The following is a 57671-nucleotide window of genomic DNA, read 5'->3' as shown; positions in this document are numbered from 1 at the left end:
CCATGATGACGCCGGTCGGGCGGCTGGTGCTGGTGCGCGCGACACCGAAAAGCGAACTCGTCGCGGCGATGTCCTGGCTGACCGTTCCGGCGCTGGTCGGACCGCTGGTGGGCCCGCCGGTCGGCGGCTTCATCACCACCTACTTCACCTGGCACTGGATTTTCCTGATCAATGTGCCGATCGGTCTGATCGGCATCTGGCTGGCGACGCGTTTCCTGCCGGAGACCGAACCCGCGCAGACCCCACCACTTGATTTCATCGGCTTCGTGCTGAGCGGGCTGGCGGCATCCGGCGTGGTGTTCGGCCTGTCGGTGGTCAGCTTGCCCTATCTGCCGCCAATCGTCGGTGTCCTCACCGTAGCGGTCGGCCTCGTATCGGGCGCGCTCTATCTGCTGCATGCGCGCCACGCCAAAAACCCGCTGCTGGCGCTCGAATTGTTCCACAACCAGGTGTTCCGCTCCTCGGTGCTTGGCGGCGGGCTGTTCCGCATCGGCATTGGTGCTGTGCCGTTCCTGCTGCCGCTGATGTTCCAGATCGGCTTTGGGCTGACGCCGTTCCAGTCCGGCATGATCACCTTCGTCTCTGCAATCGGCGCCATCGGCATGAAATTCGTCACCGCGCTGATCTTCCGCGTCGCCGGCTTCCGCCGCGTTCTGGTTGTCGGTTCGCTGGTCGCCGCCGCCTCGATCGCCATCAACGGCCTGTTCACACCCGACACACCCTATCTCTTGATGCTGGCCATGCTGCTCGTCGGCGGCTTCATCCGCTCGATGTTCTTCACTGGCGTCAATGCGCTCGCCTATGCCGAGGTTTCGGCTGAAGACACCAGCAAGGCGACGCCGATTACAGCGGTGTTCCAGCAGTTGTCGGTCGCGCTCGGCGTGGCGCTGGCCGGCGGAATCCTGGAAGTATCGACGAGCCTGAACGACAGGTCATTGACACTGGCGGATTTCCACACCGCGTTCTTCGTCGTCGCGGCGATTTCCGCCGCCGCGTCCCTGTCGTTCATGCGGCTGGCGCCCGATGCCGGAAACGCCATCTCGGGCCATGGCCGGCTGACCGTGCCCAAGACGCTGGAAACGGTGAGCCCGCCCGGCAACTGATGCGGCTGGCTTACGTCTCGTCGTCCTCCGGCCCTTCGCTATGGCTCCGGGCGCTCGAGTCCTTCGGAACGTCCACTGGACGTTCCGATCCGCCTGGCGGCGGACCGGCCTCTCGCCCTTTAAAATCCTTGGCCAGCAAATAGAGCTCGACCGATTCATCCCGCGACGCCGGCGGCTTGACGTGATGCACGGAGCGGAAGTTCTTCTTGAGCATGGAGAGCAACTCGTTTTCGGCGCCGCCCTGGAAAGTCTTGGCGAGGAAATGCCCGCCCGGCTTCAGCACCGACAGCGCAAAATCGGCTGCCACCTCGCACAGATGCATGGTGCGAATATGGTCGGTCCGCTTGTGGCCGGTGGTCGGTGCCGCCATGTCGGACAGCACGATGTCCGGATCCCCACCCAGCGCCTCGGCCAGCTTTTGCGGCGCCAGCGGATCGAGGAAATCCATCAACAGCACCGGGGCGCCGGGCACGGCGTCCATTTCGAGATAATCGATGCCGATGACATGCGGCTTGTCGGCCGTCGATTTCGTCCGCGCTGCCGCGACCTGGCACCAGCCGCCGGGGGCGGCGCCGAGGTCGATGACCTTCTTACCGGGTTTCAGCAGATGGTGCTTGTCGTCGATCTCGATCAGCTTGTAGGCCGCGCGCGAGCGATAGCCGTCAGCCTTGGAGCGCTGGACATAGGGATCGTTGATGTGGCGCTGCAGCCAGCGGCGCGACGATTCCTTCAGCCCGCTCTTCTTCTTGATCCGCGTCTTCAGCACGCGAATGCTGGCTGATCCTGGTTTTTCCGGTTTCTTGGTCATTGCTTATTTCTTCGGTTCGGGCTCACGCTCTGCCACGCCCATCGTTGCGCCAGACGCCATCATCGGCCATCAGCTCGCTCAAAATACCTTCGCGCAGGCCACGATCGGCGACTCGCAGCCGCTCGGACGGCCACACGGCGCGGATCGCTTCGAGGATAGCACAGCCGGCCAGCACCAGATCGGCGCGATCGGCACCGATGCAAGGGTTGGCGCAGCGCTGCTGGAAATCCCAGCCAACCAGTCTTTCGACCATGCGGTCGACGCTGTCGCGGTCCATCCACAGCCCGTCGACACGGCGGCGATCATAGCGCTCGAGTTCAAGGTGGACACCGGCCAGCGTCGTCACCGTGCCTGACGTACCCAGCAGATGGAAATTCGGGCTGGCCTTGAGATGGCTCAGCCGATCGCGACCGTCGAAGCTGGCCAGCCGGCCGGCAACATCGTCGACCATGGCGGCGAAGATCTCGCGCGTCACCGTGCGGCCGCCAAAGCGCTCAGCCAGCGAGACGACGCCGACCGGCAGCGACGTCCACGACACGATATGATTGGCCAGCCTTGGCGAACGGCGGCCTGCGAGATCGATGAGCGCGATTTCCGACGAACCACCGCCAATATCGAACAGGACGACGCCTTGGGTGTCCCGCTCGACCAGCGAGCCGCAGCCGGACACCGCCAGCCGCGCCTCGGTCTGGCGGTCGATGATCTCAAGCTTCAGGCCGGCCTCGCGTTCGACACGGTCGATGAACTCGACGCCGTTTTCGGCCGTGCGGCAGGCCTCGGTGGCGATCAGCCGGGCTTTCCTGATTTTGCGGTTGCGCAATTTGTCGCCGCAGATTTTCAGCGCCTCGACCGCGCGGTCCATCGCCGGCTGGCCGAGCCGGCCATTGGCGGTGAGCCCCTCGCCCAGCCGGACGATGCGAGAAAAAGCGTCGATGACGCGGAACTGGCCATGCCGCGTCGGCACGGCGACCAGCAGCCGGCAATTGTTGGTGCCGAGGTCAAGAGCCGCAAACACCGGAAGCTCCTGGACCGGCGGCCGACGGGCGCTCTGTTCCGGCCGTGGCACTACAGCGGCGGGCGAGGCCACCGATTCCGCCGGTCTGTGGGACTCCGCCGCCGGGACACCGGTTTTGCCCGGCGCCGGCGATCGATTCTCCGTGGGACGTGCTTCGTCGCGCGCAAAAACCTTGCGCCCGCGCCTTCGCTTGCGCCGCTTCTTGGGCTTGCCTTTGTGGGGTGCGTCGCCCGCCTGCCCGTCCGCGGAGCGGAGCTCCGTCGGGCGGCGTTGCTGCCAGCTTGCGTTCCCCGGGCCAGCCGACCCCTGGGAAGCGCTGGACACGCCCACCTCCGGCGCGCCGGCGCCGGTGTCGTGGTCTTCCACTGTCGTTCCTTCCGGCGCCGCGCGAACCTATGATGGACGCAGCAGGCGCTTCAGTGTTTTAAGTTGCCGCCAGACTAACAGCGCCGCGCCCGATCACCAAGAGCCGCGTGCCGAATTTTGCCGGCAGGCCGCAAACCGCCGTTCCGGTGCGGCCGCGTAATGAACCCGCACGCCGCAGATGCCGGCGCTACGCCTGCCGGCATCTCTTTCGGCCGCTCACGACGGACAAATCTTGCCGGCCGCCGCTGCGACAAGGGTTCGCGGTTGAATAGCCGGCTTCGATGAGGCATTTCTGAAATGAGCGGAAGAATCCGGCAAGCCGGCCTCCCACCAGCCACGGAAAAGGAAGCGGACCCGCAACGCATGGCAGTCAGGCAATGAATTGGCAGGCAATGAACTGGAGACGCTATTTCTGGCCGGTTGTCGGCATCGCCGCCGTGATCTTCTCGCTGCTGCTGCTCTGGCACGAACTGCGCGGCGTTTCACTCGACGACGTCTGGGACGGTATCACGGCCATTCCGACCCGGGGTTGGGTCCTTGCCGCGCTGTGTTCGGTCATCGCCTATGCCTCGCTTGCCGGCTACGACCACATCGCGCTCCTGCATATCGGCAAGCGCGTGTCGTGGCTGTTCGTCACGCTGTGCTCCTTCACGACCTATGCGCTGTCGCACAACATTGGCGGTTCGGTGTTTTCCGGCGCCGTCATCCGCTATCGCGCCTACGGCACCAGAGGCCTGACCGGTCAGGATGTCGGCGTGCTGGTGGCGATCTGCTGGATCACCTTCGTGCTATCGACGATTCTCGCCTCTGGCCTCGTTCTGGTGTTCGAGCCAGAGGTACTCGACCGGTTTTCCGGCATCGCTCATCATGGCCTGTCGGAAGCGGCCGGTATCGCGATGCTGCTGCTCGTCGCCGCCTATGTCTTCGGCAGCTGGCTGCATCTGCGCCCGCTGAAGATCGCCAGCTTTCAGCTCCACTATCCGGCGCTGCCGATCGTCGCCCGGCAGTTGCTGATCGGCCCGATCGAACTGCTGGCCGCCGCCGCGATCATCTTCTTTGCCCTGCCAGCAGCCCACAATCCCGGTTATTTCGTCATTCTCGGCGTCTTCCTCGTCTCCTTCTCGATCGCACAGATCTCGCATGCGCCGGGCGGGCTCGGCGTGTTCGAGGTGGTGTTTCTCGCCGGCCTGTCGGACATGGATCCGGTCGGCGTGCTGGCGGCGCTGCTGGTGTTCCGGCTGTTCTACCTGATCATCCCGCTGATTCTGGGCCTGGGGGTGGTGCTGTTCTTCGAACGCTCGCAGTTCAGCCGGACGGAGCCTTGAGGCGCGGGATTGGACTGGGGGCCGCGCGCCGGCATCTGAAGAGTGGTGTCTGAAATCACCTGACGAAACCTGCCATTGAACCACAGAGCAGGCTTGACTATTTTCCGCTGGCGGCTACAAGGCAGCGCTCACAGCGGCTTGCCCGCTCGGCCCGCACGGTTCATGACCGCGCCTGCTGGGGAATAGGTTAACGGTAGACCCACGGACTCTGACTCCGTTAGTCCTGGTTCGAATCCAGGTTCCCCAGCCAAAATCCCACAAGCAAACCGATGATTTAGCACGCCAATTTGGCATCGTTTTCATCTGCATCGCTATGTCAGTTACGCACAGTACCGGGCTTTTACGGGCGCTACCCGCAGTTGCCCGCAATTGAGCCGGTCGAGATTCCCGGAGCGAAAAAGATCGTTGCCGCCGGCGCGTGCTACTCGCTAAGCTTCATGAAGGTTCCAGCACAATGCCGCGTCATGCTCACTGACAGCCAGTACATTTTCGAAAGCATCAAGGAGGGCTGCTTGACGCTCTCCGATGACGAGTTCGTCATCGACAGGCTGGTGAAGTATTTCGGCAATGGGAGGATCCGATGGCATGTCGAATTCCGTGGGCATCGCGTCGAGCTGACGACAGGCCAGCTCAAGAAGCAGCCGACCTTCCGCAGGAAGATACTCGAACAGGCTGGGGTGCTGCCGCCCCAGCGTGCCGGAACCGACTACAGGCGATGGGCACTCGATCTGAGGAAGAATGCCATCGAGCTTCCGTGGCGGGATAGGCCGGTGGACGTCGGTTTCGCCATCGACAGGCTGACCAGCCATGGCGATGAGCGCTGGACGGTCGAATACCAGGGCAAGGCCATCAAATTCACGACGACCAAACTCCGCAGGCAGGTGAGTTTCCGCAAACGCATGCTGGCCAAGGCCAAGGTGTTGCCGCCTCAGTTGGACCCGGCTGCCTATCGGAAGTGGATGGACTGGCTCATTCAAAACGCCACTGACCCGCAGCCCGGCGATGTCTTGATGACGGAAAAAAGTTGGCTCGACGACCTGCCAGAGCTAGCCGGCTGGCAAAAATGAAGCGCCGCTTAAGGACCAGCTAGCAGTGGTGGCAATATCTAGAACAACAGCCCAAACTTGAATGGAAGACATGGACCGCTTCGACCTCGGCACCTACCGCCGCCCCATCTCCACTCGCTCGGCAGAAACCCAGCGTTGGTTCGATATCGGCCTCAACTGGTGCTACGGCTTCAACCATGAGGAAGGCATCAAGTGTTTTCAGAAGGCGCTGGAGACGGATCCTGACTGTCCGATGGTTCATTGGGGCATCGCCTATGCCGCCGGACCTTTCTACAATCTGACCTGGAAGGAGCATGGCGAGGCCGAGGCCGGCAGCGCGGCCAAGCGCTGCTTCGAGCATGTCCAGCTTGCGCGGGCCAATGCGGTTGCCGCCAACGAAATCGAGAAGCGGCTGATCGAGGCGTTGGCCGCCCGCTTCCAGAAGCCGCACCGGGTGAGCCCCGAGGAATTCGAACGGTGGGGTGACGCCTATGCCGCCGCGATGCGGCTTGTGTACAGCGACTTTCCCGACGACCATGATGTGATGGCACTGCTGGTCGAAGCGCTGATGATGTGCACGGTGCGGCGGCTGTGGAACCTCAAGACCGGCGCGCCGGCTCCGAATTCCGATGTCGTCGAGGCGCTCGATGTCTGCGAGCGGTCGATCCGGCTTGCCGATGAAGCCGGCGCGGCACAACATCCGGCGATCGTCCACCTGCACATTCATCTCCTGGAAATGTCCACCATGCCGGAGCGCGGCATGCGCTCGGCGGATCTGCTCGGCGAGATGTGCCCCGATGCCGGACATATGAACCACATGCCGGGGCACATCTATGTGCTGTGCGGCGAGTATGAGAAAGCCAAACGTGCCAGCGAAAAGGCGGTGCGCGCCAACGACCTCTATCTGGCCTATGCGGACGAGCCGACCTACTATTTGCTGGGCTGCTGCCACGATCTGCACCTGATGATGTTTACCTGCATGTTGTCGGGCCAGTACCGGCCTGCACTGTGGGCCGCCGACAGAGTGCGCAGCCTGGTCACGCGCGAGGTGGTCGCCATCCAGGGCCGGCCCAAGCTCACGCAGACGGTGGAAGGCTACCATGCGATGAAATCGCATGTGCAAGTGCGCTTCGGCCGCTGGCAGGAGATCATCGACGAGCCTGTAACCGCGGAGCCCGGCCTCTATGTGCTGACGGCGGCCATGCAGCACTACGCCAAGGGCGTCGCGCATGCGACGCTTGGGCAATTTGCTGAGGCCGAGCGCGAGCGCGAAGAGTTCCATCGGCATCTGAAAGGTATTGCGCCCGAGCGGCGCTTCCTCAGCAACCCGGCGCAGGCTTCGCTGGCTGTCGGTGTCGCTCTGCTCGACGGCGAGCTGGCGTACCACCAGGGCCGGCATGACGAGGCCTATGGCCATTTGCGGCAGGCGGTCGAGCTTGACGACAATTTGTCCTACACCGAACCGTGGGCCTGGATGCACCCGCCGCGCCATGCGCTGGCGGCGCTGCTTCTCGACCAGAGCAACGCGCAAGAAGCAGAACAGGTCTATCGCGACGACCTGGGCCTGAGCGGCACGGTGCAGCGCTGCGCCCAACATCCGAACAATGTCTGGGCACTGCACGGGCTGGTAGAATGCCTGAAACGGCGCGGCGAGACTGATGAATTGCCGATATTGCAGACAAGCCTTGCCGCGGCGATGGCCAAGGCGGATGTGCCGATCACCTCGTCCTGCCTGTGCAGGACGAGCGCGCAGCAAGGCTGCTGTCACTGACGCGAAGTCAGCCTGTCGCCACTGTTGCGGCCGATCGGCTCGCCAAACAAATTGTCGGCCGATCGTCGTTGGCGGTGGAAACCTCGCCGCCCGGTCGTGTCACCTGCCGATCAGCCAAGGCTCCATGCCGCGTCGTTCCACGCCTTCGTCGATCAGCACGGAGCAGTCTATCTCATCGTGAAGCTGGGCGTTTGGGTCAGACGAAAGCCAGGAAGCATAGGACCGAAGCTGCTTGAGCCTGGCTGTTTTCTCCAGCCGTGCCTGGCGCTCATCCTCGGCTGGTTGAGCCGGTCTTCTGTCCTTCTGGGCAGGAAATGTCATCCTGGCTCTCCTCGGTCACTGAGCCTATGAAAACAGGCGCTCAATGGGACCTTGGCCCATTGCCAACACAGGCGCTGACGAGAGTCGCCATCCATCTTGATGATGGCGGACCCTTATCAACAATGCACCCGCGCCACCGCCGGGTGCTCCTGGTCCGGGTTCGCTGCGGCGCATCGGCACTCGGCAGCCGGACTCAGATGCAGGGAAATGGAACCAGATCGGCCGTGCGACGTCATAGAAGCAGGTGCTCATACAGGAGTGTGACCTCCATGATCAGGCTCGTTCTTGCCGCGGCCGCCATGCTCGTCATGGCATGCGATGCAACGGCGGCGGCAAAACTGGACGCGGCCACCGTCAACAACGCCCAATTTGACGGCAGCGAAGCGAAAGGCGTCAGTGTGACCGTGCTGAAGGCGCAAATCCTCCTGGATCGTGCACGCTTCTCGCCAGGCCTGATCGACGGCCGCCAAGCAGAGAACTTCACCCGGGCAGTCAGTGCGTTTCAAGCGGCCAACGGATTGCCTGCCGACGGCAAGCTTACCCGCGAGACATGGGACAAGCTGGTCGCGACATCCTCGCGCCCCGCGCTTGAGACCTACGAGTTGACGCGCAAGGATGTGCGTGGACCGTTCACCAGGCGAATTCCGGCGCGCATGGAGAGGATGGCCCGCCTGCCCCGGCTCGCCTATCACAATGCCTTGGAAAAGATGGCGGAGCGCTTCCACATCAGCGAGCAGCTGCTTGAACGGCTCAATCCCGGCATCGGCTTCAGAAAGGCGGGGCAAAAGCTGCTGGTGCCAGCTGTCGCCCGAGGTGATCCGCCGCAAGACATTGGGAACGTCGAGGTCGACAAGAGCGCTCGCCAGGTTCGCGTGCTCGACCCTTCCGGCAAAGTGCTTGCGACGTACCCCGCCTCGATCGGGAGCCAGGAGAAGCCCGCGCCGAGTGGCGAGGCAGAGGTCAAACGCGTGGTGCGCCACCCAACCTATCACTACGATCCAGAGTTTGCCTTCAAGGGGGTGAAGACCAAGCGCCCCTTCACGATCGCTGCCGGACCAAACAATCCGGTGGGATCGGTCTGGATCGATTTGTCCATCGATAGTTATGGCATTCACGGGGCGCCGGACCCAGGCAAGATCGGAAAGACCTTCTCGCATGGTTGCATCAGGCTGACCAACTGGGATGCCGAAGACCTCGCCTCCGAAGTGCAAAAAGGCACAAAGGTCGTCTTCAAGGACGAAGCGGCAGGATCGGTCGAACAAGGATCGCAGTAGGTAGGCGCTACCGGCTAACCCGCTTTCGATCGTGGGGCTGGCGTCACCGAAGGCATGGGGCGGCGCCCCCTACCCCAGCCACTTCTCATAGTCGGACACCAGCAGGTGGATCGGGGCAACGTCTTCGTCGATGTTGGAAAAACGGCCGATCGGTTCGCGAAACACATTGTCGGTGAGATCGTCATTGACGGTCGAGACCTCGCCGATCAGCACGTCCTTGCCCTCGGCCCAGAAGGCATGCCAGACGCCGGGCAGCAGCGTGACGCTCTGGCCCGGGTCGAGCTTCAGGAGCCCACCCGCAGGCAGCCTGTGGATGGTTCCGTCGACCGGCACCGAGACCTCGGCCTTGGGATCGATGCCGCCGTCGCGGTCATGCATGAACAGTTCCAGCACCAGCTTGCCGCCGCCACGGTTGATGATGTCCTCGGCCTTGATGTTGTGGCGGTGCATCGGCGACAGCTGGTCCTTGCGCGAGATCATGATCTTTTCGGCATAGAGCATGCCCATGCCCTTCTTCATGTCCTCGTAGCGGCCGTTGCGAACGGTGAACAGGAACAGGCCGAGTTCCCTGAATTTCTCTTGCCCGTAATCGGTGATGTCCCAGCCAAGCCGCGAGGTGAATACGGCCGACGAGTCGACCTGACGCGCCTTCGCCTCCTGCGGCGACCAATAGGCGAAGGGCGGCATGATGTAGCCGAACGAGCGGATGAAAGCGTCGGCTTCGCGGATGATGTCGTTGATGGCGGAGCGCTTCATGATCATGACCCCTTCGTATCGATTTGTCTGGCAAATCGCATAGCCGAACGTCGATGCGGTGTCGATCCATCTCGCCGCCTGTCCGGCGTTGCGCTTAGGCGCATGGACCACAAATCCGCTTCGCTGGCCGCGTGACATCACGGATTTTCAGGGCCATAAAACCCGCGGATTCCTCATGGGGTGAAAGATGATGCCGACCGTTCACGATCTCGATACGCCATCCATCCTGATCGACACCACGCGCGCGGAAGCCAACATTGCCCGCGCCCAGGCGCATGCCGACAAGAACGGGCTGAAGCTCAGGCCGCATATCAAGACGCACAAATTGCCCTACTGGGCGAAGAAGCAGGTGGCGGCCGGCGCCGTCGGCATCACCTGCCAGAAGATTGGCGAGGCCGAGGTGATGGCGGATGCCGGGCTGACCGATATTTTTCTTCCCTACAACATCCTTGGGCGCGCCAAGCTGGAGCGGCTTCTGGGGCTGCACGGGCGCGTCACCCTGTCGGTGACAGCGGACAGCATGGAGACGCTCGAAGGGCTGGCAACCACCTTCACCGATGCCGGTCATCGCTTGCAGGTGCTGGTCGAATGCGACACCGGCATGGGCCGCTGCGGCGTGCAGTCGGCTGATGAAGCGGTCGCGCTGGCAAGACAGATCGACAGAGCCGGCGGCCTCGCCTTCGGCGGACTGATGACCTACCCGGCCGCCGGGCGGGCAGCGGAGGCCGAAGCCTGGCTCACCGAGGCCAAGCAGGCACTTGCCGCGTCGGGCCTTGCCTGCGAACGCATCTCCAGCGGCGGCACGCCGGATATGTGGCGCTCCAGCGATACATCTGTTGTCACGGAGTATCGTCCAGGCACCTACATCTATCTCGACCGCTATCAGGTCGCCAAAGGCGTCGGCGGCCTCGACGACTGCGCGCTGACGGTGCTGTCGACGGTGGTCAGCCATCCCACAGCGACGCGCGCTATCCTCGATGCCGGGAGCAAGGCGCTGTCCAGCGATACGCTGGGTCTCGCCGATTTTGGCGAGTTGCTCGGCGTGTCGGGAGCGCGGGTGACGGGCCTGAGCGAGGAGCACGGCACCGTCACGCTTTCGGGCGACGGCAAGCTGCGCATCGGCGAGCGCGTGCGTGTCGTGCCCGACCATTGCTGCGTCGTCACAAACCTGTTCAACGAGGTCAATCTGGTCGACGGCGACACGGTGCTGGAAACGTTGCCCGTGGCGGCGCGGGGAAGGATGGGGTGAGGGTCATCGTCAAGGCCAGCGAAACGCCGCAGTATCTTCAGCACGCCGGCGGGACAGCGCCCCCTCTGGCCTGCCGGCCATCTCCCCCTCAAGTGGGGAGATCAGCAGCTTCAGCGCCCCACTCACTGCTCAGAGATAGACGTTGGCGAAAGCGAAAATTACAGTCGACGCGCGTCAGTTGGCGGACCGCTCGGCCTGCCGTGCCGCAACCCTGCGCGTGGCAATCACCCGGCGGCGGCGGATTTCGGTGCGCATCGCCATCAGGTGCAGCGCGAAGAACAGCACGGTGAAGCCGAGCGCCATCACCAGTAGCGGCCATAGCAGGCTGGGATCGATGGTCGAGCCGCCCATGCGGAACACCGAGGCCGGCTGATGCAGCGTGTTCCACCAGTCGACCGAGAATTTGATGATCGGGATGTTGATGAAGCCGACCAGCGTGATGATGGCGGCGGCCCAGGCGGCGCGGCTTGCGTCGTCGAGTGCGCGGGTCAGCGCGATGATGCCGAGATACATCAGGAACAGCACGAAGACCGAGGTCAGACGCGCATCCCAGACCCACCAGGTGCCCCACATCGGCTTACCCCAGATCGAACCGGTGATCAGCGCCAGCGCGGTGAAGACGGCGCCGATGGGGGCTGCGGATTTCAGCGCGACATCTGCCAGCGGGTGCCGCCAGACAAGCGTGCCCAGCGCCGAGACCGCCATCAGCGTGTAGCACATCATGGCCAGCCAGGCGAAAGGCACGTGGATGTACATGATGCGGACGGTTATGCCCTGCTGGAAATCCTCAGGCGCGGCGAAGCTCATATAGAGCCCGACGGCGAGGATGAGTGTGGCGATCGTGGCCAGCCACGGCACAACCTTGTCCGCCAGCCCGACGAAGCGCGTCGGGTTGGCGAGATCCATCCAGCCGGTCAGGCGTGAAGTCGTGTCGCTCATGCGTTTCTACATAAACCGCCGCGGCGTTCGGGGCAATCGAGCGTGGTGTCGCAGACGCAATTGGGGCGGCCGTGCCTGTACTCTCACCTGGACCTATGGTCCGACCTCCCACAAGGGGAGGTCGGAGAAAGAAGCTCAGGCGGCTGCTTCCTGCTGTTGCTGTACGGTGCGGCTGAGGCGGCGGACTTCCTCGTCGTTGAGCAGGCCGCCGGCGCGCAACAGGCTGGCAAAGCGGCCATTGCGCAGCGACAGCTCGGTGAAGCCGCCCATCTCGACCACCCTGCCCTTGTCCATGAACACGACCAGATCGGCGTCGCGAACGGTGGTCAGGCGGTGGGCGATGATGAAGGTGGTGCGGTCGCGGCGCAGTTCGTCGATCGCTTCCTTGACGCGGTCCTCGGTCTCGACGTCGAGCGCGCTGGTCGCCTCGTCGAGCACCAGGATCGGTGCGTCCTTCAACACGGCGCGGGCAATGGCGATGCGCTGACGTTCGCCGCCCGACAGCTGGCCGCCACGTTCGCCAACCACCGTGTCGTAGCCATTGCTCTTGGACAGGATGAAGTCCTGTGCGGCAGCCGCATTGGCGGCGGCATGAATCTCGTCATTGCTTGCATCGGCGCGGCCAACACGGATGTTGTCCTCGATCGAGCGGTTGAGCAGCCCGGCATCCTGGAACACGGTGGCGATCGAATGGCGCACCGACTTGCGGGTCACGGTACGGGTGTCGATGCCGTCGATCAGGATACGGCCATGGGACGGCGAGAAGACACGCTGCAGCAGGTTGATGAGCGTGGTCTTGCCGGCGCCCGTCGGGCCCACAATGGCGACGGTCTGGCCCGCCTGCACCTCGAAGGACACGTCGTCGATGCCTTGGCCGGAATTGGCAAATTCGAAGCCGACATTCTCGAAGCGGACATGGCCGGTAACGTTGGCAAGATCGCGTAGGCCGTCCGGCTCGGCGGCATCAGCCGCGGAGTCCTCGAGATGGTAGAAATCCTCGAGCTTGGCACGGGCCTCGGAAATCTGGTTGGCGAAAGCCGACATCTGGTCGAGGCGAGCGATCAACATCGTGGCAAAACCGGTGAAGGCAATGACGTCGCCGACACCCAACTGACCACGAGTCACAAGATAGGAGCCGATCGACAACACGATCAGCATCGAGATTGCCGATGACAGACGGTGCAAGGCATTGGCCAGCGCCCACCAGTCGAGCACGGGGTTCTGCGCGTCGAGCAGGTTCTTGACGTAGCGGCGCAGCGTATCGGCCTCGTGGCCGAGGCGATTGTAGCTCTGCAGCACCGCAACGTTGCTGACCGAGTCGGTCACATGCGCGAACACCTTGTGGTAGTGACGCTCGACCGCAGCCTGGCCCGCCTTGGTGCGGCGCATGACCATCCGGCCGATGCCGACATAAAGCAGCCCGAGGCCAAGCAGCACCAGCGACATGCGCAGGTCCATGCTGATCGCGGTCGGAACCAGCAGCACGAGGGCGACAGCCGTGGACAGATGCTGGCGCATGAATTCGAGCCAAAGGCTGAACAGGGTTTCGACGGCGCGCAGCATCGTGTGCAGCGCATTGGAGGTGCCGTGCTGATGGTGCCAGGCGAGCGGCATGGTGATCACACGCTCGAAGGACTGGCACAGCACTTCGCTGCGCCGAGCATGGGCGAAGCGGTCAGCGCCGCGCGCCACCATGACGAAAGCAACGATGTTGAAGGCGCCGAGACCGGCCCACATGACCAGCGTGGTGAAGACAGAGCCACGCTCGGAGATGGCGCCGATGACGCGACCGAACATAATCGGCTCGAGAAGCGCTACGATGGCGAGAGCCACGTTGGCCGAACAGATCAACGCAACGCGTTTCCTATCTGCGGCCAGATAACCGAGAGCTCGCCAGTAGATTTGCAGAAGGGTCACCCCAGTTACTCCGCCACGCTGTTTATTGTGCACTGCATCATTTTATTCGTACCGGTTGATACGTCGCAAAACAATGGCCGTGTACCCCTTCAGTTCCCTTAGAGCGAACAAAAGATGGCGACGTTCCGAAATCTGCCGTGATCACCTAACGGTTTGAGAAGACAGGTAAAATGTCAGGCATGCGGCGAAATCATGGCAGTTGGCACGTGCTGCCACAATTTTAATCAGCAACAATGTCGGGCGGATGACTAAGGCCGAAATCGCCTTTTGCGAAGTATAGAGCGAAACAAAGCTGCAGGGCGCCCTTCCAGGTGAAGGGAGGCCAAACTCTCACTGCTCGTGGCGCCCCTGTCGGATGCCTCAAGCCTTTGATTTCATGCACTCCTCGGTGGCATGTCCTTCAATCGGCAGGCGGCAACGCCAGGCGGGACGGCCTCTCATCCCGCCGTGGCGGCAAAAGTCGCGCCCCGGATCCCAGGCCCGAGCGCATAGTTTTTGAGCAACATTGCATTAAGCCGGGATCCGGATGACCACCTCGGCAACTTCGCCGTCCTTCAGTTCGACTGCCGAAACCTTGGTCTTTGCCCCATTCACCTCCAGCGACACGGCCTTGGCCTTATTGTCGCGGATGACGCGAACCCTGAGTTCCGCTCCCAGCATTTTGAGATTTGCCGAGTAACCGTCCCAGTGGCTCGGCAGCTTCGGCTTGAACTGGACACGCTTGCCACGCCGTTCGATGCCCAGAATGCCTTCGACCGCAGCCCTGTAGAGCCAGCCGGCAGAGCCGGTGTACCAGGTCCAACCGCCACGGCCGCCCTTGCCGTTGCCTGCATTGTCGTCGCCGGCATAGATATCGGCCGCCACGACATAGGGCTCGACACGATAGTGCTCGGCCGTGGCCTCGTCGGTCGCATGGTTGACGGGGTTCAGCATCGAGAAACAGCGATAGGCCTCGTCGACCTGTCCCATCTCGGCAAGCGCGATGACGAACCATGTGGCGGCGTGGGTGTACTGGCCGCCATTCTCGCGCACGCCGGGCGGATAGCTCTTGATGTAACCCGGGTCCTTTTCCGTCCTTGCGAAGGGCGGCGTGAACAGCTTGACGATCTTCAGCTTGTCGTCGACGAGCAGCTTCGTTGCTTGCTCCATCGCGGTCGTCGACCGTGCCGGATCGCCCTCTCCCGAAAGCACGCTCCAGGACTGGGCGATCGAGTCGATCTTGCACTCCTGCGAGTTGCGAGACCCCAAAGGGGTGCCGTCGTCGAAACTGCCGCGCCGGTACCATTCGCCGTCCCATGCGGTGCTCTCAAGCGCCCGCTTCAGAACATCGGCATGCTTTGCCCAGGCCTGTGCTCGCTTGGCGTCGCCCTCGGCTTTGGCGACGGGGGCGAAATCACCCAGCGTCTTCAGCAGGAACCAGCCGAGCCAAACGCTCTCGCCCTTGCCGTGCTCGCCAACGCGGTTCATGCCGTCGTTCCAGTCGCCGCCGAGGATCAGCGGCAGGCCCGCGGGGCTGCTGCGCTTAATGGCGAGATCGAGCGCACGCGCGCAATGGTCGTAGAGCGTCGCTGTCTTCTTCGAGATTTCCGGGGTGAAGAAGGCATCGTGCTCGCCCTCGCCCAGCGGCTGTCCATCGATGAACGCCAATTGTTCCTTGAGGATGGTGGCATCGCCGGTGACCAGCAAATAGCGCGCCGTGGCATGGGCAAGCCAGACCACGTCGTCGGAGATCAGCGTGCGTACGCCAGCACCCGTGCGCGGCAGCCACCAGTGCTGCACGTCGCCTTCGGGGAACTGCCGCCGCGCCGCGTTGAGGATTTGGTCGCGCGCCAGTTGCGGGTCATGCGCCAGCAGCGCCAGCGTGTCCTGCAACTGGTCGCGGAAGCCGAAGGCACCGCTGGCCTGATAGAAGGCGGAGCGGGCACGGATGCGGCAGGCCAGGCTCTGATAGGGCAGCCAGTGATTGACCATGGCGTCGAGCGCCTTGTCAGGCGTCTCGACCTGGATGGTGTCGAGAAAGCCGCGCCATTCGCGCTCATTGTCGGCCAGCCGCTGGTCGAAATCCTTGACGCGGTGCTCTTGCACCAGCGCGCTAGCCTCCTCGGCGGACTCGGCGTCGCCGAGCAGCCAGAGCAGCGTCACGTCGCCGCCAGCCGGAATCTCGACATCGCGGGCAATCGCCGCGCACGGATCGTCACCGGCCTCGACACGGCCAGACAGCGCCGCACCACTCAGCACCGCCTGGGGTAGCTCGCTGGAACCATGCCGGCCCAGGAACTCCGATCGGTCTGTCGTCACCGAATGGACGCCACCGTCGGCCGCGAGGAAAGCAACGCGCTCGCCGAAATCCAGCCCGTAGGGGTTTTGTGCCAGCAGCGCGCCGCTGGCGGCATCCCGCGACGGGACGATGGTTGCCGCCGTGCGCGACCGGTGCCCGCCGAGCACCCATTCGGCATAGGCATAGACACGCAGCCGCGCCGGCACCGAGCCGGAATTCTGGATGCGCAGCCGTGAGATCTTCAGCGGATCGACCGGATCGACGACATGGGTGAGATCCATCGACAATGGTCCGCGCTTTGAGCGGAAGGTCGAGAAACCCTGGCCATGCCAAGCCTCGTAGGTCATCGAGGGATCGCGCACCATGGCGGCGAGCGGCGAGAATGCCTTGCCGCTCGCCTGATCGTAGATATAGAGGCCCTCGCCCGGCCGGTTCGAGACCGGATCATTCGACCATGGCGTCAACTGGTAGTCGCGGCTGTTTCGGCTCCAGGTGAAGGCGGCGCCCTCGGCCGAGGTATGGAAGCCGAACGAGGCGTTGGAGACGACGTTGATCCACGGCTGCGGCGTCGTGCGCCGGCCGGCCAGGCGCACGACATAGTGCCGCCCGTCGCCGTCGAAACCGCCAAAGCCGTTCCACTGGCTGAGCCCGCTGCCATCGGCGCTGACATTGGCCACCGCCTGCGAGGCAGGAGCATGCGTCGTGGGTGTCGGCGACGGCAATTCACGCGGAATCGGCAATGCTGCCAGAGCGTCCCGCGCCTGCAGAGCCGCCGCCTCGGCGCGCTCGATCTGGTCGAAGATGGTGCCATTGCGCGTGTGCAGGACCACCCGGGCGACAGCGAGCAGCGTCTTGTAGGTGGTCTCGTCCATGAGGTCGCGGCGCACCGCGAAGATGTGCTGGCGCGGTCCGAGCTCCTTGCCGCGCAGGCGGCTGTTTTCGCACAGCGTCTCGACCGCCCGTTGCAGGTCCTGGACATAGGAGGACGCCTGCTCGTTGACGACGACGAAGTCGATCATCATGCCGCGGGTGCGCATATATTCCTGGAAACGCAGCGCCTGGGCAACGATTTCGAGATCGGCGACATCGCCGATCCTGACCAGGAAGATCGGGAAATCGCCGGAAATGCTTGTCGGCCACAGGCTCGACTGCTTGCCCAGCCCCGAGGCGATGGATTCGGCGGGAAGACGCAGGAACGGATCCGGATAGATCAGGTAGCGCGCCAGCTTCTGCACATTGGCGGCATCGGTCAGGCTGAGGCCCATATGGCGGGTCTGCACCTGGCTGCGCGTCCAGGCAAGCATGGCTTGGCGGGCAAAGCTCTCCGGATGGTCGAGGCGGGCGATGGCTTCGTCCAGCTCGGTGCGGCCAGCGCCGACGACGGTCCAGAAGGTCAGCGATATCTTCTTGTTGGCCGGCACGCGCACTTGGCGGCGCAGCGACGCGACGGGATCGAGCGTAAAGCCTGAATGGCCGCCCAGCCTGGCGCCCGGGTCGAAAGCGGCCGCATCGACGATGGTACGGCCACGGCCGATGAAGGCGCGCCTGTCGGTCTCGGCCTCGGCATCGCGCGCCGACCCGGACGGATCGGTGACGAAATGCACCATGGCGATATCGGGCTCGCTGGTCTCGCGCTTGCGCCGCGTGGCGAAGATCGCCGCGTTGTTCGCAGAGATTTCGGTTTCCACGAACATCTTCGAGAAGGCCGGATGCGCGTTGTCGGACGCCTCCAGGCCGAGCACCAGTTCGGCAAAGGAGGTCACTTCGATGTGACGGTCGGACGGACCGTCATTGTAGAGCGTGACCCGACGGCCCTCGCCATTGCCTTCCGAGATGACGATGCATTCGACCTCGGAGCGCAACGTGCCCACCGATTTGACGAAGCTCGCCTTGTCGTCGGAGAACAAGGTCTGCGCCTTTTCCTCGGCGGCGCGCTTCGGTTCGGCTGTAGCCGACCACCAGTCACCTGAGCCTGCGTCACGCAGGAAGATGTAGGAGCCGAGCCGGTCCTCGGTCGGATCCGGCTGCCAGCGTGTGACGGAGAGATCGCCCCAGCGGCTGTAGCCCGAGCCGGTCGCGGTGACCATCACCGAATAGCGGCCGTTCGACATGACGTTGGTCGACCGCAGCGACTGCAGCGGATTGAGCACGATGCGGGTGTCGGGGCTGTCGACTTCGGTCTCGTCCTTGGAGCGTTCGTCGGCCTCGGTCCTGACGGTCGCGGTCGGGATGTCGCGCGGCGCCCTCTCCTGCAGCAAGAGTTCGGCCGATTCGATGACCGGGTCGCTGTGGAAGCGGTCGCGCATGCGGCCTTCGAAGATGGCGTCGGCAACCGCCGCGATCGACATGCCCGAATGGTGGGCCATGTAGTTCTGGACGACGACATGATCCGTGCCTTCCGGCACGCGCTGCGGCGTGAAATCGACGGCATCGTAGTAACCGTGGCGGCCGAGCGCCCCGATCTCCCGCAATCGGGCGAGATTCAGCACGGCTTCACGCGGATTGAACTGGGCCGCCAGTATGGTGGCGTAAGGCGCGATCACCGTGTTCTGGCCAAGGCCGCGCTTCAGCCCGAGACCTGGAACGCCGAAATTGGTGTATTGGTAGGTCAGTTCGCGGTCGCGCGCATTGTAGGCGGCCTCCGAAATGCCCCACGGCACGTTCTTCTGGCGGCCGTACTGGATCTGGCGCTTGATGATCAGCTTGCTGGTCTGGTTGAGGATCGAGCCCTGCGGCTCCTTCATCACCAGCGGCGGCATCAGGTATTCGAACATCGAGCCGGACCAGGACATCAGGGCGCCCTGGAAACCGATTTCGACGATCGGCCGGCCAAGCCGGAACCAGTGCTCGGTCGGCAGGTCGCCCTTGGCGATGGCGAACAGGCTGGTCAGCCGCGCTTCGGAAGCCAGAAGGTCGTAGCAGCTTTCGTCGAGCTGGTGCTCCTCGACCCGGTAACCGATCGACAACAGCTTGCGCTCCGGCCGCATCAGGAAGGAGAAATCCATCTCGAAGGCGTAGCGGCGCGTGCGCTCGCGCAAGGTGAGCAGCTTGGCACGCAGCGCCTCGACGGCATTGTCGTCGCTGTGCGCGTCATGGACATGCGCTTCGCAGGTGGCTTCCAGCCTTGCCGCCCAGTCGACGATGACGTCGCTCTGGGGCGACACGGCCTCGGTATGGATGGCGGTGGCCAATTTGCGGATCTCGCCGGCCAGCACAGCCAGGTTGATGGTGCGGATCGACGCCATTTCGGGCTGCGCCTTGATGGTGTCGACAGCGCGCCGCATGCCGTCGAGACGGTCCGCGAGACGCTGGCGCAGCGGGCGCAACTGACGGCGGTCGTCGGGCAAATCATCGAGGCTTTCGCTGAGGATGGTGACCGTGTCGAGAATGCCTTCGAAATCGCCCTGGAGATGGACGGAGGGCGCTTCGGCCCATTCGGCGCAGGCCGCCGCCACCGCCACCAGATGGCCAGCGAGATTGCCGCTGTCGACAGCCGAGATGTAAAGCGGATAGAGCGGCTTCAGTGTCGTCGTGTCGTACCAGTTGAAGAGGTGGCCGCGCTCACGCGGCATGCCCTCGATCGTCGCCATGGTGGCGTCGATGCGGGTGATGGCGTCGGACAGGCTGATCCAGCCGAAATCGCGGGCGGAAACGACGGACAGCAGGTAGACACCGATATTGGTCGGCGAAGTGCGTGGCGCCACCACCGGCGCCGGGCTTTCCTGGAAATTATCGGGCGGCAGATGGTGGTGTTCTGCCGTCACGAAGCTTTCGAAATAGTGCCACGTGCGCCGCGCCACCGTGCGCAGCGTGTGGATGTCGGCCTGCGATATGCGCAGCCGATCCTCGGTTTCAGCCGAACGGCTGATCCAGCTGGCGATGGCCGGCGAGCCAATCCAGAACAGGGCGAAGAAGAAGGCCACGAAGGCGCCGGTCGAATCGGCCAGCACCGGAATGGCAAGGCCGACGAAGCCGATGATCACGGCGCCATACATCATGCCGTAATAGGAACCGACATCGTTGTCGCCCGCCTTGTGCGCCTGCGAGGCGGTGCGCCATTCCAAAAGGTTCTGGCGGCTGACAAACAGCCGGTAGAGCGTGCGCACGATGGCATCGCCCATCATCCAGGCGTTGTGCGCCATCAGCACGATCTTCAGCGCCACCATGGCGGTGCCGAAGGCGACGTCGCGTGCCAGGGCCGAGAAATGACCGCGCGGCGTCTGGTCGCCGCTCTTGGGCAGGATGGCGTTGACGATGTCGAATGTCGGCGCCATGAACAGGCTGAGGATCAGCAGGGCCTGCCATTGCGCGGCCTGCGTGAAGGGCAGCAGCGTCCAGCCGGCGATCGCCGCCATCACCCAGAAGATCGGCGTCAATGAGCGGCGCAGATTGTCGATCATCTTCCAGCGCGACAGCGCCGGCACGCCGGAGCGCGGATCGAGCATGAAGCCGAGCAGCTGCCAGTCGCCGCGCGCCCAGCGATGGTGGCGCGAGGCGTCGACCGAGTATCGGGTCGGATAGTCCTCGACCAGTTCGACGTCGGTGACCAGCGCCGCGCGCGCCAGCGCGCCTTCCAGCAGATCGTGGCTGAGGATGGTGTTTTCCTCGATGCGGCCCTGCAGCGCGGCCTCGAAGGCGTCGACATGATAGAGGCCCTTGCCGGTGAAGGACCCGTCGCCGAAGACGTCCTGATAGAGATCGGACACGGCAAAGACATAAGGGTCGAGGCCGCGATTGGCCGAAAACACCCGCTGGAAGAACGACGCATCGTCGCCCGATGTCAGCGACGCGGTGATGCGCGGCTGCAGGATCGCGTAGCCGGCGGTGACGACGCGCTTGCTGGCATCGAAATGCGGCCGGTTGAGCGGGTGGCACAGCTTGCCTACGAGGGTGGCGACTGCGTCACGGGTGGTGCGCGTGTCGGCATCGAGCGTCATCACATGGACGACGTTCTCCGGCAGCGGCACGTCGAGCGGCAGGAACGTGGTGTCGCTGTCGCCGCGCAGCAGAAGATCGAGCTCGTGCAGCTTGCCGCGCTTGCGCTCCCAGCCCATCCAGGCCCCTTGCGCCGCGTTGAAGAGCCGGCGCCGGTGCAGGATGTAGAAACGCGGCGCGCCTTCGGAGGGATAGCGGGCGTTGAGACGGGCGATTTCGGTACGGGCGAATTCGAGGATTTCGGTGTCCGCCGCATCGATCTCGGTCTTCGAGTCTGGCCAGTCCGACAGCAGCGCGAAATGGATTTCATCGGCCGTGTTGGCGAGATGATGCACCTCGATGTTGCGGATGTTTTCCTCGACATCGTCGCGCGAGCCGATCAGCGACGGCACCACCACCAACGTGCGCGCCTCGGGCGGCACGCCGTGTCGGTAATCGTAGCCGACGAGGCGCGTCGGTTTCAGGAACAGCGATACGACCGTGTTGAAGAAGGCGAGCGCGCCCTCGCTGGCCGGCACGGCAAAAAGCGCCAGCATGAGGACGATCGAGGGCACCGACAGGCCGAGATTGGCAAGCGCGTTGCCGGAGAGGACGAGAAGCAGGGCCGTCAGCGCAAACACGGGTACGACGATGCCGAGCCACCCGGTCTTGCGGAAGGCACGCTTGACCGTCTGGCTGATGGTGGGCCGGTAGCCGATCGCCTTCTCCAGCTCTAGCCGGCGTGGGCCGACGAGAAAGAAGCCGACATCGGTGTGGGCGGACCCGGTTAAAACGACGTCGCCATCGCCATCACTAGCAGCGTGGCCGGCCAGCTCGATGGCCTTCTCGGCAACGCGATATTCCGAAAGGTTCGAGCGGCGCGCCAATTCCTCGATCGCGGTCCGGTACTGATCGCGCGAAAAAAAGTCGAGCGCGGCGAAATCGGTGCGCTCGCGCAGCACGGTGTCGATGCGGCTGACGCCTTCGAACCACACCGTCCAGTCGACGTCGTTGATGAGGCGCAGGCCGCGGATGATGTTGCCCGTTGTCACATTGCCGCTGGACAGCGTGTGATGTTCGGAAATGATGATTTCCTCGGCATCGGAGCCGGTCTTTTCAAGCTCGCCTTCCAGCCATTCCAGAGCCTTGCCGGCATTCTGCGATCCATCGCGCAACCGATAGAGCAGCTGGGTGGCGAAGGTGGTGTCCTGCGCGTGGGCGCTGAAGTTGGACAGGATCGCCTGCCGGTCGGCGCTGTCGTCGGTGGCCAGGACCTTGTCGGCCACATCGTTGGCGATCTGGCGCATCTGGCGGGTGCGATTGACCCTGACGGCCAGCCGGCGGAGATTTTCGATCAGGACGAAGCGCAACAGCGAAGGCAGCGCCCAGAGTTCGCCGATCTTCAGCGGCTCGACCGACTGGAAACCCTGGACGATGGACTTGAACATCGTCGCCGAAACGGAACTGTCCGAATGCGCCACATAGGTCCAGGCCAGCGCCAGCGCGCGCGGCACAGTGCCGTTGTCAGGCAGTTTCAGCGTCGGCAACTGACGATAGAACCGGCGCGGCAGGTCGCGCTTGACCTGGAAAATGGTCTCTTCGACCAGGTAATTGTTGTCGAGCAGCCATTGTGCCGCCGGCGTGATCGTCTCGCCCCTCGCCTGCGCAGCATTGGTCGACCGGTAGACTTCCAGGATCTTCTTGGCGCTATCCCGGATACGGGCCTGAAAATCAAAGGGCGTCAGGCCGAACAGGTCCGTGAGGTCGCCTTTTGCCAGGCTTTCGCCAAGCAGCCGAAGGCGCTCTTCGGGCAGGTAATTGGAACGGATCGGCTCTTCGGTAATGGCCGGGAAGCTTGCGCTTGTCTTCTCGATTTGGGCAGGATTCGTCTGAATATTCATTGAAAATTCCGTAAGCGGGCACTGAGCGGCGTCACCGCCACGGCAATGGCCCTAAAACCGGTTCAAATGCAATTGGTTGCATAAACCCCACTTGGCGAAAGTTTGTTTCCGCACCGCGACAGGGCGTCATCTCTCAGCAAGACTCAAAGACAAGCACCCTACTTCCCCGCCAAGCCAGATCGGCGGAGAGGATTCAGGCTTTTTCGTGATGCCGCCAGCAGCTTACGCTATATTTCGCCGGTACCGCGATCATGTTTGGAAACAAGCGTTAATCGTTGCCGGCGACGGCGCAGATCCGGATCACGAACAGCGTTGCCTCATGGGCGGGCTGGACAAGCAGGCCGGTGCTGACCGGACCGGACCGCAGCGTATCGAGCGGTCCGAGGCGAACCGGTTCAGCGGCGGGCACGCTGACGTCGCCGTTCAAGCACAGGATGAGCGTTGTGCCGGCTCCAGTCCGGATTTCCACGGGGGCCGAAATCACCAGGCGTTCGACCGAATGCGTCATCCGGCTTCGGCGGGTCATGACATTGAGATCGGTGATCGGTCCGCCGATCAGCGCGGCCGAGGTCTGCACGTCGGCAGAGAAAGAAAACAGGGCAGTCGTCCTGTTTATGGATGTCGGCGGGTGGCCGGCGATCTCGAGGACGATGCCCTCGCCTTCGAGCACGGCAAGGGTGCGATCGATCCCGGCAAATTGCGAGAAAGGACCGCTCAATTCGACACGCGCCATCGACACGCGCCAGTCGAAATCGTCGAGCCCGGCACCAGTGGGCGAGACGGCGATTTCCGTCGTCACGCCGCCGCCGTTCTTCCACGGCATCGACCGGTATTCGGCTGCCCGCAGGATGCGCATCGGTTCAGCCAATCAGCCGAGAATACCGGGCAGGTTGAGCTGGTGCTCCTTGGCGCACTCGACGGCAATGTCGTAGCCGGCATCGGCGTGGCGCATGACACCGGTCGCCGGGTCGTTCCACAACACCCGCTCCAGGCGCCTGGCCGCTTCGCGCGTGCCGTCGGCGACGATGACCATGCCGGCGTGCTGCGAGAAACCCATGCCGACGCCGCCGCCATGGTGCAGCGACACCCAGGTGGCACCCGACGCTGTGTTGAGCAGCGCGTTGAGCAGCGGCCAGTCGGACACGGCGTCCGAGCCGTCCTTCATCGATTCCGTTTCGCGGTTCGGCGAGGCGACCGAGCCGGAATCGAGGTGATCGCGACCGATGACGACAGGCGCCTTCAGCTCACCCTTGGCCACCATTTCGTTGAAGGCGAGGCCGAGCCTGTGGCGGTCGCCAAGGCCGACCCAGCAGATGCGCGCCGGCAGCCCCTGGAAGGCAATGCGCTCACGCGCCATGTCCAACCAGTTGTGCAGGTGGGTGTTGCCAGGTGTCAGTTCGCGCACCTTGGCATCGGTCTTGTAGATATCTTCCGGATCGCCCGACAGAGCTGCCCAGCGGAACGGCCCGATGCCACGGCAGAACAGCGGACGGATATAGGCCGGCACGAAGCCGGGGAAGGCAAAAGCGTTGTCGAAGCCCTCCTCCTTGGCCACTTGGCGGATGTTGTTGCCATAGTCGAGCGTCGGCACGCCGGCGTTCCAGAACGCCACCATCGCCTCGACATGTTCGCGCATGGAGGCGCGGGCTGCCTTCTCGACTTCCTTGGGGTCGCTGACGCGCTTCTCGCGCCACTCGGCCATCGTCCAGCCCTTCGGCAGGTAGCCGTTGATGGGATCATGCGCCGAGGTCTGGTCGGTGACCATATCGGGGCGAATGCCACGCCTGAATATCTCCGGCACGATCTCGGCCGTATTGCCAAGCAGGCCGACCGATTTCGCCTCCCCGGCCTTGGTCCAGCGCTCGATCTTTTCCAGCGCCTCGCCGAGCGTGTCGGCGCGCTCGTCGACGTAACGGGTGCGCAGGCGAAAATCGATCGAGTCCGGGTTGCATTCGATCGCGAGGCAGCAGGCGCCGGCCATGACGGCGGCGAGCGGCTGGGCGCCACCCATGCCGCCGAGACCGCCGGTCAGGATCCATTTTCCCCGGAGATTGCCGCCATAGTGCTGGCAGCCGGCCTCGACGAAGGTCTCGTAGGTGCCCTGCACGATGCCTTGCGTGCCGATGTAGATCCACGAGCCGGCCGTCATCTGGCCGTACATCATCAGGCCCTTCTTATCGAGCTCGTTGAACTTTTCCCAATTCGCCCAGTGCGGCACCAGATTGGAGTTGGCGATCAGCACGCGTGGGGCGTCGGGATGGGTGCGGAACACGCCGACCGGCTTGCCGGACTGGACCAGCAAAGTCTCGTCATCGGCCAGCGTCCTCAAGGAGGCGACGATGCGGTCAAAGTCGTTCCAGGTGCGCGCCGCCCGGCCGATGCCGCCATAGACGACCAGCTCGTTGGGATTTTCTGCAACATCCGGGTCGAGATTGTTCATCAGCATGCGCAGCGGCGCTTCCGTCAGCCAGGAGCGCGCGCTGATTTCGGTGCCGCGCGGGCTGCGGACTTCGCGGATGTTGTGGCGAGGATTGTTCATGGCGTCACTCCATAAAGGACCTGATGTCAGACGCGCGCCCAGGATGTCGCGGTCTCGAGGATTTTCCGCAGGGTGGCGCGGATCGGTGCTGCGAACTCTGCATCGTAAGGCACCGGCCAGTTGTCCGGCGTGCCCTTGCCATCGGGCTCGCGCATATAGCCGCGGTTGGAGAGTTCCATCTGCAGCGCATGCACACCTTGCTGCGGCTGGCCAAAATGGCGTGTGATCCAGCCGCCTTTGAAGCGGCCGTTGATGACAGAGGTTTCACCGGTTTCGGCCATGATCTGGCCGACCATCGCCTGCAGCGTCGGATCGGCGCTCCTGCCGTCATTGGTGCCGAGATTGAAAACCGGCAGCGTGCCTTCGAAGAGGCGCGGCAGCACTGAACGGATCGAGTGGCAGTCATAGAGCACGATCTTTTCGTGCAAGCCACGCAACCGGTCGATCTCGACCTGCAAGGCGGCATGGTAGGGCACGAAGAATTTCTCGCGACGTTCGTCGATCTCCGACGGCCCCGGTTCTTCGCCCTCGCGATAGAGCGGGTCGCCATCGAAAGTCTCGGTCGGGCAAAGGCCGGTCGTCGCCTGGCCGGGGTAAAGCGAGGCGCCGGAGGGATCGCGGTTGACGTCGATGACGGTGCGCGAGATCGCGGTGTGCACTACCGTCGCCCCGAGGCCGGCAGCAAAGTCATAGAGATTATCGATCCACCAATCGCAGTCGCGGCGGCCGAGCCAGGGCGAGACCAGCCGATTCTCAAGGCCGGCGAGGTCAATGCCGGTGTGTGGTATCGACACCAGCAGCGGGGTCGTGCCGGGCGTGACGGTGAGCCAGGGCGTGGCGGTCATCATACCGCTCCCGAAATCGACGGCAGCGCTATCGCGCCAGCGGCCTTGATGGTTGCGCCAGTGCGGACCATGGCGATGGCCTTTTCCATGTCAGGGTGGAAATGCCGGTCATTGTCGAGATGCGGCACTTCGGCCCGGACCAGCCTGCGCACTGCCTCCAGGGCGTCGCTCGAGGCCAGCGGCGCATGGAAATCGCAGCCTTGGGCCGCGGCCAGCAGTTCGATGCCGATCACCGCGGTGGCGTTCTCGACCATGCCGATCAGCCGGCGCGCACCGTGCGCGGCCATCGAAACATGGTCTTCCTGGTTGGCCGATGTGGGGATCGAATCGACGCTGGCCGGATAGGCTTTCTGCTTGTTTTCCGAGACGAGAGCCGCCGCCGTCACCTGCGGGATCATGAAGCCGGAGTTCAGACCGGGCTTCGGCGTCAAGAAGGCCGGCATGCCCGAAAGTGCCGGATCGACAAGCATGGCGATGCGGCGTTCCGACAGCGAACCGATCTCGCAGACCGCGAGCGCGATCATGTCGGCGGCGAAGGCCACCGGCTCGGCGTGGAAATTGCCGCCGGAAAGCGCGGTGTCGTCCTCGGCGAAGATCAGCGGATTGTCGGTGACGCCATTGGCTTCGGTGCCCAGCGTGTCGGCCGCCTGGCGCAGCACGGTGAGTGCGGCGCCCATGACCTGCGGCTGGCAGCGCAGGCAATAGGGATCCTGCACGCGTTCGTCGCCAACCCGATGTGATTCACGGATGGCGCTGCCGGCCATCAGATTGCGCAGGGCGTCGGCCGTCTCGATCTGGCCGGGATGCTTTCTCAGCACATGGATGCGCGGATCGAAGGGGGCGTCAGAACCTTTTGCCGCGTCGGTCGATAGGGCACCAGCGACCAGCGCCGATTGATAGAGCACTTCGGCCTCGAACAAGGCGGCCAGCGCATAGGCGGTCGAAAACTGGGTGCCGTTGAGCAGCGCCAGGCCTTCCTTGGCGCCCAGTGTCACCGGCTCCAGTCCATGTGAGACGAAGGCGACCTTGGCCGGGAAACGGCCATGCGGGGTAAAACATTCGCCGACGCCGATCATCACCGCGGTCATGTGCGACAGCGGGGCAAGGTCCCCGGAGGCGCCGACCGAACCCTGCGCCGGCACCACCGGGATGACGTCGTTGGCCAGCATTGCTTCCAGCAATTCGATGGTTTGCGGCCTCACGCCGGACGCGCCCTGCGCCAGGCTGGCGAGCTTCAGCGCCATCATCAGCCTGCAGACAGCAACCGGCATCGGCTCGCCGACGCCGGCGGCGTGCGACAGAACGATGTTGCGCTGCAAGGTCTCGAGATCCTCGGCCGGGATGCGGACGCTGGCCAGTTTGCCGAAACCGGTGTTGATGCCATAGACCGGTTCGCCCTTGGCGACGATCCTGGCGACGGCCTCGGCGCTCGCCTTGATCTTTGGCCGGCAGGCGTTGTCCAGCTTGGGCACGGCGCCACGATAGATGGCGCGCCAGTCCGCCAGCGTCGCATTGCCGGGCTTCAGGGTCAGTTCGGTCATTGTCCTCTCCAAATGCGGGCATGCAGCGGGTTGAAGCCCATGCGGTAGACGAGTTCGGCGGGGCGCTCGATGTCCCAGATCGCCAGGTCGGCGGACTTTCCGACCTCAAGCGTGCCGGTTTCTTCCAGCAAACCAAGCGCGCGGGCCGCCTCGCGGGTGACGCCGGCAAGACATTCATCGACGGTCAGGCCGAACAGGGTCGCGGCCATGTTCATGGTCAGAAGCAGCGAGGTCAGCGGCGAGGTGCCGGGGTTGTTGTCGGTGGCGACAGCCATCTTGACGCCGTGCTGGCGAAACAGGCTGATCGGCGGCTTCTTGGTTTCGCGGATGAAATAGTAGGCGCCGGGCAGGATCGTCGCCACGGTTCCGGCCTTGGCCATCGCCGCTGCACCTGCATCATCGGTGTATTCGAGATGGTCGGCCGACAGAGCGCCGTAGCGGGCGGCGAGTTCGGCGCCATGCAGGTTGGACAGCTGGTCGGCATGGAGCTTGACCGGCAGGCCGGCCGCTTTGGCCGCATCGAAGACGCGCGCCATCTGTTCCGGCGAAAAGGCGATGCCCTCGCAGAAACCGTCGACGGCATCGGCCAGCCCCTCGGCGGCAACCGAAGGAAGAATCTCATTGGCGACCAGATCGATAAAAGCGTCCTTGTCGCCCTTGGCTTCCGGCGGCAGCGCGTGAGCGCCGAGGAAGGTCGTGCGGATCGTCACCGGCCGTTGCTCGCCCAGTTGGCGGGCGGCACGCAGCGACTTCTTCTCGTTTTCGAGGTCGAGGCCATAGCCGGACTTGATCTCGACGGTGGTCACGCCTTCGGCGATCAGCGCATCGAGGCGCGGCAGCGATTGAGTGACCAGTTCGTCTTCGCTGGCGGCGCGCAGCGACTTGACCGAGGAGACAATGCCGCCGCCGGCCCGGGCGACCTCTTCATAGGTGGAGCCGGCCAGCCGCATCTCGAATTCGTTGGCGCGGTTGCCGGCATGGACCAGATGGGTGTGGCAGTCGATCAGGCCGGGTGTGATCCAGCGGCCCTCGCAATCGATCGTCTCGACGCCCTGGGCAAGTGTTGGGGGCAGCTCCGACTCGGGGCCGGCATAGACAATGCGGCCGTCACGCGAAGCGACCGCGCCGTGTTCGACGATGCCAAGTCCGGCAGACCCTGCGGCCATGGTCGCGAGCCGCGCATTGCGCCACAGACGAAGATCCCCTGCCCGGCTTTTGCTCTGTCCAGCCATCATCTTTTCCGTTTCAATCGATGACGATTATGTATATACATATCGAAACGCACTGCAAGTGCCATCATCGCATGAGAGACAGAGAACCGGAGAGAAAAGTGGCAGCGATCTTTGCGGAACAGGCGCTCCTTCCCAATGGCTGGCGCGATAATGTGCGGATCACCCTGGCCGAGGGGCGCATTACAGCCGTTCAGCCTGGTGCCGCTGCGACAGCCGACGACGAACGCCACGCGATCCTGTTGCCCGGCATGCCCAATTTGCACAGCCACGCCTTCCAGCGCGGCATGGCCGGCCTTGCCGAGCTTCGCGGCCCCTCCGCCGACAGTTTCTGGAGCTGGCGAGAGGTGATGTACCGCTTCGCCCTGTCGATGACGCCCAATCAGGTCGAGGCGGTTGCAGCGCAGCTCTATGTCGAGTTGCTGGAGGCCGGTTTTTCCCGCGTCGGCGAATTTCACTATCTGCATCACGACCGCGATGGAAAACCCTATGCCAACCTCGCCGAGATGGCCGAACGCATTGCGGCCGCGGCCGGCGAGACGGGCATCGGCCTGACGCTGTTGCCGGTGTTTTATGCGCACTCGTCTTTCGGCGGTGCCGTGCCAAACGAAGGCCAGCGGCGATTCATCAACGATGTGAATCGGTTCTCGCGGCTTGTTGAGAAATGCCGCGAATCGGTTCGTGCACTGAATCAGGCTGTCGTCGGCGTCGCTCCGCACAGTTTGCGCGCCGCGACACCGGAAGAACTGATTGAGGTGACTGCCATAGCACCGGATGGGCCTATCCACATCCACATTGCCGAGCAGGTGAAAGAGGTCGAGGATTGCCTTGCCTGGTCGGGCGCGCGGCCGGTCGAATTTCTGCTTGGGCATGCCAAGGTCGACAAGCGCTGGTGCCTGATCCACGCCACGCACATGACCGATGCTGAAACCGTTGCCATGGCCAGGAGTGGCGCCATCGCCGGCCTTTGCCCGATCACCGAGGCCAATCTCGGCGACGGCACTTTTGCAGCGCCACTGTTCAGAGACCATGGCGGCCGCTTCGGGGTCGGCTCCGATTCCAACGTGCTCATCGGCCTCCCGGACGAGTTGCGCCAGCTCGAATATTCGCAGCGCCTCGCCCGCCGCGCCCGTAATGTGCTGGCGGTCGCCGGCGGCTCGACTGGCCGCGCGCTGTTCGACGCCGCACTCGACGGTGGCAGCGTCGCGCTTGGCGCCGGTGCTTCCGCGATCGCCGCCGGCGCCTCGGCCGATCTCGTCTCGCTCGATCCCAAAAATCCCTCGCTGGCCGGCAAGACCGGCGACGCAATTCTCGACGCCTGGATCTTCGCCAATGGCGGCAAGGTCGACTGCGTCTGGGTGCATGGGCTCAAACAGGTTAGCGGCGGCAGGCATGTGAAGCGAGAGGCCATCGCCGGGCGGTTTCGCAGCGTGATGACGGCGCTTTCGGCATGAGCATGGCCGACACAGTGGTAGCGGAAGGTGGCGGCTCGCTGCACCAGCGCATCCTGACCGACATTAGCGAGAAGATCACGTCCGGGGCCTGGGCGCCCGGCCATCGCATCCCGTTCGAGCACGAATTGAGCGTGCAATACAATTGCTCGCGCATGACGGTGAACAAGGCGCTGTCACAGCTTGCCAAGGCCGGGCTGATCGAACGCCGCCGCCGCTCAGGCAGCTTTGTGCGCCGGCCGCAGTCGCAAGCGGCGGTGCTGGAAATCCACGATATCCGCATCGAGGTCGAAGCGCTCGGTCTGCCCTATCGCTACGAGCGCGTGATGCGACACAAAAGGCGCAGCAGCGCCGGGGACCGCGCCTCGCTGGAATTGGGCTTGGCCGGACCGGTTCTGGCGCTAGAATGCGGGCATTTCGCCGGCGAGCGGCCGTTCGCGCATGAGCAGCGGCTGATCAACCTCACCGCCGTGCCTGAAGCAGCCGATGAGGAATTCCTGGCCATAGCGCCAGGGCCATGGCTGATCGGCCGCGTGCCGTGGAGCGAAGCCGAGCACCGGATTCGCGCTGTCGCCGCCGACAGGCATATAGCGGCCGCACTCGACATCGAAGCCGGCGCGCCATGCCTGGTGGTAGAGCGACGGACATGGAGCGCCGAACATCCGGTCACCCATGTACGCTTTACCTACGCAGCCGAGAGCCACACGCTGGTGGCAAGGTTCAGGCCGTCGCAGGGGTGAGGCGTGTCCAGCCGCAGGCTGGCGAAAAGCCAACGATTTGGCTTTTCGAACGCCGAACGCCCGGAGCCATAGCGGAGGGCAGCGGCGCCGACCCCCACCCGGACCTTCGGTCCGACCTCCCCACAAGGGGGAGGTAGAAGGCCGCCGATCAAATCGCCGCGGTAATAATAATCTCGACCAGATAATCCGGGGTGGCGAGCTTTGCTTCGCCGGTGGCGCGGGCTGGCGTGTTGCCCTGCGGCACCCACTTGTCCCACTCCGCGTTCATCTCGGCAAAGGTGCTCATGTCGGCCAGCCAGATGATCGCCTGCAGTATCTTGGTCTTGTCGGAACCGGCCTTGGCCAGCAGTTCGTCGATGGCCGCCAGGATGTCCCTGGTCTGCGAAGCGACGTTGCCGGTTGGCTGGCCAACCTGACCAGCCAGATAGACGGTATTGCCATGGATGACGATCTGGCTCATGCGCGGGCCAACATCGATGCGACGAATGCTCATTGGATGGTTCCTTCCTGTGGCGGTTGCGCTTCTTTAGAGTCGCGACCGGCTTCGGGCAAGATCGTCAGGTCGAATCCCCTTGGGCCAATGGCATATGGATGTGCAAACACGGCAAGTTGACCCTGCGGCCGCAATTCCGCCGGATTGGCTTGTTGACTAATGTAATAACATCACATATCCAGTCGGCCGCTGCCAGCAGCCGGATTTCGCCGCCTACGGATCGCAGAATGACAAATACCTGCCTGACATTCCGCGACCTGACGCTTGGCTACGGCAGCCATCCGGCGATCCATCATCTCGACGGCACCATCCGCAAGGGCTCGCTGACCGCTGTGGTCGGCGCCAATGGCTCCGGCAAATCGACGCTGATGAAAGGCATTGTCGGCGTCCTGAAGCCGATGGCCGGCGAGGTTATCCGCGCGCCCGGTGTACGTGCCGCCTATCTGCCGCAGCAATCGGAGCTCGACCGCTCCTTTCCGGCACGGGTGGTGGATCTGGTTTCGCTCGGCCTGTGGCCACGGCGCGGCCTGCTTGGCCGCTACACCAAGGAAGATCGCGAAGACGTCAGCAAGGCGCTGATGGCGGTTGGCCTCGGCGGTTTCGAGAAGCGGCCGATCGACACGCTGTCGGGCGGCCAGTTGCAGCGCACGCTGTTTGCGCGTGTCCTGCTGCAGGACGCCGACCTCATCCTGCTCGACGAACCCTTCAATGCTGTCGACGCCAAGACGGTCGGCGACCTCATTGCCCTGATCAAGCACTGGCATGGCGAGGAACGCACCATCATGGTTGTCGTGCACGATCTGGACCTGGTGCGGCAGAATTTCCCCGAAACGCTGCTTCTCGCCCGCCAGCCGATCGCCTGGGGCGAAACCAGGGAAACGCTGAAGCCTGATAACCTGTTGCGCGCCCGCCGCTTCCACGAAGCCTGGGAAGAAAATGCACCCTGGTGCGAGCCGGGCGAGGACGCTCATGGTCACGATCACCATGGCCACGATCACCATGACCATCAACACGGCGTCGGACCGAGGGCTGCCTGATGGACATGCTTTACGGTCTTGTCATCGCGCCCTTCGCCGATTTCGGCTTCATGCAGCGGGCTTTGATCGGTTCGCTGATGCTGTCGCTCGGCGCCTGCCCTATCGGCGTCTTCCTGATGCTGCGACGCATGAGCCTGTCGGGCGACGCGATGGCGCACGCCATCCTGCCCGGTGCAGCCGCCGGCTTCCTGTTCTATGGACTGGAGATCCTGCCGATGACCATCGGCGGCCTGATCGCCGGCGTCATCGTCGCGCTCGGCGCCGGCGCCGTCTCGCGCTTCACCATCCAGCGCGAGGACGCCTCGATGGCGGCGTTCTATCTGATTTCGCTCGCCATCGGCGTGCTGATGGTGTCGATCCGCGGTTCCAGCGTCGATCTCATGCACGTGCTGTTCGGCACCGTGCTGGCGCTCAACGATGAGGCCCTGACGCTGATCGGCGGCATCGTCGCGGTGACGCTGGTCAGCCTCGCGATCTTCTGGCGGGCGCTGGTCGCCGAATGCCTCGACCCGCTGTTCCTGCGCTCGGTCAGCCGGCTCGGCAGTCCGGTGCATTTCATCTTCCTCGGCCTTGTCGTGCTCAACCTTGTCGGCGGCTTCCAGGCACTCGGCACGCTTCTGTCGGTTGGGCTGATGATGCTGCCGGCCGCAGCCGCCCGCTTCTGGACAGTTCGCGTCGAGCCGATGTGCGTGCTGGCGGTGCTGATCGGCTTCGCGTCCTGCGTCGCCGGGCTGCTTTTGTCCTATCACGCGTCGCTGCCGTCCGGCCCGGCCATCATCCTGTCGGCCGGCGTCGTCTATTTCGCCTCGATCCTGTTTGGCACGCGCGGCATTCTGCGCGCGCGCATCATCCATCACCGTCACAGAACGGCCTGATCCCCGCCCCTAGAAGGAGACCCGTCTATGCTGAAATCGATCCATGCCGCCTTGGCTATGAGCGTTATAACATTAACCGCCTTTGGCGCATCGTCGGCCTTGGCGGCACCGCTGAAAGTGGTCGCCAGCTTCACCGTCATTGCCGATTTCGCCAAAAATGTCGGCGGCGACCGCATCGACGTCACCACCATTGTCGGGCCGGATGGCGACGCCCATGTCTACGAGCCGAGCCCGGCCGATGCTGTGGCCATGGCCAAGGCCGACATCGTGCTGGTCAACGGCCTGCATTTCGAAGGTTTCCTGCAGCGGCTGGTCGATGCCAGCGCCACCAAGGCGTCTATCATTACCTTGACCAAGGGCGTGACGCCGATCGATTTCAAGCCTGAATTCGCCGACGCCGACGCGGCCGAAGGTGCCGGCACCGGCGGCGGCAAGACGGTCACCGATCCGCACGCCTTCCAGTCGATCGCCAACGCCAGGATCTACGTGAAGAACATCGCCGAGGCTTTCTGCGCGGCGGATGCGGACGGCTGCGTCAGCTACCAGACCAATGCCGCCGCCTACACGAGGAAGCTCGACGCGGTCGAAGGTGAAGTGAAAACTGCGATTGCCTCGATCCCGGAGAGCAAGCGCGTCGTCATCACCTCGCATGACGCCTTCGGCTATTTCGAACACGCGTATGGCCTGACCTTCCTCGCCCCGCAAGGCATCTCGACCGACTCCGAGCCATCCGCCGCAGACGTCGCCAAACTGGTCAATCAGGTGAAGCAGGACAAGGCGGCTGCGATCTTCGTCGAGAACATCACCAACCCGCGCCTGATCGAACAGATCGCCAGCGAAACCGGCATCAAGGTCGGCGGCACGCTCTATTCGGATGCGCTGTCGCAGCCCGACGGCCCGGCTGCGACCTATATCGACATGATGCACAACAACATCCGTCAGATCAAAGGCGCCATTCTCGGCAGCTGAGTATGAAGGATTGTCCAGCCGGGCCGCATCGGCCCGGTTGGATTTTCCGGCACGCAGTGTCTATTTGGCAGAGAATTCCTTCGGTATGGATTGCCGCCCATGTCGGGGAGTGGCAAGACTGCCGCCTGACCAGTTTGCGAGGATGCTGCCATGGAATACCGCGAAATCAGCGAGGACTATTCGGTTTCGGGCCAGATCCAGCCTGAGGACGTCGCCGCCATCAAGGAAGCCGGCTTCAAGAGCGTCATCTGCAACCGGCCCGATGACGAACAGCCCGGCCAGCCTTCTGCCGACACCGTCAAGGCAGCGGTCGAAGCCGCAGGGCTTGCCTTCCGCTACATCCCCGTCATCAGCGGCCAGATTACGGCCGAGAATGTCGGGGATCAGGCCGAAGCGCTCGACGAACTCGACGGCCCGGTCTTCGCCTATTGCCGCTCCGGCGCCCGCTGCACCAATCTCTATGGGCTGATCCAACAGTCGAAGGATTGAACGGCCTTCCGTCATTCCGTAGGCTGGCGATCCTTCACACCCCCCTCTGGCCTGCCGGCCAATCTCCCCCCTTGCAAGGGGGGAGATCGGCAGCTTCGCCGCCAAGGCTCTTCCTGCAACGTTGGCGATTGGCGAAGGGATTCGCGACATCCAATCTCCCCCCTGTTTGGACCGGAGACATCGCGAACAGGTGTGCGAGGACATCGCGAACAGTTTGGCGTGCTTTGCGCCGGGAGGTTCGCGATGCCATTTGGGAACACCAGCGTGATGGATGGGAAGTTGGAGTTTGTGCGTCTTGCGGTGCAGGATGGCAGCAATGTCAGTGCGCTTTGTCGTCGTTTCGGGATTGGCCGAACCTGTGGTCACAAGTTGATCGCGCGGTATCGCGCCTATGGCGAAGCCGGGCTTGCGGAGCAATCGCGCCGTCCAGCGACGAGCCCGGCGCGCAGCCCGGATGCAGTCGAGGCGGCGGTTCTTGGCATGCGCCGGGCGCACCCGGCCTGGGGCGGACGCAAGATCTCCAAGGTCCTGCAGCGCGAGGGAACCGGTTCGCCTGCACCTTCCACGGTGACCGGGATCCTGCACCGCAATGGCGTCGAGCTGGGTTTGCTCGGGGGTGGAGCCAAGCCGTTCGGGCGCTTCGAGCATGCCGCCCCCAACGATCTGTGGCAGATGGACTTCAAGGGCCATGTCGCATTGCGGCAGGGCGGCCGGCTGCATCCGCTGACCGCGCTCGACGACCATTCGCGCTTCTCCGTCGTGCTGCAGGCTTGCATCAACGAGACCGGCGAAACGGTCAAAGCCCACCTGATTGTCGCCTTTCGCCGCTATGGACTGCCGCAGCGCATGGCTTTCGACAACGGCCCACCGTGGGGAGATGGCGGACGAAGCAACTTCACACGCTTCACCGTCTGGCTGATCGAGCACGGCGTCGCCGTCTCCCATTCCAGGCCTCTGCATCCGCAGACGCTGGGCAAGGAAGAGCGCTTCCACCGCTCGCTCAAGGCCGAAGCGATGGCCGGACCTGCTTTCGAAAATCTCGATCGCGCGCAGAAAGCCTTCGATGCCTGGCGCGACCTCTACAACACCGAAAAACCTCACGATGGCCTCAAGGGTTGCGTTCCCCTCGACAGATACACACCCTCGCCGCGATCCTTCTGCGAGGCCGTCGAAGCTTTCGACTACCCACAAGACGCCATCGTTCGCAAGGTCCAGAAGGAGGGCCGCGTCGCCTTGTGCGGCTACATCCTGCGCCTCTCCAAGGCATTTGGAGGGAAAGCCGTGGCCTTCACCCCCACCGGCAAGGACGGCGTCTTCCAAGCCTTCTTCAGACATCAGAAAATAGAAACAGTCGACCTCAACCTCTGCAGACGATAAGTGACAAAACTGTTCGCGATGTCCTCGCACACCTGTTCGCGATGTCTCCGGTCCAAACAGGGGGGAGATCGGCAGCTTCGCCGCCAAGGCTCTTCCTGCAACGTTGGCGATTGGCGAAGGGATTCGCGACATCCAATCTCCCCCCTTGCGGGGGAGATGTCCGGCAGGACAGAGGGGGGTGCTGCCCCTCCGACGTATCAACTGAAATCCGTTCTGCCTAAATCGGTAACGCACCCGTCTCCTTCAGCGTTTCCAGCACGATCGCCGTCTTCACATGCTGCACCGATTCATGCGGCAGCAGCACGCCGTTAACGAATTCAGACAGCGATTTCAGGTCGGGCGTCACCACTTTCAGGATGTAATCCATCTCACCGGTCAGCGCGTGCGCTTCCTGCACCTCGGGCAGCCGTGCCACCAGTTCGCCGAAGCGACGCGCATTGTCGCGGTTGTGGGTGGCTAATGTCACCGAGATGACGTTCACCAGCGAAAAACCGAGTTTGTCGCGGTCGAGCACCGCCCGATAGCCCCTGATGAAGCCATCCTCCTCGAGCCGCTGGCGGCGGCGCGAGCATTGCGACGCCGACAGGTTCACCCGCTCCGAAAGATCATTGTTGGTCAGCCGCGCATCGCCCTGCAACAGCGCCATTATCTTGCGATCAAACTGATCAATGCGCGCTTCATCCATGGTTTTTCCTGACATCGTGCACGCTTCACGCATGACATCATCATTTCAAGCGTTTGAATGCAAGCACCGTGCGCCTCCTCCGCGTTATGATCGCAGGCTAGGCCAGCTTTCGGAGGAATATCATGGGTCCCTTCCCGCACGACGCCCCGCCCGCCAAGATCAGCAAGGACAACCCGGCCGGCACCGACGGCTTCGAGTTTGTCGAATTCGCGCATCCGGAGCCGCAGAAGCTCGCTGAGCTGTTCACCCGTATGGGCTATGTTGCGGTGGCCAAGCACCGCACGAAAGACATCACCATCTGGCGCCAGGGCGACATCAACTATGTCGTCAATGCCGAACCCGGCTCGCATGCAATGAAATTCGTCGACAAGCACGGCCCCTGTGCTGCCTCTATGGCCTGGCGGGTGGTCGATGCCAAGCACGCTTTCGATCACGCCGTTGCCAAGGGCGCCACGCCTTACGAAGGCGCCGACAAGGCGCTCGACGTGCCGGCAATCGTCGGCATTGGCGGCTCGCTGCTCTATTTCATCGAGACCTATGGCAAGAAGGGTTCGGCCTATGATGCCGAGTTCGAGTGGCTGGGCGAGCGCGACCCGAGGCCGGAAGGCGTCGGCTTCTACTATCTCGATCACCTGACCCACAATGTCTATCGCGGCCATATGGACAAATGGTGGGATTTCTACCGCAGTCTGTTCGGCTTCAAGCAGATCCATTTCTTCGACATCGACGGCAAGATCACCGGCCTGGTCAGCCGCGCCATCACCTCGCCCTGCGGCAAGATTCGCATTCCGCTGAACGAGTCCAAGGACGAGACTAGCCAGATCGCCGAATACCTGAAGAAGTACAATGGCGAGGGCATTCAGCACATCGCTGTCGGCACCGACGAGATCTACGCCGCCACCGACAGGTTGGCCGAGAACGGCCTGAAGTTCATGCCCGGCCCTCCGGAGACCTACTACGACATGTCGTATGACCGCGTGAATGGCCATGACGAACCGATCGAGCGGATGAAGAAGCACGGTATCCTGATCGACGGCGAAGGCGTCGTCGACGGCGGCACGACCAAGATCCTGCTGCAGATCTTTTCGAAGACCGTGATCGGCCCGATCTTTTTCGAGTTCATCCAGCGCAAGGGCGACGAAGGTTTTGGCGAGGGCAACTTCCGCGCGCTGTTCGAATCGATCGAGCAGGACCAGATCAAGCGCGGGGTGATCAAGGTTCAGGCTGCGGAGTAGGTAGATTCGAACCGGGCTTCTTGCGGCGCCACCAATTATGACCTAAATTATGGTCATAAGGATCGCGCTATGAATGTTTCCATCGCCGAGGCCAAGGCCAAATTGTCGGAGCTCGTCAGCCGCGCGGAAGCCGGCGAGGAGATCGTTCTGACACGCCACGGCAAGGTGGCCGCGCGCATCGTACCGCCGGCAGCGGCCGAACCACTGCCGCGTATTGGCGCCTTGAAGGGCAAGATTTGGATTGCGGACGATTTTGATGAACTCGGTCCCGAATGGGACGAGTACGTGAAATGACGGTCGGCCCGTTTCTCGCCGACACGCATATCATCCTGTGGTCGATTTCAGACGATCCACGTCTCAGCCAGCACCACCGCGCTATCTTGGCTTCGGAAGCGGTGGTGTTCGCGAGCGCGGCAAGCGTCTGGGAAATTGCCATCAAACGCTCAATCGGAAAACTCAACGCGCCGGACGATCTGCCAACGCTGCTTCCCAGAATGCAATTTCAGCCACTTGCCGTCACTTTGCAGCATGCGAACGCCGTCAGCAGCCTACCCCACCATCATGGTGATCCATTCGACAGACTGCTGATCGCGCAGGCGCAAATGGAGAACCTGACCATCTTGACATCCGACCCGCATTTCGCCCGTTACGGTGTCGCTGTGGCATGATCGGCCAAGCAATTGGTCTCACAAACCCAGCCGCTCAACCTCCACTTGTCTCAGCTTCAAATCATAATCGAGCAAGAACTCGTCCAGTTGCGGCGGCTTGACCGACGTGCCGGACAGCATGGCGTGCACCTGGCCGCGGTGATGGATGTCGTGCAGAAAGACATGGGCGAGGATATCGCCGATGCGCTCGGGGATCATGCCGTCCTCGCGCCGGTCGGTGATGACGCGGCGATCGAGATCGTCGGCCGACAGCCTATCGCAAAAGGCGATCAGCCGCCGGTCGGCTGCGACCTGCGCGGCAAACAACGCCGCCGGCTCGTCGAGGGGCACGAAGTCGTCATGGGCGGCAGCACCGAGACCACCCTCTTCGAGAAAATCGAGATAGAGAAGATCGACCGCAAGGATGTGGTTGAGCGTTGCCTTGATCGACGGAAAGAAGCTGGTGCGTTCGGCCTCGAACTCACCGGGCTGGAGGGACAGCACCGCGCGGTAGAGCCGGTCGTTCGACCACAGATTGTTGCCGGCCATACGGCGCAGATGGTCAAGCAGGTTCACGAGATCAGCCCCCTGCCCGCACCAGATACAAGCCCGCCCACATAGCTGCAAATCCCGCAAGAACGATCAGCAGCAGCCGGTTCATGCGCCGACGCATGGCTTGCGTCTCCTCATCCCGGGCGACTTTCATGTTCGTGATGGTGTGCAACATCATCGCCTTGCGCGGAAAGCCGCTGCGGTTGGTCAGGTCAGGCGAGCGCGCCTCGATGCGGTAACTCAGCCGGATCGCCTGGATGAAGACCGCCAGTATGGCGAGTGCCCAGACACCGGCCAGCAGATAGACCCCCGTCATTCCCTTACCTCTCGTATTTCTCGACCTTCTGCTCGATGGCGCCGAAAATCGAATGCCCGGCCTTGTCCCTCATCTCGATGCGTACCGTGTCGCCGAAGCGCAGGAACGGCGTTTGGGCTTCGCCTGACACGATGGTCTCGATCATGCGCAGTTCGGCGATGCAGGAATAGCCGGCGCCGCCGGCCGAGACAGGTTTGCCCGGCCCGCCGTCGAGCTTGTTGGAAACGGTGCCGGAACCGATGATCGTGCCGGCGGCAAGCGGCCTGGTCTTGGCAGCGTGAACGATCAGCGCCGGAAAATCGAAGGTCATGTCGACACCGGCATTGGCCCGGCCGAACGGCTTACCGTTGAGGTCGGCGAGCAACGGCAGGCTGACCTTGCCGCCGTCCCAGGCGTCACCCAGTTCGTTCGGCGTGACCGCGACCGGCGAAAACGCCGAGGACGGCTTTGACTGGAAAAAACCGAAACCTTTGGCCAGTTCCGGTCCGGTGAGTGCGCGCAGCGTGACGTCGTTGACCAGCATCACCAGCCGGATCGCAGCGCGCGCTTCTTCGAGGTTGGCGCCCATCGGCACGTCGTCGACAATGACGGCGACTTCGCCTTCCATGTCGATGCCGAAGCCTTCGTCAGCCATGCGGATCGGGTCACGTGGCGGAATGAAGGCGTCCGAGCCGCCCTGGTAGATCAGCGGGTCGATCCAGAAGCTCGCCGGCATCTCGGCGCCGCGCGCTTTGCGCACCAGCTCGACATGGTTCACGTAAGCCGAGCCGTCGGCCCATTGATAGGCGCGCGGCAGCGGCGAGTGGGCGTCATGCTCGTGGAAGCGCTCGGCCGGCATCGCATTGTTCTCAAGCGATTCGGCTATTGTCGCGAGATGCGGGGCGATGCGGCGCCAGTCGTCGAGCGCCGCCTGCAGCGTGCGCACCAGGAACGAGGCGTCGGTGAAGCGTGTCAGGTCGCGCGAGACGACGACGAGTTTTCCGTCGCGCGTCCCGTCCTTCAATGTGGCAAGCTTCATGCAGTTTCCTCTCCTTGTGCAGCTTTCTCGCTGCTTAACTCCACAACAAGGCCGTCGCGGGCGATCGTCAAGTCGCCGGCCCATGTTTTCCTGACAGCGGCAGTCCAATCGGCCTCCCCGATCCCGGGATCGTCGGCTGGAATGAGATGATTGAGCACCAGTCTCTTGACGCCGGCATCGCTGGCGATGCTGCCGGCCTCTTCGGCAAAGCTGTGGCTGGCGAGCAGGTGGCCTTTCAGCCGCGCGCCATTGCCGGTCCTAGCCACCAGCCGCTCGATGCCTTCCTCCAGCATGGCTTCATGGACGAGGATATCCGCACTCCGGGCGAATTCGGTGAGCGGCGGAAAGAAGGCCGTGTCAGCAGAGAACACCACGCTTTTCCCGCCGCGTTCGAAGCGCAGGGCAAAACAGTCGGTCACCGGCGGATGCTCGACGCGCAGCGCCGAAACCGTCAAGCCGCCCTGCTCGAGCACCTGGCCTTCGCCGAATTCGACGATCGAAACCAGGTCTCGAATATCCGGCCGGCCCTCGTCGACGACGCGGATTTCGATGTCGAAGTCCATCGCCTGGCAAAAGCGCTGCCAATAATGATCCGTGCCGGGCGGACCGAACACGTGGACCGGCGCCGCCAGACCCGCCGTCCAGGCGGTGTGGATCAGCGGCCCCAGTTCCAGCACGTGATCGGAATGCAGATGCGTGATGAAGATCAGGTCGAGCGATTTCAGGCTGATGCCGACATCGACGAGACCCCGCGTGACGCCAAGGCCGCAATCGACGACGATGCAGCGGCCGCCCATCTGCAGCAGCGACGAGCTCGGCCATGGACCACCCGGCCGCAATGCCGGGCCACCCTTCGAGCCCAAAAGCACCAACCGATCAGGCATTGGCTCGGTGCTCAAGACCAGTCGCCCTCGGGCGTGCCGTTGAAACGCTTCTTCAGATCCGCCCAGCAGTCGATGTAATTGTCCTGCCGGGTTTCGAGTTCGGCGCCGTAGCGGGTCAGCATCTGCGGAAATCGGGTCTCGAACATGAACGCCATGGTGTTGTCGAGCTTGACCGGTTTCAGGTCCGCGCGCGAGGCCTTTTCGAAGCCAGGCGCATCCGGCCCATGGGCCAGCATCAGATTGTGCAGGCTGATGCCGCCGGGCACAAAGCCTTCTTCCTTGGCGTCGTACTGGCCATGGATCAGGCCCATGAACTCGCTCATGATGTTGCGGTGGTACCAGGGCGGCCGGAAGGTATCTTCGGCCACCAGCCAGCGCGGCGGGAAGATGACGAAGTCGATATTGGCCGTGCCCTCCTCGCCGCTCGGTGCGGTCAGCACCGTGAAGATGGACGGGTCGGGATGGTCGAACAGCAGCGCTCCGACCGGCGAAAAGGTCGCCAGATCATATTTGTAGGGCGCGTAGTTGCCGTGCCAGGCAACGACGTCCAGCGGCGAATGGCCGATCTCGGTGACATGGAAATTGCCGCACCATTTCACCGTCAGCCGACACGGCGTTTCCTTCTCCTCGAACCAGGCACAAGGCGTCTTGAAATCGCGTGGGTTGGCAAGGCAGTTGGCGCCGATCGGGCCGCGGTCGGGCAGCGTCAACTTGGCGCCGTAGTTCTCGCAGACGTAGCCGCGGACTTCCTTGTCGACCAGCTCGACCTTGAAGACCAGACCGCGTGGCAGCACCGCGATCTCGCCGGGCCGCAGCTCGATGACGCCCATCTCGGTGACGAAGCGCAATGCGCCGACCTGCGGCACGACCAGCAACTCGCCGTCGGCGTTGAAGAAATGATCGTCGACCATCGAACGGTTGGCGACGTAGACATGCGCTGCCATGCCTGTTTGCCCGAGCACGTCGCCAGCGGTGGTGATGCTGCGCATGCCCTTGATAAAATCGGTCGGCTCCTTCGGCATCGGCACCGGATTCCAGCGATACTGGCCAAGCGCCAGTTCATGATCGCCGACATTGGGAGCGGTCTTCCACAAGGGATAGCTGGCCGCCTTGAAACGCCCAGTGTGCTTGACGCTCGGTCGGATGCGATACAGCCAGGAGCGCTCATTGGTGCCGCGCGGCGCGGTGAAGGGCGAGCCCGAAAGCTGCTCGGCGTAAAGACCGTAGGCCGGCCGCTGCGGCGAATTCCGTCCTTGCGGCAGCGAACCGGGCAGCGTCTCGGTTTCGAAGTCGTTGCCGAAGCCCGGCATATAGGAAAAGGCCATTGCTTCCTCCCGAAATGGATATCCATTGACCAAACTGGTTTCATTTGTAACCATTGAAAATGTAACCATCAATGGCGGCTTTGAAAAATGGTGATCAAGAGCGAAGCGTCCGACGCGCCTGAAATTCTCAATCTGGAAAATTTCCTGCCCTACCGGCTCCACCGGCTTGCCGAGGCCGTCAGCCGGGAATTCTCGAGGATATACAAGGATCGTCACGGCCTCACGCGTCCCGAATGGCGCACGCTGGCCGGGCTCGGACAGCGTGGCACGATGACGGCGACGGCGTTGGGCGAACAGTCGGCCATGCACAAGACAAAGGTTTCGCGCGCTGTCGCCGAACTCGAACGGCGTCGCTGGCTGACGCGAAAACCGGACGAAAAAGACCGCCGTATCGAACATCTGACGCTGACCGGAACGGGGCTTGCCGCCTATCGCGAGATGGTGCCGCTGGCGAAGGCGTTCGAACGGGATTTGCTGGCAAGATTAAGTGCTGAAGAGCGCGCGGCGATCACCAGCGGACTGGCTGCATTGGAGACCAATGCCTGGTCCCTAGCTAGTCCAAGATCAAGCCAATCACTCTGGACGACGGAGTTCGAGCGAGACTGCGTGGGAGCTCCCACCACAGCCAAAGCATAGCATTGCCTTCGATTTGATCGTGATTTGCGTTGTCAGGCCGCGTATAATGCCCATCACACCGACGGGAGGACTACGATGAGCATTCGCACATTAAGTGTCCTGGTGACGCTGCTTGTAGGCACCTGCACATTTGCGCAGGCCCAGCAGACAAAGCCGATGTCGATCGAAGTGTTCCCTTTCGAATTGGAGGATAAGAGCGCCGGGGCGGGAATAATTCCCCCGGATGAATATGACAGGCGCTATCTGTCGGAATCGGCACAAGTTGCGAGGGACATGCTCTCCCAGTCTGGGCGTTTTACAGTAATTGATGTGCCGGCGAGGGATACACAGGCTGCTGCGCCGCACGGATTGCGCAACTGCGCTGGTTGTGAAGGCCCGATTGCCAAGGAGCACGGCGCGTCGCTTGCCTTGCTTGGCGTCGTAACGCGCGTCAACCGAACAGAACATACTATGTTCATTCGCATCCTTGACGCCGAAACCGGGAGACATGTTTCGGAGGGGTTTACCGATCTTCGCATGGGTGCGAACTACGCGTGGCCCCGCTCCGTGAAATGGCTGATGAAAAACAGAATCCTGCGGTAGGGCGGCATCTACCAGTCCATCACCACCTTGCCGGAACTGCCGCTGCGCATCGCATCGAAGCCGGCTTGAAAGTCGTCGATGCCGATGCGGTGCGTGATGAGGCCGGAGACATCCAACGGGCCCTGCACAAGCGCGATCATCTTGTACCAGGTTTCGAACATCTCGCGGCCATAGATGCCCTTGAGATGCAGCATCTTGAAGATGACCTTGTTCCAGTCGATCTCGAAGCCGGTCGGCGCGATGCCCAGAATGGCGATCTTGCCGCCATTGTTCATGGTGTCGATCATATCGCGGAAAGCGGGGGCAGCGCCCGACATTTCGAGGCCGACGTCGAACCCCTCGGTCATGCCGAGCACCGGCATGACGTCGCGCAGCTTTTCCTTCGAGGCGTCGACGACATGCTGGACGCCGAGTTTCTTGGCCAGCGCCAGCCGCACCGGGTTGATGTCGGTGATGACCACTTTGCGCGCGCCGACGCATTGCGCGACGAGCGCGCCCATGATGCCGATCGGCCCGGCGCCGGTGACAAGCACATCCTCGCCGACCAGATCGAAGGACAGTGCCGTGTGGACGGCGTTGCCCAGGGGATCGAAGATGGCGGCGATCTCGTCCGGCACATCGTCGGGGATCGGCACGACATTGTGCTGCGGGATTGCCAGATACTCGCCGAAAGCGCCGGGACGGTTGACGCCGACGCCGAGCGTGTTGCGGCACAGATGCCCCCTGCCCGCGCGACAGTTGCGGCAATGACCGCAGACGATGTGGCCTTCGCCCGACACGCGCTGGCCAACCTTGTATTCGGTGACCGCGGCGCCGAAATCGGCAACGGTGCCGACGAATTCATGGCCGGTCACCATCGGCACCGGCACCGTCTTTTGCGCCCACTGGTCCCAATTGTAGATATGCACGTCGGTGCCGCAGATCGCCGTCTTCTTGATCTTGATCAGCACGTCGTTGGGACCGATCTCCGGTACCGGCACCTCTTCCATCCAGATGCCCGGTTCGGCCTTGGCCTTCACCAGCGCCTTCATCATGTTCGACATGCTTTTGTCCCTTGAATCTCTTGATCCGGAATCGCTTTTCGATTCCGGCCTTTCAGGAAATGACCCCGAGTTCGCGCCCGACGGCGGCAAACGCTTCCACTGCCCGATCGATATCCGCGCTGGAATGGGCCGCCGACATCTGCGTGCGGATGCGGGCTTGCCCTTTCGGCACCACCGGGAAGGAAAAGCCGATGACGTAGATGCCGCGCTTCAGCATGCGCGCCGCCATCTCCTGCGCCAGGCTGGCATCACCCAGCATCACCGGAATGATCGGATGATCGGCTCCGGCCAGCGTGAAGCCGAGTTTGCCCATCTGCGACCGGAAGCGCGCCGCATTGTCGTAGAGTTTGTCGCGCAGCCCATCGCCGTCTTTGATCAACTCGAACACTTTGATCGAAGCGCCGGCGATCGCCGGCATCAGCGTGTTGGAGAAGAGATAGGGCCGTGAGCGCTGGCGCAGCCAGTCGACCACCTGCCTCTTGCCCGAGGTGTAACCGCCGGACGCGCCGCCGAGTGCCTTGCCGAGCGTCCCGGTGATGATATCGACCCTGCCCTCGACGCCGCAATGCTCGGCCGAGCCGCGGCCGTTCTGGCCGACGAAGCCGACGGCATGGCTGTCGTCGACCATCACCATGGCGTCGTATTTCTCGGCGAGGTCGCAGACACCCCTGAGATTGGCGATGATGCCATCCATCGAAAACACGCCGTCGGTGGCGATCAACCGGAAGCGGCAGTCCCGGGCTTCTTTCAGTCGCGCCTCGAGATCGGCCATATCGTTGTTGGCGTAGCGGAAACGTTTGGCCTTCGACAGCCTCACGCCATCGATGATCGAGGCATGATTCAAGGCATCCGAGATAATGGCGTCTTCCTCGCCCAGCAGCGGCTCGAACAGGCCGCCATTGGCATCGAAACAGGAGCCGTAGAGGATGGTGTCTTCCATGCCGAGGAAAGAGGAAATCGTGGATTCGAGCTGCTTGTGCTCTTCCTGCGTACCGCAGATAAAGCGCACCGATGCCATGCCGTAGCCATAGCGGTCGAGCGCCTGGCTGGCCGCCGCACGCAAATCGGCGCTGTCGGCGAGGCCGAGATAGTTGTTGGCACAGAAATTCAGCACCTTGTCGCCGCCGACCTCGATCTCGGCCGACTGCGTCGAAGTGATCACCCGCTCCGACTTGTAGAGGCCTGCCGATTTGAGCTCCGCGAGCTCGCTGTCGATGTGGGAGAGGAATGCTGCGGTCATGGTCGGCCTCGTTTGATGTGGGCTGACTGTCGTCTCGTCCGCGCGAAAAATCCATCGCAAAAACGACCGACCGGTGGCAAGCAGCACGATGCGGTCCCGGTGTCGATCATCATGCGGCCCAGGAACGACACCACGACAAAGGGTTCTGGCCGACGACCGCTCAAATGCCGGTATGGCGCTAAACGAGCCGATAACCATTTCGCGATCTTTCGACAGCTGCCCCTTGCCGGGCAGCCGTCGATTTCCGGTCCTGTTAACGTTTGCAGTTCAATGGTGCTCATACAAGAATCTTTTGGCAACAATCCGTAGGCGAGAGGGCCGCCCCCGAAAATGTCGCAGCAGCCGGTGCAAACCGTTTCAGGCAAGCTCATACTGCTGATCAAGGCTGGCTATTGGCTGGCCCTGCTGATCATTGCGGCCATGGTGATAGCCTCCTTCATCCTGCTGCAGCAGATGATGGCCACCCAGCAGCACAACCACACCTTGCTCGACATCGTCAGCACGCAAAAGACGCTGTCGCAGCGCATCGTCTTCCTTGCCAGCGCAACGGGTGCCGGTTCACGCGACAAGCAACCGGCGCTGGTCAGCGCGCTCAAGCAGGCAACGGCGGAGTTCGAGACGAACTATGATCTGCTGCTCGATCAGACGGGAGCCGATCCGCAATCGCCGGCCAAGCTTGACCCGAAGTCGATCGAAAGCGTGCTTTTCGCCAAGCCCTTCCACCTCGACTATTTCTCGGTCGGGCTTATCGCCAATGGCGACCGCCTGATCTCGGCCTATGAATCGCAATTCAGCGGCAATGGCGGTTACAAGGGCGGCGGCGAACGCGTCAATCTCGACGCGTCTGTCGCCAACGCGACCTTGTCGGGCTATGCCGCGCTTGGCCAGCGCATCACTGCCGACGCCGACGACCGCTCCGAGAAGCTGCTCGCTCTCCACCGCACGCTGTTCTACGCCACAATCGGCGTCATCATACTGGTGGCGCTGTTCATCTTCAGGCCGATGTCGAACGCCATCCTGCGCAAGACGCATGAATTGATCGACGCGCGCAATTCCATGGCCTTCATCGCGGTGCATGACGGCCTCACCGGCCTGCACAACCGCACGTTCCTGACCGATCATTTCGACACGCTTATCAAGGGCACGCACCGGCGTCGCGAACGCCTTGCCGTCGTCCAGCTCGATCTCGACCGATTCAAGCAGATCAACGATACGCTCGGCCACGCCGCCGGCGACTATGTGCTGGTCGTCACGGCACAGCGCATGCGCGATTCCTGCCGGGCGTCGGATCTGTGCGTGCGCCTGGGCGGCGACGAGTTCGTCATGATCCTCGGCGGCGCCGGCGGCACCGAAGACATCAATATGCTGGCGCGGCGCATCCTGGCACACATCAACGAGCCGATCGTCTTCCAGGGCACGACCATTCTCCCAGGCGCCAGCGCCGGCATCGCGGTCTATCCGATCGACGCCGACAATGCTGGGGATTTGCTGGTCCACGCCGATCTGGCGCTTTACTCCGCCAAGAAGCTTGGCGGCGGCAACTTCTCCTTCTTCTCCGAGGAGCTGCGCCGCGAACTCGACTATCGCAAGCAGCTCGAGCACGACATCAAGGTCGCCATCGCGGAGCGGGCGTTCCAGGTCTATTTCCAGCCGCAGGTTTCGCTGACCAACGGCACGATCAGCGGCATCGAGGCGCTGGTGCGCTGGAACCATGCGGAGCGCGGCATGATCCCGCCCGGCGAGTTCATTCCGGTCGCCGAGAAATGCGGCTTCATGCCCGAGATCGGCCGCATCGTCATCACCAAGGCGATCAACGAGGCCGCCGAATGGAATCGCGCCGGCATTGCCTTCGGACGGCTTGCCGTCAATGTTTCCGGCACCGAGCTGCGCGAGCACGATTTCGATGCGTTCTTGTTCGAGACGCTGGAAAAGGCGGGGCTGCCGCCGCAGAAACTGTCGCTGGAAATCGTCGAGTCCGTCATCCTCGACGACGAAAAGACGGGCATCGCGGCCAAGCTGCGGCACATCCGGGCAGCCGGCGTCCATCTTGAACTCGATGATTTCGGCACCGGCTATGCTTCGCTCAGCCATGTCAACCCGAACGAGATCGACCGGCTGAAGATCGATCGCCGCTTCGTCCAGAACATCCATGAGAATGGCGACAACTCGAAGATCGTCCGCGCCATCACCGAGCTGGCGCGTGGCCTTGGCATCTCGATCGTCGCAGAGGGCGCCGAAACCGAGGCCGAGCTCAATTCGCTGATGGCGATCGGCTGCGACCAGGTGCAGGGCTACTCCATCGCCTTCCCGATGCCGCACGACAAGGCGCTGGAATGGCTGACCGCCCGCATGCCCAAGAAGGCCAAGCTGACGGTGCTGCAAGGAAGCCTGGCATAGGTTTGCCTTTTTGTTTGTGCATGTCGTTATCCCAAAACCGCTGCGCACTTTTGGGCGACATGCACCGGCTCGCCTTGACAAGCCGTTGTGGACATGGCGGCCTTGTCGTGATCGCAACCGGATATCGGGGCCGATGACACCGTTTCGGTTTGTGCTGGCGGCGCTTTTGATTTTTGCGGTTCCCGCCCAAGGGGCCGATCGCATAATCTATCTTACCTTCGACGATGGGCCGCTGAACGGCACAAGCAACATCCTCGATGTGCTGGAAGCCGAGCAGGTTCCTGCAACCCTATTCATGGTCGGCATGCACGCACAGGCTAGCGCCGCCAACAGAGCGCTCGTCCAGCGTGCCAGGCAGCTTCCTCTGGTGACGCTCGGCAACCACAGCTACAGCCATGCCTACAATCACTACCGGCATTTTTACGGCGACACCGAAGGTGTCGTCGCCGACATGGTCCGGGCAAACGCGGTGCTCGGGTTGAAGCCCCTGGTGCATGCAAGACTGCCGGGGCGCGACGTGTTCAGGCTGCCCTCCATGTCGAAGAACGACACTTCGCTTGGCCTCGCCCAGGAGGGGCGTGAAGAGCCCGATTACGAGTTTGTCGCGGCCTCAGGCTTCTATCTCTACGGCTGGGACCATGAATGGGTGCACAAGGACAACGGCGAGCCGGTGCAGAGCGTCGATCATCTGGTCAGCGAGATCGATCACCTGTTCGGCTATGGCCGCTTCGTCAAACCCGGCAAGCTGATCCTGCTGATGCATGACGAGATGTTCCAGAACGCGTTCGACGGCAAGACGAAGCTGACCAATTTGATCGCCGCGCTGAAGCTGCGCCACTACACCTTTGGGGCAATCAAGGATTACGACTGAGCGGCCGTTATGATTTGAGTTTGCCAGTCGGTTTGCGGGAACGAGGCGGGATATCGTCCCTGTCACCTGGAAAAGCCGCCAACAATTGCCCGAAGCTCGGCACCTCGACATTGGCCCGCAACGCCGCCAGCACCTGCGCGAACTCCGCCAGCCGCTCGTCGGACAATCCCACCCGCAGCCGCTTGTCGAAGGAAAGTGCCGCCTTGCGCAATGTCTCGAACATCGCTTCTCCGGCCTCGGTCAATTCGACCAGATGAACCCGACGGTTGACGGGGTCGCGGCGGCGCGTCAGCAACCCCTGCGCCTCCATTGCGTTGAGATGGTGGGTCAGCGTCGCCCCCTGGATACCGATCATGCCGGCAAGCTCGCGCTGGTTGGCAAGCTTGCTCGACTTGACCGACAGCAGAGTTAGCCAGACCGGCAAAGTACCGCCGGCCTCGACCAGGGCAGCGTCGAAGGCCTGGGCAACCAGCTTGGCGGTTCGACCGAGATTCATGCCAACTGGCGGGCGTTCGAAGGACGTCATTGCAAGACACTAGAACAAGGGAACGGTTGATGGAACTGGCTCCGATTTATACATTGACACCTAACCGTTAGATATCTAACTATATGAGGGTGGCGGATACGAGAGGAGATCGAGCCATGCAATATTTCTACATCGTCGTTATGGGCCTTCATGTCATGGCCGGTGTTTTCTGGGCAGGCACGACCATCGCGGTCGGCCGTGACCCGGACATCCGGGCGGAACGGTTCTTCCGGCCGCAAATGGGCGCTGCCGGCCTGGTTTTCCTGACCGGGATATTGCTCTGGTATTTCTTTCATGAGGGCGTTTTCGGCTCGATGGAGAAGGTGCTGGCGCTGGGTATCGTGACGGCCCTGATCGCCGCCGGCGTGCAGGGTGCGCTTGTGGGCTCAGCCAGCAGGCAGCTTGCCGGTGCTGATGCGGCAACGGAAAGCCAGTTGCGCGCGAAGATGACAAAGGGCGAGCGCATCGCCGGCGGGCTGCTGGTGCTGACCGTGCTGTGCATGGCCACCGCCAGAATGTTTTGAGCGCCCCCCACGCAGCACACTTCACAGGATCGTACGTTGTCTGGCGACGAGCCAATGACGTGCGGGCGCGCGGCCAGACCGTCGTACACGGGCTCTCGAATGCAGGTCCGGCCGCGTGCCACCAACTTCCCGATGACGCGTCAGATCCGCAAGCCGAACCTGATGCCATCATAGATGGCGGCATGGATGTTGCGCGAGGCGACCGCGTCGCCGATGCGGAACAGCACGAAGCCGCCTTCTGGATTGCGCTTGGGAAAGATGTCGCCACCACTCACCAGCCGTTCGTAGTCGACCGCACCGCCATTCTTCGACAGAGGCTTTAGCGATAGGTAGAGATCATCGAGCGGCAGCGTACCGTGCTCGACCACCACCTGGTCGACCCTGCGCTCGCCGCGCCAGCCATCGGCGAAATCCGAAGCCAGCTCTGCGATCAGTTGATTGCCCTCGCGCCGCACCGAACGCAGCCGCGTGTTGATGGTGATGGTGACGCCCTTTTCCTGAAAGGCCCTGATATAGGGCACATGGTTCATGCCGCCCATTTCCGGGGCAAAGAAACGCTCCGGCGATACAAGCTCGAGTTTCGAGCCGGCATTGGCGATCAGTTCGGCGGCGCCCATGCCCTGATGGCCGCCATTGTCGTCATAGAGCAGCACATTTTCGGCCGGCTTGACGCTGCTGGCCATGATGTCCCAACTCGAGGTGACAAGGTTGTCGCCGGCCGTCAGCGGCGGGTTCTGCGGCAGGCCGCCGGTAGCGACCACCACCACATCGGGCGACAGCGCCAGGACATCGTCTTTTTCCGCCCAAGTGTCGTAGCGGATCTCGACGCCGAGCCGGTCGAGTTCAGCCAGCCGCCAGTCGATGATACCGATCAGTTCCTTGCGGCGCGGGTTCTGCGTCGCCAATCGCACCTGGCCGCCGGCCTGGCTCGATGCTTCAAGCACCATCACCTTGTGGCCGCGCTCGGCCGCGACCCGCGCAACCTCCAGCCCGCCGGCGCCGGCTCCGACGACCACGATTTTCTGCTTCGGTCCTTCGGTCTTGACGATGATATGCGGGATTTCGGCCTCGCGGCCGGTCGCGGCATTGTGGACGCAAAGCGCTTCGCCGCCCTCATAGATGCGGTCGAGACAATAGGTGGCGCCCACGCACGGGCGGATCTCATGCTCGCGCCCCTCCATCACCTTTTTGATGATGTGCGGATCGGCGATATGGGCGCGGGTCATGCCGACCATGTCGAGCTTGCCGGTGGCGATGGCGTGGCGTGCGGTGGCCACGTCGGATATGCGCGCCGCGTGGAAGGTCGGGAATTTCGTCGCCGCCCTCACCTCTCCGGCGAAATCAAGATGCGGCGAAGAGCGCATGCCGGTTACCGGGATGACCTTGGTCAGCGCCGCATCGCTCTCGATCGAGCCACGAATGATGTTGAGGAAATCGACCTTGCCGGAGCCCGCCAGCCGCCTGGCGATTTCGATCCCCTCCGCCTTCGACAGGCCTTTTTCGAAATCTTCGTCGGCGACCATGCGGATGCCGACGACGAATTTGTCGCCGACAGCTGCCCGCACGGCATCGAGCACCATGTTGGTGAAGCGCAGGCGATTGTCCAGCGAGCCGCCGAATTCGTCGTCGCGATGATTGGTGGCCGGCGACCAGAAGCCGTCCATCAGATGGCCGTAGGATTCGAACTCGATGCCGTCGAGGCCGGCGGCCTCGCAGCGCTGGGCGGCTGAAGCATAGTCGGCGACGATGCGCTCGATGTCCCAGTCCTCGATCGTCTTCGGGAATGCGCGATGCGCCGGCTCACGCACCGGCGAGGCCGAGAGCACCGGCAGCCAGTCGGCCTTGTTCCAGCCGGTACGGCGGCCGAGATGGGTGATCTGGATCATCACCTTGCAGTCGTGCTCGTGGCAGGCGTCGGCGAGCTCGGCCAGCCACGGCACGATCCTGTCGTCATAGACATGCAGATTGCCGAAGGCGGCCGGGCTGTCGCGCGAGACGATCGCCGAGCCGGCGGTCATGGTCAGCGCCATGCCGCCCTTGGCCTTCTCTGCATGGTAGAGCCGGTAGCGCTGTTTCGGCATGCCGTCCTCGGAATAGGCCGGCTCATGGCTGGTCGACATGACCCGGTTCTTCAGCGTCAAATGTTTGAGCTGGTAGGGCTGGAGAAGCGGATCGTTGCTGGTCATCGTCTTCCTGCGGTTTCAAATTGTGCTAATGAGCGGCAAAATTCGTTTTCAAGCATGTCGTCCCGCACGCACTCCGGGCGCATGCGACAAGGATTGCGCCCATGATCGACACCAAAACTCTCACCCAGCTCGGCGCGCACGTCGAGACGCCACAAAGCCCCGAAGCAGCGGTCCTGGAGACCGTACCGTTTTCGCGTGGTGACGGACCGCCGGCGATCGTGCGCTTCACCTGTCCGGAATTCACCTCGCTGTGCCCCGTCACCGGCCAGCCGGACTTCGCCCATATCGTCATCGACTACGCACCCGATGCGGCTCTGGTGGAATCGAAGTCGCTCAAGCTGTTCATGACCTCGTTTCGCAACCATGGCGCCTTCCATGAAGACTGCACCGTCATGATCGGCCGCCGCATCGTGGCGGCAACCAAGCCGCTGTGGTTGCGCATAGGCGGCTATTGGTATCCACGCGGCGGCATTCCGATCGATGTGTTCTGGCAAACGGGCGCTCCGCCCGAAGGCGCCTGGCTGCCCGACACCGGGGTGGCGCCCTATCGCGGGCGGGGTTGAGCTCGCCCATCATTCGCACTGATATTGGCTGAGTGCCCATTCGCCGGTCACCGACAGCAGGTCCGATATCTTCCAGTCGCCGTCGACCCTCTTGAATTTCCATTCCAGCCGGTGCGGGTTGCCCGATATGACGAAGGCGACGATGACCTTGGCCTGGTCGCCGTTGATCGCCTCGAGCGTCTTCAGGCTCTTGTCGATCTCGGCCTTGTCGTAATCGGCATTATCGAGCGCCATGTTGGGGTCGAGGCACTCGCCCTGCCCGGATTTGCGCAAGGCGTCGCTCTTGTCGAGCACGGTTTTGGCCGGGTCGATGAAATGGCTTCGCTCGGCTGGATCGATCTCCAGCCCGACCTGATCGTAAAACGGCCGCACCACAGCGGTCGGCGAGCCCGGCTGGATCGGTGCGGCCGGCGCGGCTTCGGCTGGCGACCATCCAACAGGCGGCGTTGCCGGTTCCACTCCGGTTCCGGGTGCATTTGCGGGCGGAGCCCCGCTGTCGCCCGGCGCGGCGTCAGCCGGCGGCGCACCCAACAGGCCTTGCGCGGCGGCGCCGCTCAGAGCCGCCAGCAGACACACACCCGACAGGGCCAGCAACCGGCGATGGGCCATCGCTTCACTCCGGCGTCTGGCCGGCCATGCATTCCAGCGCACTGAGCGTCCAGTCGCTGGTCTTGGAAGCGATGTCCGATATCTTCCACTTGCCGTCGATCTTCTTGAGCGACCAGAGCATTTCACGTTTGGAATCATCGCCCTCGGAGAACAGGCTGAAGGATACCGTGACCTGTGCGTTATCGCCATCCAGCTTCTCAGACAGTTTCAGCGTTTTCGAGACGGTTTTCTGATCGAAATCCTGGGCGTCGAGACCAGGATCGAAATCGATGCAGGCGACCTGGTCCGGGTTCTTCTTCGTTGCCTGGTCGTTCAACTCGAACAGTTTCGTCACCGGTTCGGTGAACCGGTCCCGATATTGTTCGTCGGCCTCGAACTTGACCGCCGGGACATAGAAGAACTTCACCGCATCGGACGCCGGTCCGGCGACGGCGGCGGCCGGCAGGGCTATCGAAAGGGCGGCAACGAGCACTGTCAGTCTCATGCAGAATCTCCGGCTTTTGATGGCTTGAGCCTATCAATACCACGTATCCTGCATATCGGCTTTTTTGCGGCTCATGAAGTCCTGCAGCGCCTTGTTTCAGCCGTCCAGCCAGACGTTCTGAAGGTCCATCTCGAATGTCTGGTGGACACCATAGTTCTTCACCTTCTTGTTCTGGTGGCTGTAGAGCTTCTGCCAGAACGGCTGAATAATGACGCCCGAATCCTGCAGGATCTGCTCGACATCCTTCATGACCTCGCGTCGTTTCTCCACGTCGATGAGCGATAGCGCCTGCTTGAGCTTGGCGTCGAAATCGGGGTTGGAATATGCCGATTCATTCCAGGCCTCGCCGGTGCGATAGCCGAGCGCCAGCACCTGGACGCCAAGCGGGCGCATGTACCAGATCGTCATCGAATAGGGATATTTCGTCCAGTCGTTCCAGAAGGTCGAACCCGGCAGCACCGTGCGCTTCACCTTGATCCCGGCATCGCGCAGCTGGCCGGCAATGGCGTCGCCGGTATTCTTCTGCCAATCGTCCTCGATGGTGATCAGCTCATGCTCGAAGTCAGCCTGTCCGGCTTCCGCCATCAGCTTCTTGGCGCCGGCGGCGTCGCGTGTCTTCTTGGGCAGCGGATAGTATTCCGGATGGATCGGGGCAACGTGGTGGTTTTCACCAGGGGTGCCTCGCCCGGCGTAACCAAGTTGGAGGACCGCATTGTTGTCGACGGCCATTTGCAGGGCGTTGCGCACCCGCTTGTCGTCATAGGGCTTGTGGGTAATGTTGGTGCGCGCAACCAGCGTCGTCGCCGTCGCCACCTCCGATTTCACCAGATCCATCTTGTCGAGAATGTCGATGAAGTCGGCGGGCGACTCGAAATTGAGGTCGATCTCACCCGATTCGAACGCGTTAACGGTGGCGTTGAAATCGGTGCCGTAGTCGATGAACTCGACGCTGTCGAGCGGCGCTTCACCACCCCACCATTTGCCATTCTCACGACGCTTGACGACCGCCTTCTGGCCGACATCGTAGGAGACCAGTTCGAACGGTCCCGTGCCGATCGGCTTCTTGATCGGATCGGCACCATCGGCATCGAAGCTGCGATGGACGACGAGCGCCGGATAGTCGGTGAAATTCGGGATCAGTGAAATGTCTGGTTCGCTTAGCTTCAGCTTGACCGTGTTGTCGTCGACCTTGGTGATCGCACCATCCCTGGCCTTGCCGGTCTTTGTGTCGATCAGCGCGCCGACACGGGCGGCCATGGAATTGCCGGCGACATTCTTCTCGCACCAGCGCGTCAGATTGTGAGCGACGTCATCGGCGTTGAAGGCATCGCCGTTGTTCCATGTGATGCCCTTGCGCACATGCAGCACATATTCGGTGGCGTCGTCATTGATATCCCAGCTTTCGAGCAGAACCGGCTCGAAGGTGAACTGCCTGGTATAGCGGACAAGCGGCTCCAGCCAGCAACGCGAAATGTTCGCCAGTTCCACCCAGTCGTAAGTGCGCGGATCCTTCTGTCCCTTCACCGACATCGAGACGCGCAGCGTTCCGCCTTTCTTCGGCTCTTCGGCCAAGGCCCGATCCGGCACGGCAAGACCGATCATGCCATAGGCAAGCGCCGTCGATGCGCCGAAGGCGCTTGCCAGCGCCAGGAACTCGCGCCGGTCGACACGACCCGCGCGTGCTTCGACCGCCATTGCCTCGATAGCGCTCGGCACGCGATCGCCACTGCTTCTGAAGAATGCCATTTTTTCCTCCCGTCTGGTTCCCTTGATCTTGGTTCTTCGCGTCAACTGACGCTGTCCGGCAGCCTCTCCTCGCGCCGCGCGATGAAATCCATCAGGCCATCGGCGATGCCTTCATCGAGCTTCGGCTCCTCGTAATCCGCCAGCATGTTGCGCGCCTTCTCGCGGCCGCGCGTGTCGTGGTCCTTCGCCCCTTCCGCCTTCCACTGTTCGAACGAATTGAAGTCCATGATCGAGGGCATGAAGAAGGCGGATTCGAAATGTTCGAGCGTATGCTGGGTGCCGAGGAAATGGCCCTGCGGTCCCACCTCGCGGATGGCCGCCATGGCTTCCTTGAAATCGTCGAACGGCAGACCGCCGGCATATTTGTACCAGCCGATGAGCTGTTCGCAGTCGGTGGCGAATTTCGAATAGCCGCAGGTCAGGCCGGCCTCGAGCCATCCCGCGGAGTGCCAGATGTAGTTGGCGCCGGCGAGGATGGCGGCATGCATCAGCATGTTCGCCTCGTAACCCGCTTGGGCGTCGTTGAGCTTCGACCCGACATGAAAGCCGGACGTGCGCCACGGCAGCCGGTATTTCCGCGCCAAGGCTCCCATCAGATACATCATCTGCGCCGCCTCGGGCGTGCCGCCCATCGGAGCGCCGGTCTTCATGTCCACCGTGACCATGAACTGCCCGTAGATCTGCGGCGACCCTGGGCGCAGCAGTTGCGTGAAGGCGACGCCCGCCAGCGCTTCCGCATTGACCTGCGCAACCGCGCCCACGGCGGACGCCGAAGTCGAGGCGCCGCACAGTGCGAAGGGTGCGAGGATCAGCGGCTGGTTGCTTCGCGCATAGACCTTCATCGCGTCCAGCATGGTGGCGTCCCACACCAGCGGCGAATTGCAGTTGGTGATCGACACCAGGACCGGATTGTCGCGGACGTAATCCTCGCCGAACACGATGCCTGCCATCGCCATCGTGTCTTCCGCCCGCTCCTTGGACGTGACGATGCCCATGAACGGCTTGTCGGAATGCTTAAGCGCGGAATGGATGAT

49 protein-coding genes and 1 tRNA gene (2 of these 50 running past the window's edge) are annotated in these 57671 nt (G+C 62.9%); 23 read left to right on the top strand and 27 right to left on the bottom strand.

All coding sequences use genetic code 11. The features are described 5' to 3' along the window. Positions 1-1103 carry the 3' portion of an MFS transporter gene (locus tag NKH06_RS13815; RefSeq protein WP_352442523.1) on the top strand. 319 nt of this gene lie to the left of the window's left edge, so 1103 of the gene's 1422 nt are visible here — the last part of the coding sequence; its start codon lies beyond the left edge, outside the window; it ends in the stop codon at positions 1101-1103. 10 nt (positions 1104-1113) lie between these two features. On the opposite strand, the gene NKH06_RS13810 is transcribed toward NKH06_RS13815, so the two are convergent. After that, the gene (locus NKH06_RS13810; RefSeq protein ID WP_352893296.1) at positions 1114-1911 is read right to left on the bottom strand and encodes an RlmE family RNA methyltransferase; all 798 of its coding nucleotides are present in this window, start codon (positions 1909-1911) and stop codon (positions 1114-1116) included. 22 nt (positions 1912-1933) lie between these two features. Beyond that, positions 1934-3292 (bottom strand): Ppx/GppA phosphatase family protein, encoded by a 1359-nt coding sequence (locus NKH06_RS13805; RefSeq protein WP_352442520.1) that lies wholly within the window; start codon positions 3290-3292, stop codon positions 1934-1936. Between the two features lie 392 nt (positions 3293-3684). Between NKH06_RS13805 and NKH06_RS13800 the strand changes: the two genes are divergently transcribed. The 4 genes from NKH06_RS13800 to NKH06_RS13785 all read left to right on the top strand — a co-directional run bounded on the left by NKH06_RS13800 (position 3685) and on the right by NKH06_RS13785 (position 7434). Beyond that, complete coding sequence (locus NKH06_RS13800) at positions 3685-4617, top strand: lysylphosphatidylglycerol synthase domain-containing protein (protein WP_023810186.1); 933 nt, start codon at positions 3685-3687, stop codon at positions 4615-4617. A gap of 176 nt (positions 4618-4793) precedes the next feature. Beyond that, positions 4794-4867: transfer RNA gene (locus tag NKH06_RS13795), tRNA-Gln, on the top strand. 214 nt (positions 4868-5081) lie between these two features. After that, positions 5082-5684, top strand: coding sequence for a hypothetical protein (locus tag NKH06_RS13790; RefSeq protein WP_023810185.1), 603 nt, complete (start codon positions 5082-5084; stop codon positions 5682-5684). 70 nt (positions 5685-5754) lie between these two features. Continuing rightward, positions 5755-7434 (top strand): hypothetical protein, encoded by a 1680-nt coding sequence (locus NKH06_RS13785; RefSeq protein ID WP_352893295.1) that lies wholly within the window; start codon positions 5755-5757, stop codon positions 7432-7434. A 99-nt stretch (positions 7435-7533) separates the two neighbouring features. On the opposite strand, the gene NKH06_RS13780 is transcribed toward NKH06_RS13785, so the two are convergent. Then, positions 7534-7755: a hypothetical protein gene (locus NKH06_RS13780; RefSeq protein WP_023810183.1), complete on the bottom strand. Its 222-nt coding sequence runs from the start codon at positions 7753-7755 to the stop codon at positions 7534-7536. A gap of 269 nt (positions 7756-8024) precedes the next feature. Here NKH06_RS13780 and NKH06_RS13775 point away from each other — a divergent pair, with 269 nt between their 5' ends. Then, on the top strand, positions 8025-9029 hold the full coding sequence (locus NKH06_RS13775; RefSeq protein WP_023810182.1) for a L,D-transpeptidase family protein: 1005 nt from the start codon (positions 8025-8027) through the stop codon (positions 9027-9029). A 69-nt stretch (positions 9030-9098) separates the two neighbouring features. Here NKH06_RS13775 and NKH06_RS13770 read toward each other — a convergent pair whose 3' ends face one another. Continuing rightward, positions 9099-9785 (bottom strand): D-lyxose/D-mannose family sugar isomerase, encoded by a 687-nt coding sequence (locus NKH06_RS13770; RefSeq protein ID WP_013532294.1) that lies wholly within the window; start codon positions 9783-9785, stop codon positions 9099-9101. Between the two features lie 190 nt (positions 9786-9975). On the opposite strand from NKH06_RS13770, the gene NKH06_RS13765 reads away from it, so the two are divergent. Further along, a complete protein-coding gene (locus NKH06_RS13765; RefSeq protein ID WP_023810181.1) occupies positions 9976-11034 on the top strand; it encodes a D-TA family PLP-dependent enzyme in 1059 nt (352 codons plus the stop codon). A 174-nt stretch (positions 11035-11208) separates the two neighbouring features. On the opposite strand, the gene NKH06_RS13760 is transcribed toward NKH06_RS13765, so the two are convergent. From NKH06_RS13760 to hutI, 8 genes are all read right to left on the bottom strand, one after another. Further along, positions 11209-11973: a heme ABC transporter permease gene (locus NKH06_RS13760; RefSeq protein ID WP_023810180.1), complete on the bottom strand. Its 765-nt coding sequence runs from the start codon at positions 11971-11973 to the stop codon at positions 11209-11211. Between the two features lie 135 nt (positions 11974-12108). Continuing rightward, positions 12109-13890 carry a glucan ABC transporter ATP-binding protein/ permease gene (locus NKH06_RS13755; protein ID WP_352442518.1) on the bottom strand — a complete coding sequence of 594 codons (1782 nt, stop codon included), beginning with the start codon at positions 13888-13890 and terminating at the stop codon, positions 12109-12111. A gap of 510 nt (positions 13891-14400) precedes the next feature. Continuing rightward, positions 14401-22983 (bottom strand): glycoside hydrolase family 94 protein, encoded by an 8583-nt coding sequence (locus NKH06_RS13750; protein ID WP_352442517.1) that lies wholly within the window; start codon positions 22981-22983, stop codon positions 14401-14403. Positions 22984-23251: 268 nt separating this feature from the next. Further along, a complete protein-coding gene (locus NKH06_RS13745) occupies positions 23252-23839 on the bottom strand; it encodes a HutD/Ves family protein (RefSeq protein WP_352442545.1) in 588 nt (195 codons plus the stop codon). A 12-nt stretch (positions 23840-23851) separates the two neighbouring features. Beyond that, entirely contained in the window at positions 23852-25522 is a 1671-nt protein-coding gene (gene hutU / locus NKH06_RS13740) for a urocanate hydratase (protein WP_352893293.1), read from the bottom strand. Between the two features lie 26 nt (positions 25523-25548). After that, entirely contained in the window at positions 25549-26367 is an 819-nt protein-coding gene (hutG, locus tag NKH06_RS13735) for an N-formylglutamate deformylase (RefSeq protein ID WP_352442515.1), read from the bottom strand. Continuing rightward, entirely contained in the window at positions 26367-27908 is a 1542-nt protein-coding gene (gene hutH, locus NKH06_RS13730; RefSeq protein WP_352442514.1) for a histidine ammonia-lyase, read from the bottom strand. The genes hutG and hutH overlap by 1 nt, the downstream gene beginning before the upstream one ends. Beyond that, entirely contained in the window at positions 27905-29140 is a 1236-nt protein-coding gene (hutI, locus tag NKH06_RS13725; protein ID WP_023810173.1) for an imidazolonepropionase, read from the bottom strand. The genes hutH and hutI overlap by 4 nt, the downstream gene beginning before the upstream one ends. Positions 29141-29238: 98 nt before the next feature. Here hutI and NKH06_RS13720 point away from each other — a divergent pair, with 98 nt between their 5' ends. Together NKH06_RS13720 and hutC are read left to right on the top strand one after the other, a co-directional pair. Beyond that, entirely contained in the window at positions 29239-30591 is a 1353-nt protein-coding gene (locus NKH06_RS13720; protein ID WP_023810172.1) for a formimidoylglutamate deiminase, read from the top strand. After that, positions 30588-31328 carry a histidine utilization transcriptional repressor HutC gene (gene hutC / locus NKH06_RS13715; protein WP_023810171.1) on the top strand — a complete coding sequence of 247 codons (741 nt, stop codon included), beginning with the start codon at positions 30588-30590 and terminating at the stop codon, positions 31326-31328. Before NKH06_RS13720 ends, hutC begins: the two co-directional genes overlap by 4 nt. A gap of 148 nt (positions 31329-31476) precedes the next feature. Here the strand turns inward: hutC and NKH06_RS13710 are convergent, their stop codons facing one another. Next, a complete protein-coding gene (locus NKH06_RS13710) occupies positions 31477-31821 on the bottom strand; it encodes a RidA family protein (protein ID WP_023810170.1) in 345 nt (114 codons plus the stop codon). Between the two features lie 227 nt (positions 31822-32048). Between NKH06_RS13710 and aztA the strand changes: the two genes are divergently transcribed. The 5 genes from aztA (at position 32049) to NKH06_RS13685 (ending at position 36568) form a co-directional block, all read left to right on the top strand. After that, on the top strand, positions 32049-32858 hold the full coding sequence (gene aztA, locus NKH06_RS13705) for a zinc ABC transporter ATP-binding protein AztA (protein WP_023810169.1): 810 nt from the start codon (positions 32049-32051) through the stop codon (positions 32856-32858). Further along, positions 32858-33733, top strand: a complete 876-nt coding sequence (aztB, locus tag NKH06_RS13700; protein WP_031212890.1) for a zinc ABC transporter permease AztB — start codon at positions 32858-32860, stop codon at positions 33731-33733. Before aztA ends, aztB begins: the two co-directional genes overlap by 1 nt. A 27-nt stretch (positions 33734-33760) precedes the next feature. After that, a complete protein-coding gene (aztC, locus tag NKH06_RS13695; protein ID WP_023810167.1) occupies positions 33761-34702 on the top strand; it encodes a zinc ABC transporter substrate-binding protein AztC in 942 nt (313 codons plus the stop codon). A gap of 150 nt (positions 34703-34852) precedes the next feature. Then, on the top strand, positions 34853-35191 hold the full coding sequence (locus NKH06_RS13690) for a protein tyrosine phosphatase family protein (RefSeq protein WP_023810166.1): 339 nt from the start codon (positions 34853-34855) through the stop codon (positions 35189-35191). Positions 35192-35434: 243 nt separating this feature from the next. Then, the gene (locus tag NKH06_RS13685; protein WP_352893292.1) at positions 35435-36568 is read left to right on the top strand and encodes an IS481 family transposase; all 1134 of its coding nucleotides are present in this window, start codon (positions 35435-35437) and stop codon (positions 36566-36568) included. 217 nt (positions 36569-36785) lie between these two features. Here NKH06_RS13685 and NKH06_RS13680 read toward each other — a convergent pair whose 3' ends face one another. Further along, on the bottom strand, positions 36786-37253 hold the full coding sequence (locus NKH06_RS13680) for an Lrp/AsnC family transcriptional regulator (protein WP_013532311.1): 468 nt from the start codon (positions 37251-37253) through the stop codon (positions 36786-36788). 122 nt (positions 37254-37375) lie between these two features. Here NKH06_RS13680 and hppD point away from each other — a divergent pair, with 122 nt between their 5' ends. The 3 genes from hppD (at position 37376) to NKH06_RS13665 (ending at position 39156) form a co-directional block, all read left to right on the top strand. Continuing rightward, on the top strand, positions 37376-38488 hold the full coding sequence (gene hppD, locus NKH06_RS13675) for a 4-hydroxyphenylpyruvate dioxygenase (protein ID WP_352893291.1): 1113 nt from the start codon (positions 37376-37378) through the stop codon (positions 38486-38488). A 69-nt stretch (positions 38489-38557) separates the two neighbouring features. Continuing rightward, positions 38558-38782 (top strand): type II toxin-antitoxin system Phd/YefM family antitoxin, encoded by a 225-nt coding sequence (locus tag NKH06_RS13670; RefSeq protein WP_023813589.1) that lies wholly within the window; start codon positions 38558-38560, stop codon positions 38780-38782. Then, positions 38779-39156, top strand: coding sequence for a type II toxin-antitoxin system VapC family toxin (locus NKH06_RS13665; protein WP_352893290.1), 378 nt, complete (start codon positions 38779-38781; stop codon positions 39154-39156). The genes NKH06_RS13670 and NKH06_RS13665 overlap by 4 nt, the downstream gene beginning before the upstream one ends. Positions 39157-39174: 18 nt before the next feature. Here NKH06_RS13665 and NKH06_RS13660 read toward each other — a convergent pair whose 3' ends face one another. The 5 genes from NKH06_RS13660 to hmgA are packed head-to-tail and all read right to left on the bottom strand — an operon-like array spanning position 39175 to position 43230. Continuing rightward, positions 39175-39711, bottom strand: coding sequence for a DinB family protein (locus NKH06_RS13660; protein ID WP_023813587.1), 537 nt, complete (start codon positions 39709-39711; stop codon positions 39175-39177). Positions 39712-39715: 4 nt separating this feature from the next. Next, positions 39716-40003: a hypothetical protein gene (locus NKH06_RS13655; RefSeq protein WP_128305083.1), complete on the bottom strand. Its 288-nt coding sequence runs from the start codon at positions 40001-40003 to the stop codon at positions 39716-39718. Positions 40004-40007: 4 nt separating this feature from the next. Beyond that, positions 40008-41021, bottom strand: coding sequence for a fumarylacetoacetate hydrolase family protein (locus NKH06_RS13650; protein WP_352893289.1), 1014 nt, complete (start codon positions 41019-41021; stop codon positions 40008-40010). Next, complete coding sequence (locus NKH06_RS13645; protein ID WP_352893310.1) at positions 41018-41905, bottom strand: MBL fold metallo-hydrolase; 888 nt, start codon at positions 41903-41905, stop codon at positions 41018-41020. Before NKH06_RS13645 ends, NKH06_RS13650 begins: the two co-directional genes overlap by 4 nt. Before the next feature lie 11 nt (positions 41906-41916). Next, positions 41917-43230: a homogentisate 1,2-dioxygenase gene (gene hmgA, locus NKH06_RS13640; protein ID WP_352721288.1), complete on the bottom strand. Its 1314-nt coding sequence runs from the start codon at positions 43228-43230 to the stop codon at positions 41917-41919. 87 nt (positions 43231-43317) lie between these two features. Here hmgA and NKH06_RS13635 point away from each other — a divergent pair, with 87 nt between their 5' ends. Then, positions 43318-43866, top strand: coding sequence for a MarR family winged helix-turn-helix transcriptional regulator (locus NKH06_RS13635; RefSeq protein WP_023813582.1), 549 nt, complete (start codon positions 43318-43320; stop codon positions 43864-43866). Positions 43867-43941: 75 nt separating this feature from the next. After that, positions 43942-44448 carry a DUF2380 domain-containing protein gene (locus NKH06_RS13630; RefSeq protein ID WP_352893288.1) on the top strand — a complete coding sequence of 169 codons (507 nt, stop codon included), beginning with the start codon at positions 43942-43944 and terminating at the stop codon, positions 44446-44448. An 8-nt stretch (positions 44449-44456) separates the two neighbouring features. On the opposite strand, the gene tdh is transcribed toward NKH06_RS13630, so the two are convergent. Next, on the bottom strand, positions 44457-45491 hold the full coding sequence (gene tdh / locus NKH06_RS13625) for an L-threonine 3-dehydrogenase (RefSeq protein ID WP_013533376.1): 1035 nt from the start codon (positions 45489-45491) through the stop codon (positions 44457-44459). A gap of 52 nt (positions 45492-45543) precedes the next feature. Further along, positions 45544-46731, bottom strand: coding sequence for a glycine C-acetyltransferase (locus tag NKH06_RS13620; protein WP_352893287.1), 1188 nt, complete (start codon positions 46729-46731; stop codon positions 45544-45546). Positions 46732-47061: 330 nt separating this feature from the next. On the opposite strand from NKH06_RS13620, the gene NKH06_RS13615 reads away from it, so the two are divergent. Further along, complete coding sequence (locus NKH06_RS13615; RefSeq protein WP_023813579.1) at positions 47062-49128, top strand: putative bifunctional diguanylate cyclase/phosphodiesterase; 2067 nt, start codon at positions 47062-47064, stop codon at positions 49126-49128. Positions 49129-49261: 133 nt separating this feature from the next. Further along, positions 49262-49999 carry a polysaccharide deacetylase family protein gene (locus tag NKH06_RS13610; RefSeq protein WP_352893286.1) on the top strand — a complete coding sequence of 246 codons (738 nt, stop codon included), beginning with the start codon at positions 49262-49264 and terminating at the stop codon, positions 49997-49999. Positions 50000-50006: 7 nt separating this feature from the next. Here the strand turns inward: NKH06_RS13610 and NKH06_RS13605 are convergent, their stop codons facing one another. Further along, positions 50007-50495, bottom strand: a complete 489-nt coding sequence (locus NKH06_RS13605; protein WP_352893285.1) for a MarR family winged helix-turn-helix transcriptional regulator — start codon at positions 50493-50495, stop codon at positions 50007-50009. 146 nt (positions 50496-50641) lie between these two features. On the opposite strand from NKH06_RS13605, the gene NKH06_RS13600 reads away from it, so the two are divergent. Further along, positions 50642-51049, top strand: coding sequence for a hypothetical protein (locus NKH06_RS13600; RefSeq protein WP_352893284.1), 408 nt, complete (start codon positions 50642-50644; stop codon positions 51047-51049). 140 nt (positions 51050-51189) lie between these two features. Here the strand turns inward: NKH06_RS13600 and NKH06_RS13595 are convergent, their stop codons facing one another. Continuing rightward, positions 51190-53235 (bottom strand): NADH:flavin oxidoreductase, encoded by a 2046-nt coding sequence (locus tag NKH06_RS13595; protein ID WP_023813573.1) that lies wholly within the window; start codon positions 53233-53235, stop codon positions 51190-51192. A 101-nt stretch (positions 53236-53336) separates the two neighbouring features. Here NKH06_RS13595 and queF point away from each other — a divergent pair, with 101 nt between their 5' ends. Next, positions 53337-53798 carry a preQ(1) synthase gene (gene queF / locus NKH06_RS13590; RefSeq protein WP_010915503.1) on the top strand — a complete coding sequence of 154 codons (462 nt, stop codon included), beginning with the start codon at positions 53337-53339 and terminating at the stop codon, positions 53796-53798. A 9-nt stretch (positions 53799-53807) separates the two neighbouring features. On the opposite strand, the gene NKH06_RS13585 is transcribed toward queF, so the two are convergent. The 4 genes from NKH06_RS13585 to NKH06_RS13570 all read right to left on the bottom strand — a co-directional run. Beyond that, a complete protein-coding gene (locus NKH06_RS13585) occupies positions 53808-54407 on the bottom strand; it encodes a hypothetical protein (RefSeq protein WP_023813572.1) in 600 nt (199 codons plus the stop codon). 4 nt (positions 54408-54411) lie between these two features. Next, on the bottom strand, positions 54412-54891 hold the full coding sequence (locus tag NKH06_RS13580; RefSeq protein WP_023813571.1) for a DUF3828 domain-containing protein: 480 nt from the start codon (positions 54889-54891) through the stop codon (positions 54412-54414). A 96-nt stretch (positions 54892-54987) separates the two neighbouring features. Beyond that, the gene (locus tag NKH06_RS13575; RefSeq protein WP_023813570.1) at positions 54988-56637 is read right to left on the bottom strand and encodes an ABC transporter substrate-binding protein; all 1650 of its coding nucleotides are present in this window, start codon (positions 56635-56637) and stop codon (positions 54988-54990) included. A 41-nt stretch (positions 56638-56678) separates the two neighbouring features. Next, on the bottom strand, positions 56679-57671 hold the 3' portion of the coding sequence (locus NKH06_RS13570) for a trimethylamine methyltransferase family protein (protein WP_013532332.1). Its footprint extends 558 nt past the window's final position; 993 of the gene's 1551 nt are visible here — the last part of the coding sequence; the start codon falls outside the window, past its right edge; it ends in the stop codon at positions 56679-56681.

The organism is Mesorhizobium sp. M1342 (assembly GCF_040317955.1).
Lineage (GTDB): Bacteria > Pseudomonadota > Alphaproteobacteria > Rhizobiales > Rhizobiaceae > Mesorhizobium.
This window is presented reverse-complemented; position numbering and strand designations above follow the sequence as displayed.

Coding starts and splice junctions, on each gene's coding strand:
- NKH06_RS13790 (WP_023810185.1), top strand. CDS start 5,082: ATGCTCACTGACAGCCAGTACATTTTCGAAAGCATCAAGGAGGGCTGC.
- NKH06_RS13585 (WP_023813572.1), bottom strand. CDS start 54,407: ATGGCCCATCGCCGGTTGCTGGCCCTGTCGGGTGTGTGTCTGCTGGCG.
- NKH06_RS13670 (WP_023813589.1), top strand. CDS start 38,558: ATGAATGTTTCCATCGCCGAGGCCAAGGCCAAATTGTCGGAGCTCGTC.
- hmgA (WP_352721288.1), bottom strand. CDS start 43,230: ATGGCCTTTTCCTATATGCCGGGCTTCGGCAACGACTTCGAAACCGAG.
- aztB (WP_031212890.1), top strand. CDS start 32,858: ATGGACATGCTTTACGGTCTTGTCATCGCGCCCTTCGCCGATTTCGGC.
- NKH06_RS13690 (WP_023810166.1), top strand. CDS start 34,853: ATGGAATACCGCGAAATCAGCGAGGACTATTCGGTTTCGGGCCAGATC.
- queF (WP_010915503.1), top strand. CDS start 53,337: ATGATCGACACCAAAACTCTCACCCAGCTCGGCGCGCACGTCGAGACG.
- NKH06_RS13605 (WP_352893285.1), bottom strand. CDS start 50,495: ATGAATCTCGGTCGAACCGCCAAGCTGGTTGCCCAGGCCTTCGACGCT.
- NKH06_RS13685 (WP_352893292.1), top strand. CDS start 35,435: ATGCCATTTGGGAACACCAGCGTGATGGATGGGAAGTTGGAGTTTGTG.
- NKH06_RS13775 (WP_023810182.1), top strand. CDS start 8,025: ATGATCAGGCTCGTTCTTGCCGCGGCCGCCATGCTCGTCATGGCATGC.
- NKH06_RS13780 (WP_023810183.1), bottom strand. CDS start 7,755: ATGACATTTCCTGCCCAGAAGGACAGAAGACCGGCTCAACCAGCCGAG.
- NKH06_RS13810 (WP_352893296.1), bottom strand. CDS start 1,911: ATGACCAAGAAACCGGAAAAACCAGGATCAGCCAGCATTCGCGTGCTG.
- NKH06_RS13785 (WP_352893295.1), top strand. CDS start 5,755: ATGGACCGCTTCGACCTCGGCACCTACCGCCGCCCCATCTCCACTCGC.
- NKH06_RS13650 (WP_352893289.1), bottom strand. CDS start 41,021: ATGAAGCTTGCCACATTGAAGGACGGGACGCGCGACGGAAAACTCGTC.
- NKH06_RS13800 (WP_023810186.1), top strand. CDS start 3,685: ATGAACTGGAGACGCTATTTCTGGCCGGTTGTCGGCATCGCCGCCGTG.
- NKH06_RS13620 (WP_352893287.1), bottom strand. CDS start 46,731: ATGACCGCAGCATTCCTCTCCCACATCGACAGCGAGCTCGCGGAGCTC.
- hutU (WP_352893293.1), bottom strand. CDS start 25,522: ATGAACAATCCTCGCCACAACATCCGCGAAGTCCGCAGCCCGCGCGGC.
- hutC (WP_023810171.1), top strand. CDS start 30,588: ATGAGCATGGCCGACACAGTGGTAGCGGAAGGTGGCGGCTCGCTGCAC.
- NKH06_RS13655 (WP_128305083.1), bottom strand. CDS start 40,003: ATGACGGGGGTCTATCTGCTGGCCGGTGTCTGGGCACTCGCCATACTG.
- hutG (WP_352442515.1), bottom strand. CDS start 26,367: ATGACCGCCACGCCCTGGCTCACCGTCACGCCCGGCACGACCCCGCTG.
- NKH06_RS13765 (WP_023810181.1), top strand. CDS start 9,976: ATGCCGACCGTTCACGATCTCGATACGCCATCCATCCTGATCGACACC.
- NKH06_RS13665 (WP_352893290.1), top strand. CDS start 38,779: ATGACGGTCGGCCCGTTTCTCGCCGACACGCATATCATCCTGTGGTCG.
- NKH06_RS13770 (WP_013532294.1), bottom strand. CDS start 9,785: ATGAAGCGCTCCGCCATCAACGACATCATCCGCGAAGCCGACGCTTTC.
- NKH06_RS13600 (WP_352893284.1), top strand. CDS start 50,642: ATGCAATATTTCTACATCGTCGTTATGGGCCTTCATGTCATGGCCGGT.
- hutI (WP_023810173.1), bottom strand. CDS start 29,140: ATGGCTGGACAGAGCAAAAGCCGGGCAGGGGATCTTCGTCTGTGGCGC.
- NKH06_RS13615 (WP_023813579.1), top strand. CDS start 47,062: ATGTCGCAGCAGCCGGTGCAAACCGTTTCAGGCAAGCTCATACTGCTG.
- NKH06_RS13710 (WP_023810170.1), bottom strand. CDS start 31,821: ATGAGCATTCGTCGCATCGATGTTGGCCCGCGCATGAGCCAGATCGTC.
- NKH06_RS13595 (WP_023813573.1), bottom strand. CDS start 53,235: ATGACCAGCAACGATCCGCTTCTCCAGCCCTACCAGCTCAAACATTTG.
- hutH (WP_352442514.1), bottom strand. CDS start 27,908: ATGACCGAACTGACCCTGAAGCCCGGCAATGCGACGCTGGCGGACTGG.
- NKH06_RS13575 (WP_023813570.1), bottom strand. CDS start 56,637: ATGGCATTCTTCAGAAGCAGTGGCGATCGCGTGCCGAGCGCTATCGAG.
- aztC (WP_023810167.1), top strand. CDS start 33,761: ATGCTGAAATCGATCCATGCCGCCTTGGCTATGAGCGTTATAACATTA.
- NKH06_RS13610 (WP_352893286.1), top strand. CDS start 49,262: ATGACACCGTTTCGGTTTGTGCTGGCGGCGCTTTTGATTTTTGCGGTT.
- tdh (WP_013533376.1), bottom strand. CDS start 45,491: ATGTCGAACATGATGAAGGCGCTGGTGAAGGCCAAGGCCGAACCGGGC.
- NKH06_RS13645 (WP_352893310.1), bottom strand. CDS start 41,905: ATGCCTGATCGGTTGGTGCTTTTGGGCTCGAAGGGTGGCCCGGCATTG.
- NKH06_RS13750 (WP_352442517.1), bottom strand. CDS start 22,983: ATGAATATTCAGACGAATCCTGCCCAAATCGAGAAGACAAGCGCAAGC.
- NKH06_RS13580 (WP_023813571.1), bottom strand. CDS start 54,891: ATGAGACTGACAGTGCTCGTTGCCGCCCTTTCGATAGCCCTGCCGGCC.
- hppD (WP_352893291.1), top strand. CDS start 37,376: ATGGGTCCCTTCCCGCACGACGCCCCGCCCGCCAAGATCAGCAAGGAC.
- aztA (WP_023810169.1), top strand. CDS start 32,049: ATGACAAATACCTGCCTGACATTCCGCGACCTGACGCTTGGCTACGGC.
- NKH06_RS13635 (WP_023813582.1), top strand. CDS start 43,318: ATGGTGATCAAGAGCGAAGCGTCCGACGCGCCTGAAATTCTCAATCTG.
- NKH06_RS13745 (WP_352442545.1), bottom strand. CDS start 23,839: ATGCGCATCCTGCGGGCAGCCGAATACCGGTCGATGCCGTGGAAGAAC.
- NKH06_RS13680 (WP_013532311.1), bottom strand. CDS start 37,253: ATGGATGAAGCGCGCATTGATCAGTTTGATCGCAAGATAATGGCGCTG.
- NKH06_RS13760 (WP_023810180.1), bottom strand. CDS start 11,973: ATGAGCGACACGACTTCACGCCTGACCGGCTGGATGGATCTCGCCAAC.
- NKH06_RS13630 (WP_352893288.1), top strand. CDS start 43,942: ATGAGCATTCGCACATTAAGTGTCCTGGTGACGCTGCTTGTAGGCACC.